Origin of the sequence: Streptomyces sp. CG4 (genome assembly GCF_041080655.1) — a bacterium.
GTDB lineage: Bacteria > Actinomycetota > Actinomycetes > Streptomycetales > Streptomycetaceae > Streptomyces.
This window is the reverse complement of the sequence record NZ_CP163525.1, coordinates 1,543,626-1,600,755: the sequence shown is the minus strand read 5'-3', so window position 1 is coordinate 1,600,755 and position 57,130 is coordinate 1,543,626. Positions and strand designations below refer to the sequence as shown.

Here is a 57,130-nt window from a genome sequence, read left to right as displayed (position 1 = left end):
CCCCAACGACGCCCAGTCGACGTCCTCGATCCCCCTGAACACCCTGTCCTCCCCTGTTCCGGGGCGCCCTCCGCCCACTGATCACAGCATGCACCACGGCACTGACAACGGCCCCGCGGCAAGGGATCATGCCGGTATGACCCGTGTCCTGACCCGAAGCGACCTGGAAGCCGTGCTGGAGCCGACGGCCTGTCTCGCCGCCCTGCGCGACGGCTTCCGCACGGCCGGCGCCGCCGCCGTACCCGGTCAACGGGTCCGTACCGACCTGCCGTTCCCCGGCACCGCCACCGCGCTCATCCCCGGCCTCCTGCCCGGGATCGACGCCTACACCGTGAAGGTCAACGCCAAGTTCCCCGGCGCCCGGCCCGCCCTGCGCGGAGTGATCTGCCTGCACAGCGGTACGGACGGCGAACTGCTCGCCCTGCTGGACTCGGCGACCGTCACGGCCTGGCGGACCGGACTGGCCGCCGCCCTCGGAACCGCGCTCCTGGCACCGGCCGACCATGATGTGCTCGGCGTCGTCGGAGCCGGTGCCCAGGCCGAGTTGACGCTGCGCGGTCTCGCGGCCCAGCGCCGGCCCGGCCGGCTTGTCGTCCACGACACCGACTCCGGGCGGGCCGCCGCGTTCGCCGCCCGGCACGGCGGCCAGGTGCTGGACTCGGCCGAAGCGGTGGCCGAGGCGGCGGACACCGTGCTGCTCGCGACCTGGTCCCGGACCTCGCTGCTCGCCCTCGCCAACACCCGCGCCGGGCAGCACTTCACCAGCCTCGGCACCGACGAGCCCGGCAAGCGGGAACTCGCCCCCGACCTGCTGGACGCCGCGCTCCTCGTCGTCGACGACGCCGAACTGGCGCTGCGCATGGGTGCGTTGTCAGCACAAGGGCTCGCCCGCACCGCCGCCACCCTCACCGACGTCCTGCGGGGCACGCACCCGGGACGCACCTCGGACCGGCAGCGCACGGTGTACGCCCCCGTCGGGCTGCCCTGGCAGGACCTCGCCCTCACCTGGCTCGCCTGGCGGGAAGCGGAACGCAGAGGCGCGGGAACGACGATCGACCTGCTGGGCTGAGCGGCCGGATCCCAGGCCGAGCCGCGGGCCCCGGACCGACAGGACGGCGTGCGTCCCGGGCGGATACGGGCGGGCGTGCGGCGGGCAGCCAGTGGGCCCGGCGCATTCCACGGCACCGTAAGTCGTTCATCGGGCCCCCACGCGGGTCGCCGTCGCGGCACCGACGGCCTCGCCACCACGCGGTTATCCTGGCCGGCAGCCGCCGATGAGGAGTCCCGAAGTGACCGAGGCAGTGTCGCGTCCCACGCTGGAGGCCGTGGCCGCGCTGGCCGGTGTGTCCCGGGCCACCGTGTCCCGGGTGGTCAACGGCGGCGACGGGGTGCGCGAACCCTTGGCCCAGCGGGTGCGGCAGGCCGTCGCGGAGCTGGGGTACGTCCCCAATCAGGCGGCGCGCAGCCTTGTCACCAGGCGGCACGACGCCGTCGCGGTCGTCATCGCCGAGCCGGAGACCCGGGTCTTCGCCGACCCCTTCTTCGCCCTCCAACTGCGCGGGATCAGCAAGGAGCTGACCGCGCACGACAACCAGCTGGTGCTGCTCCTCACGGAGGGCCGTGACGACCACGCGCGCGTGGCCCGCTATCTCGCCGGAGGCCACGTCGACGGCGCGCTCGTCTTCTCCCTGCACCTCGACGACCCGCTGCCCGGCCTCATCCACGACGCCGGCGTGCCCACCGTGTTTGGCGGCCGGCCCGGCTGGGGCGAGGACGGCCGCGCGGCCGACCCTACGCGTGCGCCGGGGGAGGAGCCCGGCGTGGTGTACGTCGACTGCGACAACCGGGGCGGAGCACGCGCGGCCGTCCGGCACCTCGTGGACCTCGGCCGCACCCGCATCGCGCACCTCACCGGCGCCCTCGACCAGACGTCGGCCGTGGACCGGCTCGACGGCTACCGGGACGTCATGGGCGAGGTGCCTGGGGCGAGCGATCCCCGGTTGGTCGTGGAGAGCGACTTCACTCCGGGCGGCGGGGAACGCGCCATGCGTGAACTCCTCGACCGGTGCCCGGATGTGGACGCCGTGTTCGCGGCCAACGACCTCACCGCGCTCGGCGCCCTGCGTGTGCTGCGGGCGAGCGGTCGGCGGGTGCCCGAGGACGTGGCCGTGATCGGCTTCGACGACATGCTGCCCGTCGCCATGGAGGCCGACCCGCCGCTGACGACGGTCCGTCAGGACATCGAGGAGATGGGCCGCCTGATGGCACGCCTGCTGCTGCGCGGCCTGGCCGACGGCCGCGACCGGACCGGAGCGGCTGTGGACCCACCGCCCACCGACAGCGTGATCCTCCCGACCACACTGATACGACGAGCCTCGGCCTAGGCTCCGCGCGAGCGGCCCCGGTCCGGGCGAGCGGGCTCGGCGGTGCGGCGGACATGGCCTGGGTCCCGCGTGAGCGGTTCCGGTCTGGTTGGGTGAGTGGGCTCGGTGATACGGCGGGCATGGCCTATCCACTGAGCGAGCGGCCTGTTTCCGGTGGGCCGAGCGGGCTCAGCGATACGGCGGGCACGGCCTATCCAGCGACTGAGCGGCCTGATTCCGGTGAGTCGAGCGGGTTCAGCGGTGCGGTGGGAATGGTCTGGGTCCCGCGTGAGCGGGCTCGGTGATAGGGCGGGGCGGGCATGGCCTATCCACCGCGCGAGCGGCTCGTTTCCGGTGAGTCGAGCGGCGTCAGCGGTGTGGCGGGCATGCCTGACCCCGCGCGAGCGGCCCCGGGCCGGTCGGCCGAGCGGCTCACTCAGCTCTGCCCGGACTCGCTTCTGATTACCGCGAAGCGGGCGCCGTACGGGTCGGTGAGCATGGCCATGCGGCCGACGCCCTCCATGGTCGTCGCCGGCATGCGCACCGTTCCGCCGAGCTGCTGCACCTTGTCGACCACCGCGTCGGTGTCCTCGACCTCGAAGTACGGAAGCCAGTGCGGGCCGCCTTCGCCGCTCTCGGCCTCGGACGCGTCGCCGGTCAGCGGTACGATCCCGCCGAACATCGCGTCGTCCCCGCCCTCGGCCGGGTTGAGACAGGTGTACGTCCCGCCCGGGAAGGGCACGGCGGAGGTCTCCAGGCCGAGCACCTGGTGGTAGAAGGCGGCAGCCGCCGCGATGTCCGGGGTGTGCAGTTCGACCCAGCACAGCGTGCCCGGTTCGCTCGCCACGTCAATGCCCTTGGTCTGCCCGGGCTGCCAGATCCCGAACGGCACGCCCGCCCGGTCGGCGAGGACCGCCATGTGTCCCTGGCCCATCACGTCCATCGGCTGGAACAGCACCCTGCCGTGCGCCTGTTCGGCGGCCTTGGCGGTGGCCTGTGCGTCCTCGCTCTGGAAGTACACCGTCCAGGCCGGCGGGGCCTGATCGGGGGCGGTCTGCGCTCCGCCCGCCACGGTCCTGCCGTCCAGCCGGAAGAAGCCGTAGCCGCCGGATTCCGGTCCCGCCGACTGGAACTCCCAGCCGAAGAGACCGCCGTAGAAGGAGCGGGCGCCGTCGATGTCGGACGTGGTCACGTCGATCCAGTTCGGTGCGCCGTTGACGAAACGGGTGGTGAGCATCTTCGCCCTCCTCGAAAGGGGTCCCGTCCTGTGCACTGCCGAGTCTGGCACCGCCCACTGACAACCGCTGCCGGAACGTCGCGACGCGCCGGACGGTCCCCTCTCTCACCCTGGGTGACGGGGCGCGCTCGCCGGGTTTTCGCGCCGCCCCGCGCGCCGCCGTGCGCGGAAGCGGCCCGGGGGAGCATCATCGGGGCGGCCGGAGGCCCTGCCGACGGCGTTGACCGGGCGTTGATCGAACGTTTTTCGACGCGCGGCACGATCCTGGTCATGCACTTCGAGACGATCACCCCGGCCGACGACACCTGGCAGGCGCAGGCTCTGTGCGCGCAGACCGGGCCGGACTTCTTCTTCCCCGAGCCCGGCAGCTCGGTGCGCGAGGCGAAGCGCATCTGCGCCATGTGCGAGCTGCGCCCGGCCTGCCTGGACTACGCACTGGCCAACGACGAGCGCTTCGGCGTCTGGGGCGGGCTGTCCGAGAAGGAGCGCCTCGCCCTGCGCCGTACGTCGAACTGAACCGCACCGGCCGGCGCCCGAACGCTCGCCCGGCGGTGGCGGGCCCGAGTGCGTCAGCCTCCGCTGCGGGCCGCCATGCGGGCCTTGCGGGCGGCCAGCTTCTCGTCGAACTTGGCGGCCTCCGCGTCCAGGCCCCCCATGAACAGACCGAGTTCCTCCTGCGCCTGGCGTCCCTCGGGGCCGAGGCCGTCGATCTCCATGATCTTCAGGAAGCGCAGCACGGGCTGCAGCACGTCGTCGTGGTGGATGCGCAGGTTGTAGACCTCGCCGATGGCCATCTGCGCGGCGGCCCGCTCGAAGCCGGGGATGCCGTGGCCGGGCATGCGGAAGTCGACCACGACGTCCCGTACGGCCTGCATCGTCAGATCGGGCGCCAGCTCGAACGCGGCCTTCAGCAGGTTGCGGTAGAAGACCATGTGCAGGTTCTCGTCGGTGGCGATGCGGGCCAGCATGCGGTCGCAGACCGGGTCGCCGGACTGGTGGCCGGTGTTGCGGTGCGAGATCCGGGTGGCCAGCTCCTGGAAGGCGACGTAGGCGATGGAGTGGAGCATCGAGTGCCCGTTGTCGGACTCGAACCCCTCGCTCATGTGCGCCATGCGGAAACGCTCGAGCTTGTCCGGGTCCACCGCGCGGGAGGCGAGCAGATAGTCACGCATCACGATGCCGTGCCGGCCCTCCTCGGCCGTCCAGCGGTGCACCCAGGTGCCCCAGGCGCCGTCGCGGCCGAAGAGCGAGGCGATCTCGTGGTGGTAGCTCGGCAGGTTGTCCTCGGTGAGCAGATTGACCACGAGGGCGATGCGGCCGATCTCGGTCACCTGGGACTGCTCCTTGTCCCAGGCCACCCCGTCCTCGAACAGACCCGGGAAGTTACGGGCGTCGCTCCACGGCACGTACTCGTGCGGCATCCAGTCCTTGGCGACATTCAGATGCCGGTTCAGTTCCTTTTCGACCACTTCCTCCAGCGCGAACAGCAGCCGCGCGTCGGTCCAGGCGGACGGGCTGCCGAGGTGAGGAGAGGTGATCGTCACAGGAACTCCAGGGGACGCCGAACAACGGGGGCAGGAAGGGGACGGCCCGGCGAGCGGTACCGGGAAACCTACGTGATCGTAGGCTACGAATCCGTAGGTTACGAACCCGTAGGTTAAGTTCGCTGTAAAGACTGCTGATCAGCACCCGTGGCACGGGTGTTCGGGCCGTCCGGAACGCCCGGTGAGGGCATACACAATGACCCCGGGACACGCCGGTCCCGGGGCCGCCGGAGTGACGGGATCACCCGATCAGGCGTACAACTCCCGCATCCGTACCGAGAGGCACGTCACACAGCCCTCCAGCTTCTCGAACTCGCTGATGTCCACCCTCACGACCTCGTGGCCGAGATCGGTCAGCAGTTCCGTGGTCTTCGGGGCGCTCGCCGCCATCAGCAGCTTGTGGCCGCCGAGCAGCACCACGTGCGCGCCGGACTCCTCCGGCACCGACAGGAAGCCGGGGAACAGCGACGGCCGGTCGACCTTCGGTATGTGCCCGATCACCGTGCCGTCGGGCAGCGCGGTCACCGCCGACTTCAGGTGCAGCACCTTGCTCACCGGGACGGCGACCACGCGCGCGCCCAGCGGCTCGAAGGCGGCCCGCACCTGCTGCACCCCGGCCGCGTTGGTGCGCCCGCCGCGGCCGACGTACACCGTGTCGCCGACCTTCAGGACGTCGCCGCCGTCCAGCGTGCCCGGCTCCCAGATCCAGTTCACCGAACAGCCGAGGCGGGCCACGGCCTCCTCCACGCCGACGGTCTCCGCGCGCCGGGACTTCGCGCCGGGCCGGGTGATCAACGCCACGTTCTTGTACATGACGACGGTGTCCTCGACGAACACCGAGTCCGGGCAGTCGTCCTCCGGGTCGACCTCGATGGTCTCCCAGTCGTGCGTGCGCAGCGCCTCGACGTACGCCTCCCACTGCTCGACGGCGCGCGCCACGTCGACCTTCTCCCGCTCGATGTGCGTCACCAGGCCTTCGGCGAGGCGGGGGCCGGGGCGGCGGACGAGGGCCTTCTTGCTGGGCACGAGGGGCCTTTCGCATCGATGGGGCGGCGGTCGGCGCCGCTGAACACGGCGCCGATGGGCCATCATGCAGTCCGCTCCGGCCAGGACAAAACCCTCGTTGTCAGGCTGTGCCCCTCCTGAGACGTCCCGTCGTCGGCCGGCGATCCCGTCGGCATGCCGCCGGCGCCGGGCAGGTCACCTGATCTCTTCCGGTGCGATCTCCTTCAGTTCTCCCTCCTCCATCAACAGCCAGCGGGTGATGCCGATCGACTCCAGGAACGGCAGGTCGTGACTGGCCACGAGCAGTGCGCCCTCGTACGACTCCAGGGCCGAGGTCAGCTGTCGCACGCTCGCCATGTCGAGATTGTTGGTCGGCTCGTCGAGCAGCAGCAGCTGGGGCGCCGGTTCGGCGAGCATCAGCGCGGCCAGGGTCGCCCGGAACCGTTCGCCGCCCGACAGGGTGGCCGCCGTCTGGTCGGCCCGCGCGCCCCGGAACAGGAAGCGGGCCAGGCGCGCCCGGATCCGGTTGTTGGTGGCGCCGGGAGCGAACCGGGCCACGTTCTCCGCGACCGTCCGCGCGTCGTCCAGCACGTCCAGCCGCTGGGGCAGGAAGCGCAGCGGGACGTGCGCCCGCGCCTCGCCGGCCACCGGTGCCAACTCCCCGGCGACGGTCCGCAGCAGCGTCGTCTTGCCGGCGCCGTTGCGGCCGACCAGCGCGATCCGCTCCGGGCCGCGCAGATCGAGGATGCCCTCGATGCGCGCTCCGTAGGCCATCGCCAGGTTCTCCAGGGTGAGCACCTGCCGGCCGGGCGGTACGGCCGTGTACGGCAGGTCGACGCGGATCTCGTCGTCGTCCCGTACCGCCTCCACCGCCTCGTCCAGACGCTCCCGGGCCTCGGCGAGCTTCTCCTCGTGCATGATGCGGTGCTTGCCGGCGGCGACCTGGGCCTGGCGTTTACGCTCGCCCATGACGACCTTCGGCTCGCGCTTGTTGTCCCACATCTTCTGGCCGTACCGCTTGCGGCGGGCCAGTTTGACCTGGGCGTCGGACAGTTCGCGCTTCTGCTTGCGCACATCGGCCTCGGCGACGCGCACCATCCGCTCGGCGGCCTCCTGCTCTACGGCGAGCGCCTCCTCGTAGGCCGAGAAGTTGCCGCCGTACCAGGTGACCTCCCCGGAGCGCAGCTCCGCGATCTGGTCGACCAGATCGAGCAGTTCCCGGTCGTGACTGACCACGACCAGGACGCCCGGCCACGCGGCGACGGCCTGGCAGAGCCGGCGGCGCGCGTACAGGTCGAGGTTGTTGGTGGGCTCGTCCAGCAACAGCACGTCGGGGCGGCGCAGCAGCAGCGCGGCCAGCCGCAGCAGCACCGACTCGCCGCCGGAGACCTCGCCGACCGTGCGGTCCAGGCCGATGTGGCCGAGCCCCAGCTCGCCGAGGGTGACCAGGGCGCGTTCCTCGACGTCCCAGTCGTCGCCGACGGTTTCGAAGTGCGCCTCGGCGACGTCGCCCGCCTCGATGGCGTGCAGCGCGGCCCGCCGTTCGGCGATACCGAGGGCCTGGTCGACGCGGAGCGAGGTGTCGAGGGTGACGTTCTGCGGGAGGTGCCCGACCTCGCCGGAGACCTTGACGGTGCCGTCGGCCGGGGTGAGTTCACCGGCGAGCAGCTTCAACAGGGTGGACTTCCCTGAGCCGTTGACGCCGACGAGTCCGGTCCGGCCGGGCCCGAAGGCGATGTCGAGGCCGTCGAGGACGGCGGTGCCGTCGGGCCAGGCGAAGGACAGGGACGTGCAGGTGAGGGAAGATGACATAAGGGCCTCGTGAGGGGTGTCGTGCGGTCGGGTGAGCGCATGTCGAGACACCGCGAGGCGGGAACCGAAGGTCGTGCGGCACGAAGAGGCCATGAAAAAGGGCCTGTGCCGGGGGACGGCTCGGACGCCGAGGTCGTACGCCGCGCACACCTCACCGGTGCGACGCGATGCCTCAAGACCTCAGACGAGCAACGTCCTTCTCCAATCGACGGCAACAGAACCGATGTACACCGTAGGAGGGGGCCCGGTGGCTGTCAACGGGATTAAATCCCTGGCGTGGGCGCAGCCGGGCCGCCGGGCTTCACGCGCGCGTGGCCACCCGTTCGGGCGTCACGCGCGCGTAGCGCTCAGCAGGCGTCTCGCATCAGCTCGGCCAGGTCGTGGTCCAGGTCGAGCTGAAGGTGTTCCAGGCCGACGGGCACGAGGCTGTTGGCCGCCTCCAGGAAGCGCCGGATCTCGCCCGAGCGCACATGGACGATCGCGGTGCCCTCGGGGGCGTGGAACTCCAGCACCGTGCGGTCGTAGCCGTACGGCCGTACCCGGACGTCGCCGTGGCCCTGAGGCCCCTGCAGCCCGGCCGACAGCAGCTCGCGCGAGAAGGTCCAGCACACCTCGACCCCTTCGAGGGTGGCCGGGGCCGGGAAGGTCATGACGACGGCGAACGGGTCGCGTCGGTCGTAGCGCAGCGTCGCGGGAATGCTAGGCATGCGCGGTGCGGCGGCGACGAGACGGGCCTCTACGGGCTGCTCGATGACGGTGGACAACGCCTTGCTCCCTCGTGACAGCTGGACTAAGCCCGGGTGTGTGGCATCCGGCACAGGGAAAGACGTCGGATCCGGCCGATGCGTGCACACGGAGAACGAGTGACCTCGGTCACCGCCTTCCTGCGCGGCGAAGTACCGGCCGGACGGCCCACGAGGACGGGCCGTCGGCCTCTGGACGGCGCCGGGCCGGTCGGCTAGCTTCGCCCGCCATGAGGCGCTTGGGGAGCACGCGACGGGGCAGACGCACGAGCAGGCTGGTGGCGGCGGGGGTGGCGTGCGGGGCGGCGCTGGCCGCGCTGAACGTCCCGGCGGCCGAGGCCGGTCCCCTCGGGCAGGGGAGTCCGCACTGGGCGCCCAAGGACCCGGGCACCCCGAAGGTCCGCTACCGGGGCCTGGCGGCCGTCGACCGGCGCACGGCCTGGCTGGCCGGCACCGCCGGGACGGTGCTGCGCACCACGGACGGCGGAGCGAGCTGGCGGAACGTCTCTCCGCCGGGTGCGGGGGACCTGGAGTTCCGCGACGTCGAGGCGTTCGACGCGCGGCGCGCGGTGGTTCTGGCCATCGGCGAGGGCGAAGCGTCCCGTGTGTACCGCACCGACGACGGCGGGGCGACCTGGACGGAGTCCTTCCGCAACACCGACCCGAAGGCGTTCTACGACTGTCTGGCCTTCTTCGACCGCCGGCACGGCCTCGCGCTGAGCGACCCCGTGGACGGAAAGTTCCGCATCCTGTCCACGAGCGACGGCGGCCGCTCCTGGCGGGTGCTGCCCGCGAGCGGCATGCCGCCCGCCCTGGACGGCGAGGGGGGCTTCGCCGCGAGCGGCCAGTGCCTGGTCACCTCGGGCCCGAAGGACGTCTGGCTCGCCACCGGCGGCGGCGCCCACGCGCGTGTGCTGCACTCCGGCGACCGGGGGCTGACCTGGACGGCCGCCGACACGCCGGTCCCGGCCGGCGATCCCGCCAGGGGTGTCTTCGCGCTCGCCTTCCGCGACCGAGGCCACGGGCTCGCCGTAGGGGGCGACTACCGGCCCGGCCAGGCCTCGCCGCACTCCGCCGCCGTCACCGCGGACGGCGGCCGCACCTGGACGCCGGCCGCCACGCCCCCGCCCGCCTACCGCTCCGGAGCCGCCTGGCTGCCGCACAGCCGCACCGCCGCGCTCGCCGTCGGCCCCACCGGCACCGACCTGACCACGGACGCCGGCCGCACCTGGCGGACGATCGACACCGGTTCGTACGACACCGTGACCTGCACACCCGACCTCAGCTGCTGGGCGGCCGGCGAGCAGGGGAGGGTGGCGCGGCTAGAACGCTGAGAGTGGCGCGGCTGGAACGCTGAGATGGGCGTCCGCAACCCGGGTACTCGCCTCCCACGGGAAGCGCGAGGAAGGGAGCGATCATGCCCGCCGGTTCCAGCTCCAAGCGTGAGCGTCAGTACGAGCACATCAAGAAGAGCGCGCAGGAACGGGGCGAGAGCACCAGGCGCGCCGAGGAGATCGCCGCACGGACCGTGAACAAGGAACGTGCCCGTTCCGGCGAGTCCAGCACCGCGAGCCGCACCTCGGTCAAGGACATGTCGTCCGGCGAGCGCGGCGGCAAGCGGTCGGGCCAGGGGCCCCAGGGCCCGACCTACGACCAGCTGTACAACGAGGCGAAGCAGCGCGGCATCGAGGGCCGTTCGCACATGAACAAGGGCCAGCTGCAGCGCGCGCTGAACGCCAGGAAGAGCTGACCCTCGCTGCTCAGGCCGGTGTCTGCCGGTGGCGCTCCAGCTCCGGAACCGTCTTCGTGGCGACGAACTCCGTGACGCGGTACGTGCACACGCCGCCGACAGTGAACGGGTCGGCCGCGACGATCTCCTCGATCCGGGCGCGGTCCTCGGCGACGGCGAGAATCACCCCGCCGTCCCGGGGGTTCTTGCGCCCGGAGGCCAGGAAGAAGCCGTTCTCGTACTGCTCCTCCAACCACGCCACGTGGTCCGGCAGCAGCGCGTCGACGGCGTCGAGGGGCGCGGTGTAGGTCAGCTCCAGCACGAACATGATCGCGAGCCTACCCCTCGGCTCCGACAGCGGGGCACGCGCCCGTACAGTCGACGTCACGATGACGACCGTAGGCGTATCCGCGGGCTGGCCCGCGACCGAGGAAGAGGCCCGCGCGGTACAGGACGAGCTGCGCGGCCGGGCGGTGCTGGACGAGCGCGGACCGGAGCCGGGGACGGGCCATGTCACGGGGGTCGACGTCGCCTACGACGACGACTGTGACCTGGTCGCCGCGGCGGCCGTCGTGCTGGACGCCGCCACCCTGGACGTCGTCGCCGAGGCGACGGCCGTCGGCCGGGTCTCCTTCCCGTATGTCCCGGGCCTGCTCGCCTTCCGCGAGATCCCCACCGTCCGGGCCGCCCTGGACCGGCTGCCGTGCCCGCCCGGCCTGGTCGTCTGCGACGGCTACGGCCTGGCCCATCCCCGCCGCTTCGGCCTCGCAAGCCACCTCGGCGTGCTCACCGGCCTGCCGGTCATCGGCGTCGCCAAGAACCCGTTCACCTTCACGTACGACGACCCCGGTGCGGAGCGGGGCGCTTGTACTCCGCTGCTCGCGGGTACCGAGGAGGTCGGCCGCGCGCTGCGCACCCGGGACGGCGTCAAACCGGTCTTCGTCTCCGTCGGCCACCGGGTGAGCCTGGACAACGCCCTGGCCCACACGCTGGCCCTGACCCCGCGCTACCGGCTGCCGGAGACCACGCGCCGGGCGGACGCCCTGTGCCGCCGGGCCCTCCGGGAAGCGGCACAGGGCGCGCCGACTGCGGCACGGGGCGCCGCGGGCGGCGCTCAGGAGGCCACGACGCGCCAGGCGCCGACCTCCTGATACTCCGAGTCGTAGACGGCCGAGCCGTCGCCCGGTTCGAGGGCGTAGTGCCGGAGATTGCCGCCCCAGTAGCGCAGGATCCGCCCCACCTCACCGGCGCGGTCCTGCGCCGACGCGCCCTCGTCCACGGTCACTTCGAGCACGAACTTCATGCCTCACCCGCCTCCTTCGGCTTCGGTTCTCCCGCCTGGGCTTCCATCGTTTCATTGAAAGACCTTGTGAGACTTTCGAGGCGATGGCAGTAGGCAGACGGGCGGAGCCGGGTGCGCAAGTCTCAAACCGGGGAGGAGCTCGGATGGGCGGCTGCCACCCGGAAGGTGATCCCGGCGGCGCGCAGCCGCCCGGTCAGGGCGTCGCCCATCGCCTGTGCCGTGGTGACCTGCCCGGCCGTCGCCGGGAGGTCGTCGAAGGCCAGGCACAGGGCCGCCTCGGCGAACATCTTCGCCGTCTCGTCGTAACCCGGGTCGCCGCCCGCGACCTCGGTGAACACGCGCCGGCCGCCGCCCTCGCCCACGAACCGCACCGTGAACCGGCTCCGCGCCCGCCTCTCCGCGCTCGGTCCGTCCCCCGGCCGCAGCCGGTCCGACAACCAGCGCCGCGCGGGCGGCAGTTGGGCTGCCGCCAGCACCGTGCCGACGGCGGCGACCCCGCCGAGGGCGACCGGCAGGTGCCGCACCGCCGCGTAGTGCCGGTAGCGGAAGTCGGGGCCGTACCGGTCGAGGGCCTTGGCCGAGCGGGCCACGATCTGCGGGTCGACGGTCGGCAGCGGCAGCGCCCAGGAACCGACCTCCCGGGCGAACCGCGGCGCGCCCGTGGGCGCCGCGACCCGGCGTCCCCTCAGCCGTGGCTCGTGCCGGTCCCGAGCGCGCGCGGCGGCCAGCAGCTGCCGGCCGCGCGCGAACTGGTTCAGCGCCGAGGCCAGGGTGCCGCCGGAGAAGGCGGCGTCGACGTTCACATAGCCGTCCACGGTCAGCGGCACCCCCTCCGGCAGCTGCCGGACCGTGAAGTACACCCCCAGGTCGTGGGGTACCGAGTCGAAGCCACAGGCGTGCACCAGCCGCGCACCGGTCTCCCGCGCGCGCGTGTCGTGCCGGACGTACATCAGGTTGATGAACTCCGGCTCGCCGGTCAGATCCAGATAGTCGGTGCCCGCGTCCGCGCAGGCGGCGACCAGTTGCTCGCCGTACAGCACGTACGGCCCGACGGTCGTGGCCACCACGCGCGCGTGCCCGGCGAGGGCGTGCAGGCTCGCGGGTTCGGCCACGTCGGCCCGCAGGACGCCGACGTCCGCGCCGCCGGGCAGCCGCTGGCACAGCCGCTCCAGCTTCCGTCCGTCCCGGCCCGCCACCGCCCAGCGCAGGTCCTTCGGCGCGTGCGCGGCGAGGTACTCCGCCGTGAGGGAGCCGACGAAGCCGGTGGCTCCGAAGAGCACGAGGTCGTATGGACGATCCGTCCTGTTCAGGCTGCTCATGACACCCCTTGGGCCCGCAGCTCGCGCCGCTGTCGGTGGCTGAGGCTAGCGTGAGGAGAACGCGTGAGGACGACCAGCCCGGAGGCAGTGGTGGCCGCAGCCGAGAACGCCCCGAAGAAGCGGGAGAAAGCAGGCGAGTTCGCGCGGTGTCCCCCCGAGGCCGCCGAAGAGTTCCCGTGAGTTTCCGTGAGTTCCCGTGGGGCGAGACCGTCGCCGCGGAACGCTGTGCGGCCCTTCTCGACGCACGTGCCCCATAGCACACTCCGTGCCGACCGTGGCGCACCCGCCCCTCACTCTCCCGGGTGATCCGTGTGGAGCCGGGCACTTGGCTAAGCGCTTGCTCGTTGGGTCTTGTGTCCGGTGGAACGTGTTCTTAGCATCGCCGGTGTTACATCAGTTGTGTCACACATGTCAGGGGGCTGGAGCATGACGACGGCAGGGACGCCGGCGACGCCGGGCGGCGGTCCGCTCTCCGGTGTGCGCGTGGTCGAGCTGGCCGGCATCGGACCCGGCCCGTTCGCCGCCATGCTCCTCGCGGACCTGGGCGCCGACGTGGTCCGGGTGGACCGCCCGGGCGGTCCCGGCCTCGCGATCGACCCCGCGTACGACATCACCAACCGCAACAAGCGCTCGATCGTGGTCGACCTGAAGGCACCGGACGGCCCCGCGCGCGTACTGGACCTCGCCGAGCGAGCCGACGTCCTCATCGAGGGCTACCGCCCCGGCGTCGCCGAGCGGCTCGGTGTCGGCCCCGAGGACTGCCACGCCCGCAACCCCCGCCTGGTGTACGGCCGTATGACCGGCTGGGGCCAGGACGGCCCGCTCGCCGACCGCGCGGGCCACGACGTGGCCTACATCGCGCTCACCGGCACCCTCGGCATGATCGGCCGCCCGGACGAGCCCCCGCCCGTCCCGGCGAACCTGCTGGGCGACTACGCGGGCGGCTCGCTCTACCTGGTGGTGGGCGTCCTCGCCGCCCTGCACCACGCCCGCGCGACCGGCACCGGACAGGTCGTCGACGCCGCCATCGTCGACGGCACGGCCCATATGTCCACCATGATCCACGGCATGCTCGCGGCCGGCGGCTGGCAGGACCGGCGCGCCGCCAACCTCCTCGACGGCGGCTGCCCGTACTACGGCACCTACGAGACGGCCGACGGGAAGTACATGGCGGTCGGCGCCCTGGAGGGGCAGTTCTACGCGGAGTTCCTGCGCCTGCTCGGCCTGGACGACCTGGCCCCTGCCCGCAAGGACTGGACCCGCTGGGGCGAGCTGCGCGAGCGCGTCGCCGCCCGCTTCAAGTCCCGCACCCGCGACGAGTGGACGGCCGTCTTCGAGGGAACCGACGCCTGTGTGGCCCCGGTGCTGTCCCTGCGCGAGGCCCCGCACCACCCCCATCTCGCCGCCCGCGGCACCTTCACCGAACACGCCGGCCTCACCCAGCCGGCCCCCGCCCCCCGGTTCTCCGCGACCCCCACCGCCGTCCGCACCGGCCCCGCCCTGCCGGGCGCCGACACGGAGACGGTGGCCCGGGACTGGGGGATACCCGCACCCGCGGACGACGCCCCGGCCACCGAGGCCGACTGACCCCGCCCACCCCGCTCGGCCCACCCTCCCGAAAGGCACACCAGTGAGCACCGAAGCGTACGTGTACGACGCGATCCGCACCCCGCGCGGCCGCGGCAAGGCGAACGGCGCCCTGCACGGCACGAAGCCCATCGACCTGGTCGTCGGTCTCATCCACGAGATCCGCGACCGCTTCCCCGGCCTCGACCCGGCCGCCATCGACGACATCGTCCTCGGCGTCGTCGGACCGGTCGGCGACCAGGGCTCCGACATCGCCCGGATCGCCGCGATCGCCGCCGGACTGCCGGACACGGTCGCGGGCGTACAGGAGAACCGCTTCTGTGCGTCGGGCCTGGAGGCCGTCAACCTGGCCGCGGCCAAGGTCCGTTCCGGCTGGGAGGACCTGGTCCTCGCGGGCGGCGTGGAGTCCATGTCCCGGGTCCCGATGGCCTCCGACGGCGGCGCCTGGTTCAACGACCCGATGACCAACCTCGCCGTGAACTTCGTGCCGCAGGGCATCGGCGCCGACCTGATCGCCACGATCGAGGGCTTCTCCCGCCGGGACGTCGACGAGTACGCGGCCCTGTCCCAGGAGCGTGCGGTCACCGCCTGGAAGGAGGGCCGCTTCGACCGCTCGGTCGTCCCCGTCAAGGACCGCAGCGGCCTGGTCGTCCTCGACCACGACGAGCATCCGCGCCCCGGCACCACCGCCGACTCCCTGGCGAAGCTCAAGCCGTCGTTCGCCGACATCGGCGAGCTGGGCGGCTTCGACGCTGTCGCCCTGCAGAAGTACCACTGGGTCGAGAAGATCGACCACGTCCACCACGCGGGCAACTCCTCCGGCATCGTGGACGGCGCCTCGCTCGTCGCGATCGGCTCCAAGGAGGTCGGCGAGCGCCACGGCCTCACTCCGCGCGCGCGGATCGTCTCCGCGGCCGTCTCCGGCTCCGAGCCCACCATCATGCTCACCGGGCCCGCCCCCGCCACCCGCAAGGCCCTTGCCAAGGCCGGCCTCACCATCGACGACATCGACCTGGTCGAGATCAACGAGGCGTTCGCCGCGGTCGTCCTGCGCTTCGTCAAGGACATGGGCCTCAGCCTCGACAAGGTCAATGTCAACGGCGGCGCCATCGCCCTCGGCCACCCGCTCGGCGCGACCGGCGCGATGATCCTCGGCTCGCTCATCGACGAACTGGAGCGCCAGGACAAGCGCTACGGCCTCGCCACCCTCTGCGTCGGCGGCGGCATGGGCATCGCCACCATCGTCGAGCGCATCTGAACTCCCCGCGGAATCACGAGACTTCCGAGACCTCAACGGAGACAACCGTCATGACCGAGAGCACCACCATCCGCTGGGAGCAGGACGACACCGGTGTCGTCACCCTCGTCCTGGACGACCCCAACCAGTCCGCGAACACCATGAACCAGGCGTTCCGTGACTCACTCGCCGCGATCACCGACCGGCTCGAGGCCGAGCGGGACTCGATCCGCGGCATCATCTTCACCTCCGCCAAGAAGACCTTCTTCGCCGGCGGCGATCTGCGCGACCTGATCCGGGTCACCCCGGAGACCGCCCAGGACCTCTTCGACGGCGGCCTCGCCATCAAGCGGAACCTGCGCCGCATCGAGACCCTCGGCAAGCCGGTCGTCGCCGCGATCAACGGCGCCGCCCTCGGCGGCGGCTTCGAACTGGCCCTCGCCTGCCACCACCGGGTCGCCCTCGACACCTCCGGGACCAAGATCGGCTGCCCCGAGGTCACCCTCGGCCTGCTCCCCGGAGGCGGCGGAGTCGTCCGCACCGTACGGCTGCTGGGCATCGCCGACGCCCTGCTGAAGGTGCTCCTCCAGGGCCAGCAGTACAACGCACGGCGGGCCCAGGAGAACGGTCTCGTCCACGAGGTCGCCGCGACCCCCGAGGAACTGCTTGCCAAGGCCCGCGCCTTTATCGACGCGAACCCCGAGTCGCAGCAGCCCTGGGACAAGCCCGGCTACCGGATCCCGGGCGGTACGCCCGCCAACCCGAAGTTCGCCGCCAACCTGCCGGCCTTCCCGGCCACCCTGCGCAAGCAGACGAACGGCGCGCCCTACCCGGCCCCGCGCAACATCCTCGCCGCGGCCGTCGAGGGCTCCCAGGTCGACTTCGAGACCGCCCAGGTGATCGAAGCCCGCTACTTCGTCGAGCTGGCCGCCGGACAGACCTCGAAGAACATGATCCAGGCGTTCTTCTTCGACCTCCAGGCCGTCGACTCCGGCGCCAACCGCCCGAAGGGCATCGAGCCCCGCCAGGTCCGCAAGGTCGCCGTCCTCGGCGCCGGCATGATGGGCGCCGGCATCGCCTACTCGTGCGCCCGCGCCGGCATCGACGTCGTCCTGAAGGACGTCTCCCAGGAAGCGGCCGACAAGGGCAAGAGCTACTCCGAGAAGCTGTGCGCCAAGGCCGTCGCCAAGGGCCGTACCAGCCAGGAGAAGGCGGACGCGCTGCTCGCCCGGATCACGCCCACCGCCGAGGCCGCCGACCTCGCGGGCTGCGACGCGGTGATCGAGGCCGTCTTCGAGGACACCTCGCTCAAGCACAAGGTGTTCCAGGAGATCGAGTCCGTCGTCGCCCCGGACGCGCTGCTGTGCTCCAACACCTCCACCCTGCCCATCACCACGCTCGCCGAGGGCGTGGAGCGGCAGACCGACTTCATCGGGCTGCACTTCTTCTCCCCGGTCGACAAGATGCCGCTGGTGGAGATCATCAAGGGCGAGCGCACCGGCGACGAGGCCCTCGCCCGGGCCTTCGACCTGGTCCGGCAGATCAACAAGACGCCGATCGTGGTGAACGACTCGCGCGGCTTCTTCACCTCCCGGGTGATCGGCCACTTCATCAACGAGGGCGTCGCCATGGTCGGCGAAGGCATCGAGCCGGCTTCCGTGGAGCAGGCCGCCGCCCAGGCTGGCTACCCCGCCAAGGTCCTCTCCCTCATGGACGAGCTGACCCTCACCCTCCCGCGCAAGATCCGGGGCGAGACCAGGAAGGCCGTCGAGGAGTCGGGCGGCACCTGGACGGCGCACCCGGCGGAGGCGGTCATCGACCGCATGGTCGACGAGTTCGGCCGCCCCGGCCGCAGCGGCGGCGCCGGCTTCTACGACTACACCGAGGACGGCAAGCGGGCCGGACTCTGGCCGGGCCTGCGCGAGCACTTCGCCAAGCCCGGGTACGAGATCCCGTTCCGGGACATGCAGGAGCGGATGCTCTTCGCCGAGGCGCTCGACACCGTGCGGCTCCTGGAGGAGGGCGTGCTGACCTCGGTCGCCGACGCCAACATCGGCTCGATCTTCGGCATCGGCTTCCCGGGCTGGACCGGCGGTGTGCTCCAGTACGTCAACGGCTACGAAGGAGGCCTGCCCGGCTTCGTGGCCCGCGCGCGGGAGCTCGCCGAGGCCTACGGCGAGCGCTTCGCTCCGCCCGCGCTGCTCGTGGAGAAGGCCGAGAAGGGGGAGCGCTTCAGCGACTGACGTCCGGTTCCGGGAGGTCCGGATCCGATCCGCTGACCCACTCGCTCAGCTCTTCCCGCAGCGAGCGCTGGAACGTCGTCAGCAGCGCCTGCACCACCAAGGGGTGCATGTGCGCCGACAGGGACTTCACGTCCTGCGCGTCCCGCTCCGCCACCTCGCCACGGAAGAGCTGGGAGAGCTCGTGAGCCGCGGCGCGCGAGTGCTCGATGAGCACCTTGCGCGCCGCGAGGATCACCTCCTGCGACAGCGGTACGTCGAGGAGCTGCACCCCGAGCCGGAGCAGCCCCGAGTCGACGCGGAAGGTGCCGCCGTCCGTGTCGTCGCCGTCCGTCGCCATGACGACGTTCATCGCCGCGAGCCGCTCCACGTCCGCGCCGGACAACGGCCGCCCGGCCCTCCGCTCCAGTTCCCGGCGCGACACCGTATCCACTGCGTCCGGCGCCCACGAGGCGACCACCGCACGGTGAATGGCCAGGTCGTGCGGGGTGAGATCGGGCGGCAGCTGCCGCAGGTACCGCTCGATGGCCGCCAGTGTCATGCCCTGCTGCTGGAGCTCTTCGATGAGGGCCAGCCGCGCCACATGCCCGGGGCCGTAGCGGCCCACCCGGCGCGGACCGATCTCCGGCGGCGGGAGCAGCCCCTTGCTGCCGTAGAAGCGGACGGTGCGGACCGTGACGCCCGTGCGGGCGGCCAGCTCGTCGATGGTGAGGGCCTGCTCGTCGGCGTCGCTCCTCGCGTCGGTCGTCATGTGCAGCAGTATCGCTGTCTCACCAATGGTGTGAAACCCATGGTGAACGTTGTATGACCTCTGAGTGGATCGTGTGAGAAGCAACGCTCTGTGACATGGGCCACCGCGTACCCGCGGATCTTTCTGGGAAGCTGCTGCCTTGGTCTGTGCCGCAACTCGACAGGGTGGTGCGGGCCGATCCCTGCACGACCCCCGGGCTCACAAGGCCCGGGCGCACCAGGAAGTGGAACCACCCGTGAGCAAGGACGCCGTGCAATCGGCACAGGCCGCGACCCCCCGGGCGGCTCAGACGCCCGTGGACGCGGGCGACGCCGGATACAGCAAGGACCTCAAGGCCCGCCACATCAACATGATTGCCATCGGCGGCGCCATCGGCACCGGCCTCCTCCTGGGCGCCGGTGGCCGCCTGCACAACGCCGGCCCGGCGCTGGCCCTGGCCTACCTGGTCTGCGGCGTCTTCGCCTTCTTCGTCGTCCGGGCCCTGGGCGAGCTGGTCCTGTACCGGCCGTCCTCCGGCTCCTTCGTGTCGTACGCACGTGAGTTCCTCGGCGAGAAGGGCGCCTATGTCGCCGGCTGGATGTACTTCCTGAACTGGTCGACCACCGGTATCGCCGACATCACCGCGATCGCGCTCTACACGCACTACTGGAGCATGTTCACCAGCATTCCCCAGTGGGTGCTCGCCCTGATCGCCCTCGCGGTGGTCCTGGCCGTGAACCTGATCTCGGTGAAGATCTTCGGCGAGATGGAGTTCTGGTTCGCGATCATCAAGGTCGCCACCATCGTCGGCTTCATGCTGATCAGCATTTTCCTGCTGGCCACCCAGCACAAGGTCGGCGGCCACACCCCCGGCCTGAGCGTGATCACCGACCACGGCGGCGTCTTCCCGCACGGCGTGATGCCGGTCGTCCTGGTCATGCAGGGCGTGATCTTCGCCTACGCCGCCCTGGAACTGGTCGGCGTGGCCGCCGGCGAGACCGCCGAGCCGGAGAAGGTCGTCCCGCGCGCGGTGAACTCGATCATGTGGCGGGTGGGCCTGTTCTACGTCGGTTCCGTCGTCCTCCTCGCCCTGCTGCTGCCGGGTTCCGTGTACTCCGCCGACCAGAGCCCGTTCGTCACGGTCCTGTCGAAGATCGGCGTCCCGGCGGCCGGTGACGTGATGAACCTGGTCGTGCTGACCGCCGCGATGTCCTCGCTGAACTCCGGCCTCTACTCCACCGGCCGCATCCTGCGCTCGATGGCCATGGCGGGCTCCGCCCCCAAGTTCACCGCCAAGATGAGCCGCAGCCAGGTGCCCTACGGCGGCATCCTGCTGACCTGCGCGGTCTGCGTGCTCGGCGTCGGCCTGAACTACCTGGTGCCCAGCCAGGCCTTCGAGATCGTGCTGAACGTCGCCTCCCTCGGCATCATCAGCACGTGGGTGATCATCATGATCTGCCACATGGTCTTCGTCCGCCGTGCCCGCGCCGGCCTGGTGACCCGGCCGCACTTCCAGCTGAAGTTCAGCCCGGTCGCCGAGATCGCCACGATCGTCTTCCTGCTGGTCTGCCTCGGCATGATGTGGAACGACCCCGACGTCGGCCGCAAGACCATCCTGCTGATCCCAGTGATCGCCGTCCTGCTGGTCGCCGGCTGGTTCGCCGTGCGCCGCCGGGTGTCCGCGAACACCGACAAGGAACTGGCAGAGATGACGAATTAGCAGCTCAGAGCCACTGTCAGTGGCATCGCCTACGGTGGCGTCATGTCGGAGATCAAGTATGTCCGGGGTGACGCCACCGTGCCGTCGGTCAAGGGCGCCAAGGTGATCGCCCATGTCTGCAACGACCTCGGCGGCTGGGGGAAGGGCTTCGTGCTCGCGCTCTCGCGACGCTGGCCGGAGCCGGAGAGGGCGTACCGCACCTGGCACCGCGACCGCGCTCACAACGACTTCGGCCTGGGCGCCGTCCAACTGGTCCGGGTCGAGCCGTCCGTGTGGGTGGCCAACATGATCGGCCAGCACGGGATCAGAACGGGAAGCAAGGGCGTCCCCGTCCGCTACGAGGCCATCGACACCGCCCTCGCCCGCCTCGCCGACGACGTGATCGAACGCGGTGCCTCCGTGCACATGCCCCGCATAGGCTGCGGCCTGGCGGGCGGCAAGTGGTCCCGCATCGAGCCGCTCATCACCGAGCGGCTCATCAAGCGGGGCACAGCGGTGACGGTGTACGACCACGGAGAGGCCGCCGGATGAGCTCACAGACCCCTGCCACGGACGTCCTGGTGCTGGGCGGATCCGGGGTGGACACGATCATCCACGTCCCCGAACTGCCCCTCCCGTACGCCGACAGCTACATGATCGACACCGGGATCCGTACCCGGGCCGGGCAGACCGGCGACTTCGTCGCGCTCGGGCTCAGCGCGCTCGGCCTGCGCACCCACCACCTCGACCTCGTCGGCGACGACCCCGAGGGCGACCTGGTGCGGGCCCTGCACCGTGAGCACGGCATCGGCCTGACCGCGCTGCCGCAGCCCGCCGGCACCCGGCGCGCGGTCAACCTCGTCGGCCCGGACGGCCGCCGCCTGTCCCTGTACGACACCAGCCGCGCCCGCCCCGGCGACCGCTTCCCGCCGGAGAGACTGCGCATGCTGGCCGGGGCGAGCCGGCATGTGCACGTGACGATCACCCCGCCCTGCGCCGACGCCCTGCCGTTGCTGACCGAGACGGGCGTCCCCCTGTCCACGGACCTGCACGACTGGGACGGCGAGAACCCGTACCACGAGCCGTTCGCCTACGCGGCGGACACGGTCTTCCTGTCGGCCGCCGCACTGACCGACCCCGAGCGGACCCTGCGCCGCATCGCCGAGCGGGGCCGGGCCCGGACCGTCGTCGCCACCGCCGGAGCCGAGGGCGCGTATCTCCTGGCCGACGGTGAGCTGAGCCATGTGCCCGCGGTGCCGCCGCCCGCGCCGGTGGTGGACTCCAACGGCGCGGGCGACGCCTTCGCCGCCGCGTTCCTCTACGGCCGCCTCAGCGGCGAGCCGCCCGAGCGCTGCGCCCGCTACGGCGCGATCGCGGGCGCGCACGCCTGCACGATCCCGGCCTCCCGAGCGGAGCCGATAGGCCGGGACGACCTGCTCGGGCGGGCGGCCGCACCGAGACCCTGAACTGCCCCGAGGTCAGCGCCCCTGCGTCTGCCGTCCCGGCTCCTGGCCGTCGCGCGCCGCCTCGATCTTCTTCCAGGACTTCGGCTGCGCCGGCTTCGTACCCGCCTTCGCCAGGGACGCCGCGTGGCCCGCGAATGTGGCCGGCTTCGACGGCTGGAACAGCCAGGTGCCGAACAGCGAGGCGAGCGGTTTGCCGGAGACCTGCTCGGCGTACCGCTCGAAGTCGGCCACCGAGGCGTTGCCGTACGCGTGCTCCTTCGGCCAGCCCTTCAGGATGGCGAAGAACGCGTCGTCACCGACCGCGTTGCGCAGCGCCTGGATGGCGAGGGCACCCCGGTCGTAGACCGCGCCGTCGAACTGCTTGTCCGGACCGGGATCACCGGGCTTGACCGTCCAGAACGGGTCGTCGGCCGGGTGCGAGGCGTACACGTAGTCGGCCAGCTCCTGCGTGGTGCCCTCGCCCTCGTGCTCGGACCACAGCCACTGCGCGTACGTCGCGAAGCCCTCGTTGATCCAGATGTCCTTCCAGTCCTTCAGCGACACATCGTCGCCGTACCACTGGTGGGCCAGTTCATGCACGACCACGGAGGCGTTGGAGCCCTTCGCGAACTGCTTCGGGCTGTAGTAGACGCGGGTCTGGGTCTCCAGGGCGTACCCGGTGGTGGTGTTCGGCACGTACCCGCCGGCCGAACTGAACGGATACGGCCCGAAATAGCCGCTCAGCCAGTCGACGAGCTCCCCGGTGCGCTCCACGCTCGCCCGCGCGGCCCCGTCGTTGTCGCCGAGGTCCTTGCTGTAGGCGTTGACGACCGGCACCCCGCCGTCGGAGGTGCTCGTCGTGATGTCGAACTTGCCGATCGCGAGGGTGGCCAGATAGGTCGCCTGCGGCTTGTTCTCCCGCCAGCTGTACCGCGTCCAGCCCAGCTTCGAACTGGTCGCCTGCAGCGTGCCGTTGGAGATGGCCTGGGTGCCGTCCGGCACGGCCACCGACACGTCGTAGGTGGCCTTGTCGCTCGGGTGGTCGTTGCTGGGGAACCACCACCAGGCGGCCTCGGGCTCATCGGCGGCCACCGCGCCGTCGGGCGTGCGGTGCCAGGTGTTGAAGCCGTAGGCGCTCTTCGTCGACGGCACCCCGCTGTAGCGGACGACGACCGAGATCGGCGTGTCCTTGGCCAGCGGCGTCTTCGGCGTGATCACCAGCTCGTGCTGGCCGGAGGTCGTGAAGGCGGCCTTGGCACCGTTGACCCGCACCTCGCTCACGTCCAGCAGGAAGTCCAGGTCGAAGCTGGACAGGTCCTGCGTGGTCTTCGCCAGGATCGTCGCCGTGCCCTGCAACTCGTCCGTCTTCGGCTGGTACTGGAGCCTCAGGTCGTAGTGCGAGACGTCGTAGCCGCCGTTGCCGTAGTCGGGGTAGTAGGGGTCGCCGATGCCCGGCGCGCCGGGGGCGTAGCTCGCGGCCGATGCCGGGATCGCCAGCAGGAGGGAGGCCGCCGCGAGCGCGCCCGGCGCGATGATTCTGCGGTGCACGTAAGCTCCAAGTCGTCTGGACTGCAGGTCCGTTCGGAGAACTCTGTTCGGAGCCTATTCAGTCCCTGTGGCCCCTGACCTGTCCATGGCCCCCGCTGTCACACGATCGCCATTCAGCCGTCATGAGCGCCCGTGCCTCCTAAAGTCCTCTTCTGCACGGGAGTTCACCGGAGTACCGTCCGCGCATGCCGATTCGTACTCCCATCCGCAGGCGCCTCACGATCCGGAGAGCGCTCGCGACAACGGTTGTCGCCATCCTGACGGCCGCCTTCCTCGCCCCTGCCGCCGCGCAAGCCGGCACCCACCAGGGCCGGCCGGCCGGTGAGAGCCGGCCCGTCTACTCCTACGCCCACGCCATCCGCGAGTCCGTCTGGGTCGACACCGGCCTCGACCAGGACGGCGACGGAAAGCCCGACCGCGTCGCCGCCGACATCGTCCGGCCCGCCGAACCCGCCCGCCAGGGCCGCAAGGTGCCCGTCATCATGGACGCGAGCCCCTACTACTCCTGCTGCGGACGCGGCAACGAGAGCCAGGTCAAGACGTACGACGCGCAGGGCCATGTCGTCCAGATGCCGCTGTTCTACGACAACTACTTCGTGCCCCGCGGCTACGCCGTCGTCGGCGTGGACCTCGCCGGCTCCAACCGCTCCGACGGTTGTGTCGACGTCGGCGGCCGCTCCGACGTCCGGTCCGCGAAGGCCGTCATCGACTGGCTGAACGGCCGCGCCACGGCGTACACGAGCCGGACCGGGACGAAGACCGTCCAAGCCGGCTGGACCAACGGCCGCACCGGCATGATCGGCAAGAGCTGGGACGCCACGATCGCCAACGGCGTCGCCGCCACCGGAGTCCAAGGCCTGAAGACCATCGTCCCGATCAGCGGCATCTCCTCCTGGTACGACTACTACTTCGCGCAGGGCGCCCCGCTGTACGACGGCGGCCCCGCCGGCCTCGCCGGCGACGTGGAGAGCGACCCGGCCAAGGCCCACTGCGCGGCCGTACAGAAGAAACTCACCGACGGCAGCCCGCGCAGCGGCGACTGGACCCCGCTGTGGACCGAGCGGAACTACGTCAAGGACGCGGCGAAGGTGCGTGCCAGCGTCTTCCTGGTGCACGGCATGCAGGACCTCAACGTCCGCACCAAGCACTTCGGCCAGTGGTGGGACGCCCTCGCCCAGCACGGGGTGCACCGCAAGATCTGGCTCTCCCAGACCGGGCACGTCGACCCCTTCGACTACCGGCGCGGCGCCTGGGTCGATACCCTGCACCGGTGGTTCGACCATGAACTCCTCGGCTACGACAACGGCATCGACCGCGAGCCGATGGCCGACATCGAACGTCACCCCGACCAGTGGGTCACCTCCCGCGTCTGGCCGCCGCAGACCACCAGCAGCACGGTCCTGCACCCGGCCCCCGGCACGAAGGCCGGCGTCGGCACGCTCGGCCTGCGCCCCGCGACCGGCACCGAGACCTTCACGGACGACCCGAAGCTGAGCGAGACCGACTGGGCGGCCCACCTCACCACGCCCACCCCCGAGAAGTCGGGCTTCCTCACCGCGCCCCTCACCCAAGACCTGCGCCTGTCCGGCTCGTCCACGGTGACGGTGACCGCGACCCCGACCACCACCTCGGCCCACCTGTCCGCCGTCCTGGTCGACCTCGGCCCGGACGCCATCCGCGACTACGCCGACAAGGCCGAGGGCATCACCACCCTCACCGATCGCACCTGCTGGGGCGAGAGCACAGCCGGGGACAGCGCCTGCTTCAAGGAGACCAAGGCCAAGACGGCCAAGGTCGACTACACCGTGTTCAGCCGCGGCTGGGCCGACCTCGGCCACTATGCGTCCCCGGACAAGGGCGTTCCCCTCACCCCGGGCAAGGCGTACACGATGACTCTCCGTCTCGCGGCCACCGATCATGTCGTCCCCCAGGGCCACCGGCTGGCCCTGATCATCGCGGGCACGGACAAGGACCTCATCGACCCGCCCGCCTCGAAGCCGACGCTCACGGTCGATCTCTCCGGTACGACGGCCGCCCTGCCGCTGGTCGGCGGCGCGTCGGCGTTCACCCACGCCACGTCCGGCACGGTGGCCACGGCGCCGGCGCCGGCGCCTGGCACCCTGGAAGGGGTTGGCGTGCCCAGCGCCGTGCGGCGCATCCCGATGTAGTCGCTGTGCGGCTTGGGGGGGGCGGGGGCACTTGGCTGTGGCCGGGTGCCGGGTGCCGGGTGCCGGGTGCCGGGTGCCGGGTGCCGGTGCGCCGTGGCTGGGCGCGCCCGCGCGGCGGAGCCGCATATCGAAACAGCCCCGCACCCCTGGGGGAACTGCCGTGCCATCGGCCTGACAGCGCTGGTGAGTGCCCCCAACCCCTGCCCCAGCCGCAGCGCAGGGCCGCTCAGGCGGCCGGGGACGCCAGCCCGGCCGCCTCGCGCGCACACCCCCACGCCACCGTGATCCCGGCCCCGCCGTGCCCGTAGTTGTGCACCAGCACGCGGCCGTCCGGCAAGGACTGCCGTTCCAGTCGTACGGCGTCGCGGGCCGGTCGTAGCCCCACGCGGTGGGCCAGGACCCGCGCGCCCGCGATCTCCGGGCGGATCTCCGCGCAGCGGGCGACGATCGCCGTCGCGGTGGCCGGGTCCGGCTCCAGGGACCAGGCGTCGTCCTCCGCCGTACCGCCGAGCAGCAGCCCGCCCGGCTGCGGGATGAAGTACGTGGAGGCGGCGGAGGCGTGGGCGACGGAGCCGAACCAGGTCGTGATGCCCGGGTTCGCCACGACCACCAGCTGTCCGCGCACCGGACGCACCGCCGGATCCGGCACCAGCGAACGCGCGCCCAGCCCCGTGCAGTTGACCACGACCGGCGCCGGCACGGCGGCGAGGTCGGTCACCTCACGGATCTCCACCGCACCGCCCGCCTTGGCCAGCCGCTCCCGCAGCCATGCCAGATGCACCGGCATGTCGATCACCGGGAGCCGCGCCGCCACCCCGTCGGCCACCGCCCGCAGGCTCGCCACCCGGCCCGCCCACGCGCCCAGTTCGTCCAGCCGGATCCCCTGCTGTACACCGTCGACCAGGCGTACGCCCGTCTCCTCGGGCCGGTCCGCCAACTCCTCGTACACGGCGAGGGACGCCAGCGCCCACGCGCCCACCAGCGGCTCGGGTTCGATGCGGTACGGCCACCACAGGCCGCCGGCGACCGCCGAGGTCGTACCCCCGGCGGGCTCCCGCGCCCAGACCCGTACCCGCCGCCCGGACTCGGCCAGCACCACGGCCGTCGTCAGCCCGGCGACCCCGCTCCCGACCACGATCACTTCGTCATTCGGCTCGCTGTCCACGCCAGGACGATAGGCCCTGTCCGGACGAGTCTCTCCTGGCGCGCTCACATTCGTACCGGCGTGGGGATACTCACCACATGTCTGCCGCATACGCGACCTTCGGCCTGGCTCCGGCGATCCGTGCCGGCGGTGTGCTCGCCGACGGCGGCTACCAGGTTCACCGTGACTTCGTGGACTTCGTCGTGGACGGCCGTCCGCTGCTGTTCCAGCTCTCCGACCTGGACGCCGTCTCGCCGCTCGCCTCGGACGTGCCGCCCGCCATCTTCACGGAACAGGTGCGCGCGCTGCTGCTGGAGGCCGAGCCACCGCTGCCGGACGGCCGGTTCGTCATCTACGGCTGCCCCGAGTGCGCGGACCTCGGCTGCGGGGCGGTCACCGCCGTCATCGAGCGCGACGGCGAGGACTACATCTGGCGGGATTTCGCCTGGCAGACGGACGAGCACGCCGACCTGGAACTCAACGGCTACCAGGGCGTCGGGCCGTTCCGCTTCCACGGTGCCGAATACCGCGCCGCCCTGACCTCCCTGAGCGAAGGCCCGCCCCGCCGCCGCGTGCTGCTGATCGGCGCCCGGGTCGCGTTCCTGGCCAAGCTGGCCGCCGCGCTGCGCACCATCGGCATCGGCGCCGACATCACCCAGGACGCCCGCGCCGTCCTCGCCGAGGAACTGCGCGGCTACGGCGCGGTCGCCTTCGGGCGCGCGGTCGGCGAGGCCGAACGGGCCGCCGTGCGCGAGGCCTTCGAGCACGCAGGGGTCGACGTCGCCCGGGTGGACGGGCTGGCCCCGATCGTGCCGTTGCTGGTCGCCCAGATCGAGCACGCCCTGGACCGCAGCCCGCACGCGCAGCGCAGGCTCACCACGCTGGCCGGCGCCGACGGTGCCGCGGAGGTCGAGGTGACCTCGGCGTGCCGGGTGCGGATCACCGCCTACCGCCTCGACCGGCTCTACCGCACCCACACCCGCGAGGTCTTCGACGGAGTCCTGGAGCCCGGCCTGCACCGCGTCCCGCTGGATCCGCGGGCGGTCAAGGGGGAGGCGTACCTCGTCGCCCGTACGACGGGAGAGGTGCTCGCGGCGCCGGTCACCGGTGGGAGACGCGGCTGAGGCGCGGGTACAGGGGCCGTCGGGAATCGTGGCCGGGGTGCGGGTACAGGGGCCGCCCGGAAACACGGCTGAGGTGCGGGCACACGGCCCGCCGGGAAACGCGGCTGAGGTGCGGGTGCGGGGCCCATTAGGATCGGCTTCCTGATGACTGCCACCCTCGTCGCCAAGAACCTCGCCGCCGGGCACGGCGACCGTTCCCTGTTCTCCGGGCTCGACCTCGTCGTCGCGCCCGGCGACGTGATCGGTCTCGTCGGTGCCAACGGCGCGGGCAAGTCCACCCTGCTCAGGCTGCTCGCCGGACTGACCCCGCCCGAACAGGGCGAGCTGCGGCTGTCCCCGCCGGCGGCGACCGTCGGCCATCTGCCCCAGGAGCCGGAGCGCAGGCCGGGGGAGACCGTCCGGGAGTTCCTGGCCCGCCGCACCGGCGTCGCCGAGGCACAGCGCGTCATGGACGAGGCCACCCAGGCCCTGGTCGACGGCGCGCCCGGCGCCGACGACGCCTACGCGACCGCCCTGGAACGCTGGCTCGGCCTCGGCGGCGCCGATCTGGACGAGCGCGCGGAGGACGTCGCCGACTCCCTCGCCCTCGCCGTCGGCATGGACCAGCCGATGACCGCCCTCTCCGGCGGCCAGGCCGCCCGCGCCGGCCTCGCCTCCCTCCTGCTCTCCCGCTACGACGTCTTCCTCCTGGACGAGCCCACCAACGACCTGGATCTGGACGGCCTGGAGCGCCTGGAAGGCTTCGTCACCGGCCTGCGCGCCGGCACGGTCGTCGTCAGCCACGACCGCGAGTTCCTCACCCGCACGGTCACCAAGGTCCTCGAACTCGACCTCGCCCAGCGGCAGATCAACCTCTACGGCGGCGGCTACGCGGCCTACCTGGAGGAACGCGAGGTCGCCCGCCGGCACGCCCGCGAGGACTACGAGGAGTACGCCGACAAGAGGGCCGCTCTCCAGGACCGCGCGCAGATGCAGCGGTCCTGGATGGACAAGGGCGTGAAGAACGCCCGGCGCAAGGCCGGCAACGACAACGACAAGATCGGCCGCAAGTTCCGCAGCGAGGCCAGCGAGAAGCAGGCCGCCAAGGCGCGGCAGACGCAGCGCATGATCGAGCGTCTGGACGTGGTCGAGGAGCCGCGCAAGGAGTGGGAGCTGCGGATGGAGATCGCCGCGGCCACGCGCTCCGGCGCGGTCGTGGCGACCCTGCGCGACGCCGAGGTACGGCGCGGCGCCTTCACCTTCGGCCCGGCGTCCCTGCAGATCGACTGGGCGGACCGGGTCGCGATCACGGGAGCCAACGGCGCCGGAAAGTCCACCCTGCTCGGCGCGCTGCTCGGCCGGGTCCCGCTGGACTCGGGACACGCCGCGCTCGGCTCCGGAGTCCTGGTCGGCGAGGTCGACCAGGCCCGCAAGCTGTTCCACGGCACCGAGTCCCTGCTGGACGCGTTCTGCGCGGCCGTCCCCGACACCGAGCCGGCCGACGTCCGCACCCTGCTCGCCAAGTTCGGCCTGAAGTCCGACCATGTGCTGCGCCCGGCCGCGACGCTCTCCCCGGGCGAACGCACCCGCGCCGCCCTGGCCCTCCTCCAGGGCCGGGGCGTCAACCTCCTGGTCCTGGACGAGCCCACCAACCACCTCGACCTGCCCGCCATCGAACAGCTGGAGTCCGCCCTCGACTCCTACGAGGGCACGCTTCTCCTGGTCACCCACGACCGCCGCATGCTGGACGCGGTCCGGGTGAGCAGGCGCTTGGAGGTGGCGGACGGGAAGGTGACCGAGCGGTAGCCCTCCGCTGGTCGTGCCCGCTGCCGCCCGTGGCGGAGCCGCACATAGAAACAGCCCCGCGCCCCTTAGGGGGTTACTGCTGCCGCTTCCTTCGCCGCTCGCTCTACCCGGCCGACGTGCTCGGGGTCGTGCGGCGCGACATTGAGTCCCTCCGGGCGCTGGCCCGCCGACCTGTCGATCAACTCCCGTACGACGTCGGCCTGTCCGGCGTGCCGGTGGGTCTCGGCGATCATGTGGGTCAGGATCCGGTGCAGGGTCACGTCCTTGCCCGGGCCGCCCGGTATCCGGCCCACCGCGTCCAGCGGGAGCGCGGCGATGGTCGCGTCGGAGTGTGCCCATGCCGTCCGGTACCCGGGCGATGACGTCCTCGCGCGCCTCGTCGGCCCGCGCCCGCAGGTCGGCGTCCGGCTCCGCGTCCCCGGTGATCCACAGTGGCGTCCCGGTGAATGGCCGGTCCGGGCGAGACGGCGGGCCGGCCGGGAGCAGTCGACGACGCGGCCGGCCGTGTCCAACTCCAGGTCGCTGCGGAAGTCACCGGCGGCGCACCGCACGCGTGCGCCGCCCTCGGTGCGGGCGAGATGGGTGTACGTCTAGCGGGACGGTCGTACCGTCAGATCCGGCACCGACACCCAGGCCATCAGGAACTGCCGCTCGCCCGGCCCCCGGTGGAGTGCGTGCCGCAGCACCGGCATCGTGATATCCGGCACCGTACGGCACGGGGCCGGAGCCGCAATGGCCCCGGCCCCGTCCGGTCAGCGCTTCTTCGGGTCGAGCAGACCCGCGCGGCGCAGCGCGTCGGCCATCGCACTGTTGGCCGGTGCCGGCGCCTGGCGTCCGCCGCGGTCGCCACCGCCTCCGCCACCACCGCGGCCCTGGCGCTGGCCCTGCCCCTGGCCGCCCTGGCCGCCCTGGCGCTGCTGGGGCGGCCGTCCGCCGCCGCGCTGCTGGCGACCGCCGCCGCCCTGGCCGCCCTGCGGGGCCGCCTCGTCGTCCAGGCGCAAGGTCAGGGCGATCCGCTTGCGCGGGATGTCCACGTCCAGGACCTTCACCTTGACGATGTCACCGGGCTTGGCGACATCGCGCGGGTCCTTGACGAACGTCCTGGACATCGCCGACACATGCACCAGGCCGTCCTGGTGGACGCCGACGTCCACGAACGCGCCGAAGGCGGCCACGTTCGTCACCACGCCCTCCAGGATCATCCCGGCGGACAGGTCGGAGATCTTCTCCACGCCCTCCTTGAAGGTGGCCGTCTTGAAGGCCGGACGCGGGTCGCGCCCCGGCTTCTCCAGCTCCTTGAGGATGTCCGTCACCGTCGGCAGACCGAAGGTGTCGTCCACGAATTCGGTGGGCTTCAGCGAGCGCAGCACACCCGTGTTGCCGATGAGGGCGGCCACCTCCTGGCCCGTGGTCTTCACCATGCGGCGGACCACCGGGTAGGCCTCGGGGTGCACGCTGGAGAAGTCCAGCGGGTCGTCGCCGCCGCGGATGCGCAGGAAGCCCGCGCACTGCTCGAACGCCTTCGGGCCGAGCCGCGCCACCTTCTTCAGCTCCGAGCGGGAGGTGAACGGGCCGTTCGCGTCCCGGTGCGCCACGATGTTCTCGGCGAGGCCCGAGGAGATGCCGGACACCCGCGAAAGCAGCGGCACGGACGCGGTGTTGACGTCCACACCGACGCCGTTCACACAGTCCTCGACCACCGCGTCCAGCGAGCGGGACAGCTTCACCTCGGACAGGTCGTGCTGGTACTGGCCGACGCCGATGGACTTCGGGTCGATCTTCACCAGCTCGGCCAGCGGGTCCTGCAGCCGCCGGGCGATGGACACCGCGCCGCGCAGCGACACGTCCATGTCGGGCAGCTCCTGCGAGGCGTACTGCGACGCCGAGTACACCGACGCGCCCGCCTCGGACACCATCACCTTGGTGAGCTTCAACTCCGGGTGCTTGGCGATCAGTTCACCGGCGAGCTTGTCGGTCTCGCGGGACGCCGTGCCGTTGCCGATGGCGACCAGCTCCACCGCGTGCTCCTGCGCCAGCCGGGCCAGCTTGGCGAGGGCCTGGTCCCACTTGTTGGCCGGGACGTGCGGGTAGATCACGTCCGTGGCGACGACCTTGCCGGTCGCGTCGACCACGGCGACCTTCACGCCCGTACGGAAACCGGGGTCCAGGCCCAGCGTCGCGCGCGTGCCGGCCGGGGCGGCCAGCAGCAGGTCGCGCAGGTTCGCCGCGAAGACGTTCACCGCCTCGTCCTCGGCGGCCGTGCGCAGCCTGAGCCGCAGGTCGATGCCGAGGTGGACGAGGATGCGGGTGCGCCAGGCCCAGCGGACCGTGTCCGACAGCCACTTGTCGGCCGGCCGGCCCCGGTCGGCGATCCCGAAGCGGTGCGCGACCATGCCCTCGTACGAGGACGGGCCCTCCACGGCCTCCTCCGGCTCCAGGACGAGATCGAGGACCTCCTCCTTCTCGCCGCGCAGCATCGCGAGGATGCGGTGCGAGGGCAGCTCGGTGAACGGCTCGGCGAAGTCGAAGTAGTCGGCGAACTTGGCGCCGGCCTCCTCCTTGCCCTCGCGCACCTTCGCGGCCAGCCGCCCGCGCACCCACATGCGCTCGCGCAGCTCGCCGATCAGGTCCGCGTCCTCCGAGAACCGCTCGGTGAGGATCGCCCGCGCGCCGTCCAGGGCGGCCTGCGGATCGGCGACGCCCTTGTCGGCGTCCACGAACGCGGCGGCGGCCGCCAGCGGCTCCACCGTCGGGTCGCCCAGCAGGCCCTCCGCCAGCGGCTCCAGACCGGCTTCGCGCGCGATCTGCGCCTTGGTGCGCCGCTTGGGCTTGTACGGGAGGTAGATGTCCTCCAGGCGCGCCTTGGTCTCGGCGCCGCGGATCTGGGCCTCCAGCTCCTCGGTGAGCTTGCCCTGCTCGCGCACCGACTCCAGGATCGCGGTCCGCCGCTCCTCCAGCTCCCGCAGATAGCGCAGCCGCTCCTCGATCGTGCGCAGCTGCGCGTCGTCGAGCATCTCGGTCGCTTCCTTGCGGTAGCGGGCGATGAAGGGCACGGTCGAACCGCCGTCGAGCAGTTCCACCGCGGCCTTCACCTGCCGCTCCCGTACGCCGAGTTCCTCGGCGATCCTGCCTTCGATGGATCCTGCTTCGATGGATCCGGGTGTCGTCACGATCCCGTACCGCCTTCTCCACTGAGGTTGCGCGGCAATTGTGGCAGGTGACACCGACAACCGGGGATCAGGGCGGTTCCCCGGCGGGCCGCGGCGCGGATCGGCGCGCCCGGAGCGGCTCCGCGCACACCGGTGTCCAGGGCGATGACTGCCGGAGCGGCCGGAGCGGGCGTCGGCTCGCCGAGGGCATCCCGCTGCGCGACCCCGGCCGCCGCAGGCGGCGCAGCAGCGGTGCGCGGCACGGCACGGCGGCGGCCGTCCCGCCGTGCCACCTGCCGTCCGCCGTGCCACCTCCGCGAGGGCGCGGAACACGCGGGTCTCCCACCCGATGGCAGAAAAGGTGGGAAGTGTGTCATTGCGGCCATGCCTCGGGCGGCGAAGAATCGAAGGCATGGCGCAGCGAACCCTTCTCTTCGTCCTCTTCGACGGTGTCCAGAGCCTCGACGTCACCGGCCCCCTGGAGGTGTTCGCCGGCGCCGAGAAGCACACGCCGGGCACCTACCGTGTGCGTACGGCCTCCCTGGACGGCGGCCCGGTGCGCACCTCCAGCGGCCTGACCCTCGTACCGGACGAGGCGCTCACCACGGCCGCCGACCCGCACACCCTGCTGGTTCCCGGCGGCCAGGGCACACGCCTGCGCGACCCGCGGCTCATCGCCTGGCTCCGGGCCCGCGGACCGCGCGTCCCGCGGCTGGTCTCGGTGTGCACCGGCGCCATCCTGGTCGCCGCCGCGGGACTCCTCGACGGCCGCCGGGCGACCACCCACTGGGCCTACTGCGACAAGCTCGCCCGCGACCACCCGGACGTCACCGTGGATCCGGAGCCCATCTACGTCCGGGACGGGCACGTCGCCACGTCGGCCGGGGTGACCTCCGGCATCGATCTGGCCCTCGCCCTGGTCGAGGAGGACCTCGACCGGGACGTCGCCCTCGCCGTCGCCCGGCACCTGGTGGTGTTCCTGCGCCGGCCCGGCAACCAGGCGCAGTTCAGCGCCCAGCTCGCTGCCCAGACCGCGCAGCGCGCACCGCTGCGGGAGGTCCAGCGCTGGATCACCGAGCACCCGGGCGGCGACCTCACGGTCGAGTCGCTCGCCGCCCGGGCCCGGCTGTCACCGCGCCACTTCGCCCGCGCCTTCCGCGAGGAGACCGGCATGACACCCGGCCGCTACGTCGACCGGGTCCGCCTGGAGCACGCCCGCCGCCTGCTGGAGGACACCGCCGACGGCATCGAGGAGATCGCCCGCGCCAGCGGCTACGGCACCCCCGAGGCCATGCGCCGCGCCTTCGTCAAGGCACTCGGCACGGCACCGGCCGAGTACCGGCGCCGCTTCCGGCCCGCCGTCGCCCACTGAGCCCCGCCCCCCCGCCACCGTCCGATGCCCGATGAAGGGACACACCATGCAGATCGCCATCGTCGTCTACGACCGCTTCACCGCCCTGGATGCCGTCGGTCCGTACGAGATCCTCTCCCGCCTCCCCGATGCCGAGACCGTGTTCGTCGCCGAGCGCACCGGGTCCGTTCGCACCGACACCGGAGCGCTCGCACTGGTCGCGGACCGGTCGCTGGCCGAGGTCACACGCCCGGACGTCGTGGTGGTGCCGGGCGGCCCGGGCCAGCAGGCTCTGATGGAGCACCGGCCCCTGCTCGACTGGCTGCGCGCCGTCGACACGACGAGCACCTGGACGACCTCGGTGTGCACGGGCTCGCTGCTGCTCGCCGCCGCCGGACTCCTGGACGGCCGCCGGGCGACCTCGCACTGGCTGGCACTGGACCTGCTGAAGCGGTTCGGCGCCGAGCCGACGGAGGAGCGGGTGGTACTGGACGGCAAGTACGTCACCGCCGCCGGTGTCTCCGCCGGCATCGACATGGCCCTCACCCTGACCGGCCGCATCGCCGGTGACGAGCACGCCCAGGCCGTCCAGCTGGGCACGGAGTACGACCCGCAGCCGCCCTACGCCGCCGGATCCCCGCACAAGGCCCCGGCCCACATCGTCGAGGCGCTGCGTGAGCGGAGCCGTTTCATCCTGACGTAGACACGCTCCAGGTGAAGCGCGGCTGCCGGCGCTCCAGGAACGCGGCGACCCCTTCCGCGGTGTCGGGGTTGCCGTGGGCCCGCTCGGCCCAGTGGGCGTCCCGGTCGGTCCTCCCGCCCGCGAACTCCTTCGCGGCGGCCTGGGTGAGCTGCGAGCGGGAGACCAGGACCCGGGTCAACTCCGCGACCCGCTTGTCCAGTTCGCCCTCCGGCAGCACCTCGTCCACCAGCCCGGTGCCGAGCGCCCGCCCGGCGTCGATCAACTCGGCCGTGAACAACAGGTACTTGGCGGTCGCCGGGCCCACCAGCGACACCAGCCGACGGGTCGAGGAGGCCGGATAGACGATCCCGAGCCGCGCCGGCGTCACCCCGAACAGCGCGCCCTCCTCGGCCAGCCGCAGATCGCAGGCCGCCGCGAGCTGCGCCCCGCCGCCCACGCAGTGCCCGCGCACGGCGGCCAGGGTCGGCTTTGGAAAGGCCGCCAGCGCCTCCTCGGCGGCCACCGCGAGTGTCTGGGCCTCGGCCGGCGAGCCCTGGAGCGTGCTGATGTCGGCGCCCGCGCAGAAGGTCCCGCCCTCCCCGGTCAGCACCAGCGCCCGCACGCCCGGGTCGCGCCCGAACGCCTCCAGCAGCGGGGGCAGCGCACGCCACATCGCCGCGGTCATGGCGTTGCGCTTGGCCGGGTGGCGGATGACGACGGTGGCGACGGCGCCTTCGACGTGATGCGACAGCTGGGGCTCCATGCGCGGATCGTACCGGGGGGTCCGGCTCGGCCCGGGAGAGCTGCCCGGTTCGAGAACACCCGTCGAGTTACGGAACCCGGCTCAGCGGGGACAAAGGGGAAAGGGGGCAGAAGGGAAAAACAGTGATTGATCCTCATAGAGGATTGATCGCCGCGGTCAAGGAGCTGGCAATGGTCAAGGCCGGCAAGCGCAAGGACAGGGCGTCGGCGCTGCACCGGGGATTCAGCGTGCTCGCCGTGCTCGGTGTGATCCTCGTACTCGCCGGGCTCGTCGGACTCTTCTACACCGCGATCGCCACGCTCACCTCGATGCTGTTGTTCGGCTGGCTGCTGCTGATCGGCGGGATCGTCGGCCTGCTGCACGCGATCCAGGCCCGCGGCACCAGCTTCTTCTGGCTCGGCGTCGTCGTCGCAGCCCTCAACATCGCGGCCGGCGTCGTCGTCATCCGGCTGCCGCATGCGGCGGCCGCCGCCCTCACCATGTTCGCCGCGCTGCTGTTTCTCTCCGCGGGCCTCTTCCGGCTGGTCGGCAGCCTGGTCGTGCGCGGCGCGCAGTTCGGCTGGACGCTGCTGCTCGGCGCCTTCGACCTGCTGCTGGGGATCCTGGTCCTCGGCCACTGGCCGAGCAGCAGCCAGTACGTCATCGGGGCCTTCTTCTCGCTCGCCCTGCTCTTCGACGGCCTCGGTCTCGTGGCGACCGGCTACGGCGGGCGGCGTATCGTCGGGCTCGTCTCCGAGCAGGGGCCGTCCGGGCCCATACCACCTGACTAGTTCGCGAACCGGCGTTGCGGCGACAGGAACAGTCCTACACGTGACCGTGTCATACGCACTCGGTCAGAAACCGCCCGATAATCGCTGACTTGTGTTCAGGCACGTAGCCCGGCGCGGATCGTTACCAACACTCGACGTGTGGTGACAATCGAGCGCGAGGGTGGCGACCGGACGATGGACAACCACGGGCGCGGGGACGACCCGCGCCCAGTGGGCGGCGCCGAGCGGCCGCCCGATCCACTGCCGTACGAGGGCGTCTGGCGCTTCACCGCCGCCGCGGTGGACGCCTCGGTCCCGCAGGCCCGGCACGCTGTCCGGGACCTGCTGCTGCGCCAGGGCGTGCCGGTCTCCGACGAGCTGGAGTACGGCCTGCTGCTGATCGTCTCCGAGCTGGTCACCAACGCGGTCCGGCACGCGGCGCTGCTGTCGCCGACGCTGGCCGTGGAGGTCGCCGTCGGAGCCGAGTGGGTGCGGGTGTCCGTGGAGGACAACCATCCCTACCGCCCGACCGCCCTGGAGGCCGATCACGGCCAGACCGGCGGCCGGGGCCTGCTCCTGGTCCGCGAGGTGGCGCGGGAGGCGGGCGGAACCGTCGATGTGGAGCACACCGCGGGCGGCGGCAAGGTGATCTGGGCCGCCCTGCCGCTCAAGCCGGTGACACTGCCGTAGCACGGCAGCCCCCGGCGCTGTCGCCCAGCCGCAGCCCGCCCGTGCTGTCGTAGCGCCGCAATCCCCGGCGACGCTGCCGTAGCGCCGCGATGCCTGGCGACGCTGTCCTGGCGCCGTAGCCCGCTCGCGCCGCGGCTCCGTCTGCTGTCGTAGCGCCGCTCACCAGCCCGCGGACGGGCCCGTCAGTTCCCTGATCGCCGGGCGGGCCGCGTCCAGGACGGTCATGAACCACGCCGAGAACGGGTCGCGCTCGTGCCGTTCCGTCAGTTCGGCCGCCGTCACGAAGGCGGTCCCGCCGACCTCCTCCGGGTCCGGTGCGAGCGGCGCCTGTACCAGGCCGACGAAGAGGTGGTTGTACTCCTGCTCGACCAGGCCCGAGGTCGGGTCCGGGTGGTTGTAGCGCACCCTGCCCGCCTCCGCCAGCAGCGACGGGGAGACGCCCAGCTCCTCGAACGTGCGCCGGGCCGCGGCGGCGAAGGGAGACTCACCGGGGTAGGGGTGGCCGCAGCAGGTGTTGGACCACACACCGGGGGAGTGGTACTTGCCGAGCGCCCGCTGCTGGAGCAGCAACCGGCCCTGTTCGTCGAAGAGGAACACCGAGAACGCGCGATGCAGCTGTCCGGGCGGCTGATGGGCGGCGAGCTTCTCCGCCGTACCGATCGTGACACCGTTCTCGTCGACCAGTTCCAGCAGAATCGCCTCTTCGGTGCCATTCGACGAGCTGTGCGTCGCGGTGGCAGGTGTGATCGGCATACCCATCCTTCGCCTCGGTCTTCGCACCCCAAGTCTGCCGTACGAATCCGGCACTCCCGGCACTTTCCGTCATGTCCGCGCGCGGCGCGGTGCCGGAAGCCGGACTCGGTGGATCATCGTGCCCGGCCGGCGGAGCCCGGAATCGTCCAGGGGCGCCGAACACCTGGTCGGGGCGTCAGTGGCACAGCCGGGCCTCGTGCTCCGCGTGTCCGCCCGGCTCCAGCTGGAAGGTGCAGTGCTCCACGTCGAAGTGATCACCGAGGCAGCCCTGCAGCTCGTGCAGCAGCTTCTCGTGTCCGATGGCGCTGAGGGCGTCCGAGCCGACCACCACATGCGCCGACAGCACGGGCATGCCGGAGGTGATCGTCCAGGCGTGCAGGTCGTGCACGTCCTCCACGCCGTCCAGCGCCAGGATGTGCGCCCGCACCTCGTCCATGTCGACGTTCTTCGGGGCCGCCTCCAGCAGCACGTCCAGCGTCTCGCGCAGCAGCTTCAGCGTCCTGGGCACGATCATCAGGCCGATGACGATCGAGGCGACCGGGTCGGCGGCCTGCCAGCCGGTGGTGAGGACCACCGCCCCCGAGACCAGTACGGCCCCCGAGCCCAGCGCGTCCGCGGCCACCTCCAGGAAGGCGCCGCGCACGTTCAGGCTCTCCTTCTGCCCGCGCATCAGCAGGGTCAGCGAGACCGAGTTCGCGACCAGGCCGATCAGGCCGAACACCATCATCAGGCCGCCGCGGGTGTCCGCGGGCGTCACGAACCGCTGGGCCGCCTCGTACAGGACGTAGCCGCCGACCCCGAGCAGCAGCAGACAGTTGGCCAGGGCGGCGAGGATCTCGGCGCGGGCGTAGCCGAAGGTGCGGTTGGCGCTCGGCGGGCGGTTGGCGAAGTGGATCGCGAGCAGGGCCATGCCGAGGCCCACTGCGTCGGTCGCCATGTGCGCCGCGTCCGCGATCAGCGCGAGCGAGTCCGCGAGCAGACCGCCGACGATCTCCACCACCATGATCGTGACGGTGATGCCCAACGCGATCCGCAACCGGCCCCGGTACGCGGCCGCGGCCGTACCCGTGGCCGGCGCGTGGCTGTGCGCATGCCCGTGGTCGTGCCCTGCCCCCATGACAACCGCCCTTCTCTGTTCCGTCTGGCAGGGCCCAGTGAACTACGGGTGGGGGGTATAGGGCAACGCGGCACTGAACACCGTTGTCATGTGCCCTGACCTGCGGAAACGTTACGCAGGTCAGGGCTGGTCGGAGGCGGTGGCGGCGCCGCGGGCGAACGGCTCCCGACGGCCCCGCGCGGCTCAGCGGCCGTGGTGCAGCTGCCACCCCTGCCAGGCCGACTCCACCATCTCGCGCACCCCGCGCCGGGCCCGCCAGCCCAGTTGCTCGGCGGCCCGCTTGGCCGAGGCGACCGCGCGCGGCGCGTCTCCGGGCCGGCGCCCCTCCACCACCGGCTCCTGCCGGTCCCCGGTGACCTCCCCGATGAGCGTGATCAGCTCGCGCACCGAGACACCCTCGCCCCGGCCGATGTTCAGCGTCAGATCGCCGGACAGGTCCCCGTCGGCGAGCCGGCGTGCCGCCGCGAGATGAGCCTCGGCGAGGTCGGCCACGTGGATGTAGTCCCGGACGCAGGTGCCGTCCGGCGTCGGATAGTCGGCACCGAAGATCCGCGGAGCCTCGCCGCGGGTGAGCCGGTCGAAGACCATCGGCACGATGTTGAACACGCCGGTGTCCGCCAGCTCCGGCGCCGCCGCGCCGGCCACATTGAAATAACGCAGGCACACGGTGGAGATCCCGTGTGCCCGCCCGGCCGCCCGTACCAGCCACTCCCCGGCGAGCTTGGTCTCGCCGTAGGGGTTCACCGGCGCGCACGGGGTGTCCTCGGTGATCAGGTCCACGTCGGGGTTGCCGTACACCGCCGCCGACGAGGAGAACAGCAGCCGTTGGATACCGGCGCCGGCCACCGCGTCCAGCAGCGTGCCGAGGCCGCCCACGTTCTCCCGGTAGTAGCGGGTGGGCTCGGCCACCGACTCGGCGACCTGCTTGCGCGCCGCGAGGTGGACGACGCCCGTGACGCCGTACTCCTTGAAGACCCGCGCGAGCAGTTCGCCGTCCAGCGTCGAACCCGGGACGAGCGGGACGTCCGCCGGGAGCCGCTCGGGCACCGCCGCCGACAGGTCGTCCAGCGCCACGACGCTCTCCCCGGCGCCGGCCATGGCCCGTGCCACATGCGCCCCGATGTATCCGGCTCCGCCGGTGATCAACCACGTCATGGTCGTCCACCCTAAGGGCCTGTCCGCCGCATCACGCCCCCGCTCCTTCGAGGGCGTCGGAGGTGCCCCCGGTCCCGCGACGCCTGGCACGCACTCCCCAGAAGCCCCCGTCCAGGGCGCTCCGGCGCCTTGCGGTCGAACGCGCCCCACGCTCGAATGTGCTCGCGCGAGGAACCCCCGTCGCCGCCGCGGGGCCCGCCCTCCGGGCGGACGACGGGAGGGACTTGTCGACAGGCCCTGAGTGCCCCGTTCGCCTGTCCCGGATGCCCGGGTCTGCGCCGACGGTTTGTCGGTCGGGCCCCGGATCCCCGATGATGATCGCGGCAAAGGCCTCGGCAGCGCCCGTGGACCGGGCCGTGAACGGCCGGTGAACAAGGGCTCCGCCCATCGGATAGCCTCTGCCGACATGCCGCCCGGGTGCCGCGGACAGGGCGCCCCCATCATGTGAGAGACCGGCGCCCGCGCCGGCACCCAGGGAGTGAGTTCGGTTGTCGACGGCCATCGTCACCGGTCAGCCGGTCCCCGGATCGTCCCTCGAGAACGATCTGCGGTCGCTCGGCTTCGACGTCCGGGTGGCAGCGGACGCCGCCGAGGCCGAGAGGCTGCTCGCCGCCGCTCCGGCCGGCGATCGCGTGGCCCTGGTCGACGCCCGCTTCGTCGGCCATCCGCACGCGCTGCGCCTCGGCCTGACCGACCCGCGCTTCCCGCTCGCCGCCGTCCCCGGTGCCGTCACCGCCCAGTCGGCCGCCCGCCAGGAGCTGACCCGGGCCGTGGCCCGCGAGACCTCCGCCGGAGGCGGTACGGCGCTCGCCGTGGACAGCCTCGCCGACCGCATCGTCACCGCCCTCGACGCCGACGGCTGCGCGGTGCACCGGCCGGAGCTGGGCAGCCTGGTCGCCGCCGTCCCCGCCGACCCGCAGGCCCGCAACGAGGCCCGCCAGGCCGTCGCCGCCGTCGACGACGAGGCCGTGCGCCTGAAGTCGGCCGTGAAGTCCCGCGACGGCTTCTTCACCACGTTCTTCATCAGCCCCTACTCGCGCTATCTCGCGCGCTGGTGCGCCCGCCGCGGCCTGACCCCGAACCAGGTCACCACGGCCTCGCTGCTCACCGCCCTGATCGCGGCGGGCTGCGCGGCGACGGGCACGCGCGCGGGGTTCATCGCGGCCGGTGTGCTGCTGATCGCCTCCTTCGTGCTGGACTGCACCGACGGCCAGCTCGCCCGCTACGCCCTGAAGTACTCCACGCTCGGTGCCTGGCTCGACGCCACCTTCGACCGGGCCAAGGAGTACGCCTACTACGCCGGCCTCGCCCTCGGAGCGGCCCGGGGCGGCGACGACGTGTGGGCGCTCGCGCTCGGCGCGATGGTTCTGCAGACCTGCCGGCACGTGGTCGACTTCTCCTTCAACGAGGCCAACCACGACGCCACCGCCAACACCAGCCCCACCGCCGCCCTCTCCGACAAGCTCGACAGCGTCGGCTGGACGGTGTGGGTGCGGCGGATGATCGTCCTGCCCATCGGTGAGCGGTGGGCGCTGATAGCGGTCCTGACGGCGGCGACGACCCCCCGGATCACCTTCTACGTCCTGCTCGCCGGCTGCGCCTTCGCGGCGACGTACACCACGGCCGGCCGCGTGCTGCGGTCCCTGACCCGCAAGGCGCGCCGCACCGACCGGGCCGCCCAGGCGCTCGCGGACCTCGCCGACTTCGGCCCGCTCACCGAGGCGGTACGGCGCGTCGTCCAGCGCTCCCTGCCGGGCCTTGCCGTACCCGCCGTCGCCTTCCTCGGCGGTGCCGCGGTCGTCGCCTGCTGCGCCCTCACGGACTTCGGCTCGGTGCTGCCCGTGATCGGCGCCCTCGTCTACGTCCTGACCTCGGCACTCGCCGTTGCCCGCCCCCTCAAGGGAGCCCTCGACTGGCTGGTCCCGCCCTTCTTCCGAGCCGCCGAGTACGGCACCGTCCTGGCGCTCGCGGGTAAGGCGGGGGTAAACGGAGCGCTTCCTGCGGCTTTCGGACTGGTGGCCGCCGTCGCCTACCATCACTACGACACGGTGTACCGCATCCGCGGTGACGCCGGGGCGCCTCCGGCCTGGCTGGTGCGCGTCATCGGGGGGCACGACGGGCGGACGCTGCTCGTCGCCGTCCTGGCCGCGGTGCTCACCGCGGCCCAGTTCACGGTCGCGCTCACGGTCCTCGCCGTGGCCGTCGCCCTCGTGGTGCTCGCCGAGAGCATCCGCTTCTGGGTGTCCGCAGGGGCGCCCGCCGTACACGATGAAGGAGAACCCGCATGATCGGCCTCGTGCTGGCGGCCGGCGCCGGACGGCGTCTGCGCCCCTACACCGACACCCTGCCCAAGGCGTTGGTGCCGGTGGGGCCTGCGGGCATAGAGGGTGAGCCAACGGTCCTGGACCTGACCCTCGGCAACTTCGCCGAGATCGGGCTGACCGAGGTCGCGATCATCGTCGGCTACCGCAAGGAGGCCGTCTACGAGCGCAAGGCGGCCCTGGAGCAGAAGTACGGCCTCAAGCTCACCCTCATCGACAACGACAAGGCCGAGGAGTGGAACAACGCCTACTCCCTGTGGTGCGGTCGTGACGCCCTCAAGGACGGCGTGATCCTCGCCAACGGCGACACCGTCCACCCGGTCTCCGTCGAGAAGACGCTGCTCGCCGCACGTGGCGACGGTAAGAAGATCATCCTCGCCCTGGACACCGTGAAGTCCCTCGCGGACGAGGAGATGAAGGTCGTCGTCGACCCCGAGAAGGGTATGACGAAGATCACCAAGCTGATGGACCCCGCCGAGGCCACCGGCGAGTACATCGGCGTCACCCTGATCGAGGGCGACGCCGCCCCCGAGCTGGCCGACGCGCTGAAGACGGTCTGGGAGGCCGACCCGCAGCAGTTCTACGAGCACGGGTACCAGGAGCTGGTCAACCGCGGCTTCCGGATCGACGTGGCGCCGATCGGCGACGTCCAGTGGGTCGAGATCGACAACCACGACGACCTCGCCAAGGGACGGGAGATCGCGTGCCGCTCCTGACCCGGCTCATTCCCTCGCCGGTCGTCGTCGACATCCGCCCGGGTGCCCTGGACGACCTGGCCGCTGTCCTCGCCGACGAGCGCATCGCGCAGTCCGGTCGGCTCGCCGTCGCCGTCAGCAACGGCTCCGGTGCCAAGCTGCGCGAGCGCATCGCCCCCTCGATGCCCGGCGCCAGCTGGTACGAGGTCGGCGGAGGCACCCTCGACGACGCGATCCGGCTGGCCGGCGAGATGAAGTCCGGCCACTACGACGCGGTGGTCGGCCTCGGCGGCGGCAAGATCATCGACTGTGCCAAGTTCGCCGCGGCGCGCGTCGGCCTGCCCCTGGTCGCCGTACCGACCAACCTCGCGCACGACGGCCTGTGCTCGCCGGTCGCGACCCTCGACAACGACGCGGGACGCGGCTCCTACGGCGTGCCGAACCCGATCGCGGTCGTCATCGACCTCGACGTGATCCGCGAGGCCCCGGCCCGCTTCGTCCGGGCCGGCATCGGCGACGCGATCTCCAACATCAACGCGGTCGCGGACTGGGAGCTGTCGAACCGGGTCAACGGCGAGAAGATCGACGGCCTCGCCGCGGCCATGGCCCGCCAGGCGGGCGAGGCGGTGCTGCGGCACCCCGGTGGCATCGGCGACAACGACTTCCTCCAGGTGCTCGCCGAGGCGCTGGTCCTCACCGGCATCTCGATGTCGATCTCCGGCGACTCGCGGCCTGCCTCGGGCTCCTGCCACGAGATCAACCACGCCTTCGACCTGCTGTTCCCCAAGCGGGCGGCGGCGCATGGCGAACAGTGCGGACTCGGCGCGGCCTTCGCGATGTATCTGCGCGGGGCGCACGAGGAGGCGGCGCACACCGCCGAAGTGCTGCGTCGGCACGGCCTCCCGGTGATGCCGGAGGAGATCGGCTTCACCGTGGACGAGTTCGTCCGCGCGGTGGAGTTCGCCCCCGAGACCCGGCCCGGCCGCTACACGATCCTCGAGCACCTCGACCTCAAGACGAACCAGATCAAGGACACCTACGCCGACTATGTCAAGGCCATCGGTAGCTGAACTCCGTCCGGTCGTGCACCCCGCGGGGGTCAAGGACCGGCGCAGCGGTGAGCACTGGGCGGGACGCCTCTACATGCGCGAGGTGTCCCTGCGCGTCGACCGCTACCTGGTCACCACCAGGGTCACGCCCAACCAGCTCACCTACCTGATGACCGTCTGCGGCGTGCTCGCGGCCCCGGCCCTGCTGGTGCCGGGGATCTGGGGCGCCGTGCTCGGCGTGGTCGCCACCCAGCTGTATCTGCTGCTCGACTGCGTCGACGGCGAGGTCGCCCGCTGGAAGAAGCAGTACTCGCTGAACGGGGTCTACCTGGACCGCGTCGGTGCCTACCTGACCGACGCGGCCGTCCTGGTGGGCCTCGGTCTGCGCGCCGCCGACCTGTGGGGCAGCGGCCGGATCGACTGGCTGTGGGCCTTCCTCGGCACGCTGGCCGCGCTCGGCGCCATCCTGATCAAGGCCGAGACCGACCTGGTCGGCGTCGCCCGGCACCAGGCCGGCAAGCCGCCCGTGCAGGAGGCCGCCGCCGAGCTGCGTTCCTCCGGCATGGCGCTGGCCCGCAAGGCCGCCGCGGCGCTGAAGTTCCACCGGCTCATCCTCGGCATTGAGGCCTCGCTGCTGATCGTGGTCCTCGCGATCGCCGACCAGGCCCGCGGCGACCTGTTCTTCACCCGGCTCGGTACGGCCGTCCTCGCCGGCATCGCCCTGCTGCAGACCCTGCTGCACCTGGTGTCCATCCTCGCCTCCAGCAGGCTGAAGTGAGTGCCGTGAAGGTCGGCGCCGTCATCATCACCATGGGCAACCGGCCCGAGGAGCTGCGGGCCCTCATCGACTCGGTCGCCAAGCAGGACGGCGACCCGGTCGAGGTGGTCGTCGTCGGCAACGGCTCGCCCGTCCCGGACGTCCCCGACGGCGTACGGACGGTGGAACTGCCCGAGAACCTGGGCATCCCCGGCGGCCGCAACGTCGGCATGGAGGCGTTCGGGCCCAGCGGCCGCGACGTCGACATACTGCTCTTCCTCGACGACGACGGCCTGCTCGCCCGCCATGACACGGCCGAGCTGTGCCGCGAGGCCTTCGCCGCCGACCCCGCGCTGGGCATCGTCAGCTTCCGCATCGCCGACCCCGACACCGGCGAGACCCAGCGTCGGCACGTGCCCCGGCTGCGCGCCTCCGACCCGATGCGCTCCTCACGGGTCACCACCTTCCTCGGCGGCGCCAACGCCGTACGCACCCGGGTCTTCGCCGAGGTCGGCGGCCTGCCGGACGAGTTCTTCTACGCCCATGAGGAGACCGACCTGGCCTGGCGGGCCCTCGAGGCCGGCTGGATGATCGACTACCGGTCGGACATGGTGCTGTACCACCCGACCACCGCGCCCTCGCGGCACGCGGTCTACCACCGCATGGTCGCCCGCAACCGGGTCTGGCTCGCCCGCCGCAACCTCCCCGCCCCCCTGGTCCCGGTCTATCTCGGGGTCTGGATGCTGCTCACGCTGCTGCGCCGCCCCTCCCGGCCGGCCCTGCGGGCGTGGTTCGGCGGCTTCCGCGAGGGCTGGACCACGCCGTGCGGCCCGCGCCGTCCCATGCGCTGGCGCACGGTGTGGCGGCTGACCCGACTGGGCCGGCCTCCGGTGATCTGAGAAGCTTCTCTTACCCGAAGAGACCAAGCTTCTTACCAGAGAGTCCGGATTCCCACTCGTGAGTCACACAACCCATGACGGCGGTGTCGCGGTGAGCGCGATACCGCCGCCCGACGAGGGACTGACGGCCGCACAGCTCGCCGCCAAGCACGGGCTCGCCGTCAGCGGCGCCCGCCCCTCACTCGCCGAGTCCGTCCGCCGGCTGTGGGGCCGGCGGCACTTCATCCTCGCCTTCTCCCAGGCGAAGCTGACCGCCCAGTACAGCCAGGCCAAGCTCGGCCAGCTCTGGCAGGTGGCGACCCCGCTGCTCAACGCGGGCGTGTACTACTTCATCTTCGGCGTGATCCTGCACGCGAGCCGCGGCCTGTCCCAGGACGTGTACATCCCGTTCCTGGTCACGGGCGTGTTCGTCTTCACGTTCACGCAGAGCTCGGTCATGTCCGGCGTCCGGGCGATCTCCGGCAACCTGGGCCTGGTGCGCGCCCTGCACTTCCCGCGCGCCTCGCTGCCCGTCTCCTTCTCGCTGCAGCAGCTCCAGCAGCTGCTCTTCTCGATGATCGTGATGTTCGTCGTGGCGATCGGCTTCGGCAGCTATCCGGGCCCGGCCTGGCTGCTGATCGTGCCGATCCTGTTGCTGCAGTTCCTGTTCAACACCGGGCTCGCGCTGATCGTGGCCCGGATGGGCGCCAAGACCCCGGATCTCGCCCAGCTGATGCCGTTCATCCTGCGCACCTGGATGTACACCTCGGGCGTCATGTTCTCCATCAGCAAGATGATGGAGGGCCGCTCCGAGATCGCGGTAAGGCTGCTCCAGATCAATCCCGCCGCGGTCTACATGGACCTGATGCGCTACGCGCTGATCGACGGCTACGGCGCCGCGAACCTGCCCCCGCATGTGTGGGCCATCGCGCTGTGCTGGGCCGTGGTCGTCTTCGCCGGCGGGTTCGTCTACTTCTGGCAGGCGGAGGAGAGGTACGGCCGTGGCTGAGCAGAACCCCGAGCGCACCTCCGAGCGCACCTCCGAGCGGACCTCCGAGCAGAACGCAGCGTCCCGCGAGGAACGCTGCCCGACGGTCATCGCGGACGACCTGCACATCGTCTATCGCGTCAACGGCGCCAGGACCGGCAAGGGCAGCGCCACGGCCGCGCTGAGCCGGATCCTCAAGCGCGGCTCCGACGACGCCGCACGGGGTGTGCGCAAGGTGCACGCCGTGCGCGGGGTCTCCTTCGTCGCCTACCGCGGCGAGGCCATCGGCCTGATCGGCTCCAACGGCTCCGGCAAGTCCACGCTGCTGCGCGCCATCGCCGGTCTGCTGCCCGCCGAGAAGGGCAGGGTCTACACCGACGGCCAGCCCTCGCTGCTCGGCGTCAACGCGGCCCTGATGAACGACCTGACCGGTGAGCGCAACGTCATCCTGGGCGGTCTCGCCATGGGGATGTCCCGGGAGCAGATCAAGGAGCGCTACCAGGACATCGTCGACTTCTCGGGCATCAACGAGAAGGGCGACTTCATCACGCTGCCGATGCGCACCTACTCCTCCGGCATGGCCGCCCGGCTGCGGTTCTCCATCGCCGCCGCCAAGGACCACGACGTCCTCATGATCGACGAGGCCCTCGCCACCGGTGACCGCAAGTTCCAGAAGCGCTCCGAGGAACGCATCCGGGAACTGCGCAAGGAGGCCGGCACGGTCTTTCTGGTCAGTCACAACAACAAGTCCATCCGTGACACCTGCAACCGCGTCCTGTGGCTGGAACGCGGCGAGCTGCGCATGGACGGCCCGACCGAAGAGGTTTTGAAGGAGTACGAGAAGTTCACGGGCAAGTAGCCTGTTTCGGCCAGGGTCCCGCCGGAGACTGTCCGGGGGGACCCTGCGGCCGTAACGGAACCGTCAACTCCGGCCTGTGTCAGGAATCTTGGAACCAATCGGTGTGTTGTTGTGATGCGCAGGACACCCCGACGGACCTTACTGCGCTGTACAACGTAAGCTGTACCAGCGCCGGAAAGCGGCAAGTGGGGCGATAATGCGCGGCATCCTGCGCCAGGGCGACCCCGCGAATTGCCGGGCGGCGTGTCCGAAATAGTGTGTATTGGGTCGGCAGTGTAGAACGGGAGATGTGACGGCAATGGCTACGGAAACTCCCCAGCTCAACGCAGCATGTGCCGTCCCCGCCCCGGGCAGCACCCGATGACGGCCACCGAGACGGCGCCTCACCTGGAACGCGCCACCCTGGACAAAGCCGCGAGCGAGAACTTTCCCGTGGCCCCTTTCTTCCTGCCCCGGGCGTGGCGCGACGACCTCATGGCCGTCTACGGCTTCGCCCGTCTGGTCGACGACATCGGTGACGGCGACCTCGCCCCCGGCGGAGCCGACGCCCGCGCGCTCGGCGTGTCGCCCGCCGAGGCCGAGGACCGGCTGGTCCTCCTCGACGCCTTCGAGGCGGACCTGCGGCGTGTCTTCGACGGCACCCCCCGCCATCCGCTGCTGCGCCGGCTGCAGCCCACCGTCCGCCGCCGCTCCCTCACCCCCGAGCCCTTCCTCGGCCTGATCGCCGCCAACCGCCAGGACCAGCTCGTCACCCGGTACGAGACCTACGACGACCTCCTCGCCTACTGCGAACTGTCCGCCAACCCGGTCGGCCGGCTCGTCCTCGGCGTCACCGGTACGTCGACCCCCGAGCGGATCTGCCTGTCCGACGCGATCTGCACCGCCCTGCAGATCGTCGAACACCTCCAGGACGTCGCCGAGGACCTCGGCCGGGACCGGATCTACCTCCCGGCCGAGGACATGAAGCGCTTTCACATCCAGGAAACGGATCTTGGCGCAAAAACCGCAGGCGCATCGATGCGCGCCCTGGTTGCATACGAAGCACAACGCGCCCGAGATCTGCTGAATGAAGGCGCTCCCCTGGTGGGTAGCGTCCACGGCAGGTTGAAGCTGTTGCTCGCGGGGTTCGTGGCGGGGGGGAGGGCGGCGATCAGCGCGATCGCCGCCGCCGAATACGACGTACTTCCCGGTCCGCCCAAACCCGGCAAGGTCCAGTTGCTGCGTGAGGCGGGCGTGATCCTGCGAGGAGAGGGGTGATCCGGACCGTGGATTCTCCGTCACACGTGTCCGCACCGGTACTCGCCGCCTACAGCTACTGCGAGACCGTCACCGGGCAGCAGGCCCGTAACTTCGCCTACGGCATCCGGCTGCTGCCCACGCCCAAGCGTCGCGCCATGTCGGCGCTGTACGCCTTTTCCCGGCGCGTGGACGACATCGGCGACGGCGACCTGGCCGGCGAGGTGAAGCTGAAGCGGCTCGAGGACACCAGGGCGCTGCTCGCCCGGGTCCGGGACGGTGAGGTCGAGGAGGACGACACCGACCCGGTCGCCGTCGCGCTCGCCCATGCCGCACGCGCTTTCCCGATCCCGCTCGGCGGCCTCGACGAACTGATCGACGGCGTCCAGATGGACGTGCGCGGCGAGACCTACGAGACCTGGGACGACCTGAAGGCCTACTGCCGGTGTGTCGCCGGCGCCATCGGCCGGCTCTCGCTCGGCGTGTTCGGCACCGAACCGGGAGCGCGTGGCGCCGAGCGCGCGTCCGAGTACGCCGACACCCTCGGTCTCGCGCTGCAGCTGACCAACATCCTCAGGGACGTCCGCGAGGACGCCGAGGGCGGCCGTACCTATCTGCCCGCCGACGACCTGGCCAAGTTCGGCTGCTCGGCCGGGTTCGACGGGCCGACTCCACCCGAGGGTTCCGACTTCGCGGGCCTCGTGCACTTCGAAGTGCGGCGGGCCCGTGCCCTTTTCGCCGAGGGCTACCGGCTGCTGCCCATGCTCGACCGGCGCAGCGGTGCCTGTGTCGCCGCGATGGCCGGCATCTACCGCCGGCTGCTGGACCGTATCGAGCGCGACCCGGAGGCCGTGCTGCGCGGCCGGGTCTCGCTGCCCGGACGGGAGAAGGCCTACGTCGCCGTGCGCGGCCTGTCCGGTCTGGACACCCGGCATGTGACCCGCCATGTCTCCCCGCGTTCCGTCAGGAGGCGCGCCTGATGGATCTCGGCGAACCAGGAGACGAGTGGCAGGGGGAGATGCGGCAGGCAACCCTTCACTGCGGCGTGGCGTCCCTGACTGCGACGGCGGAGCGTGCACCGTTCACTCTGCACGCCCAGCAGGTCGGCAGCGCCCAGGGGCGCGGGGCAGTATCTGACCTGCGGCTACCGCGGCGTGGGCACGACCAGCCACGACGAAGCGGCGGACAAAGGACGGTCCATCACGGCCCCGCCCGCGGAGCGCTCGCACGGAAGGACGCACGATGAGCGACGGCTCACGCCCCGCAGCACAGGCGCACCGCGCCGCGGGAGACGAGGGCGCGGCAGGCCGCAGCGCCGTCGTCGTCGGCGGCGGGCTCGCCGGGATCACCGCGGCGCTCGCGCTCGCCGACGCGGGCGTGCGTGTCACCCTGCTCGAAGGCAGGCCGAGGCTCGGCGGCCTCGCCTTCTCCTTTCAGCGCGGCGAGCTGACCGTCGACAACGGCCAGCATGTGTACCTGCGCTGCTGCACCGCGTACCGCTGGTTCCTCGACCGGATCGAGGGCGCGTCGCTGGCACCGCTGCAGGACCGCCTGGACGTGCCCGTCGTCGACGTCGCCAAGCCCGAGGGCAGACGGCTCGGCAGACTGCGGCGCGACCCGCTGCCCGTCCCCCTCCACCTGGGGCGCAGCCTGGCCGCCTATCCGCACCTCTCGCTCGCCGAGCGCGCTGCGGTCGGGCGGGCCGCGCTCGCGCTGAAGGGGCTCGACCTCGCCGATCCGACCCTGGACACCCAGGACTTCGGCAGCTGGCTGGCCGCGCACGGCCAGTCGACGCGCGCCGTCGAGGCCCTGTGGGACCTGGTCGGGGTCGCCACCCTCAACGCGGTCGCGGGCGACGCCTCACTGGGGCTCGCCGCGATGGTGTTCAAGACCGGTCTGCTGTCCGACCCGGGCGCGGCCGACATCGGCTGGGCCCGCGTCCCGCTGGGCGAACTGCACGACCGGCTGGCCCGCAAGGCGCTCGACTCCGCGGGCGTCCGTACCGAGGTCCGTACACGCGTCACCTCCGTCTCTATCAACGAGAACGGCACCTGGAGCGTTCAGGTTCCCGGTGAGCGCCTGGAAACCGACGCCGTCGTCCTCGCCGTACCCCAGCGCGAGGCCCACGACCTGCTGCCGTCCGGCGCCCTCGACGCCCCCGAGCGGCTGCTGGGCATCGACACCGCGCCGATCCTCAACGTCCATGTCGTCTACGACCGCAAGGTGCTGGCGCGCCCGTTCTTCGCCGCCCTCGGTACCCCGGTGCAGTGGGTCTTCGACCGCACCGACGCCTCCGGGCTGACCGACGGTCAGTACCTCGCGCTGTCCCAGTCGGCCGCGCAGGAGGAGATCGACCTGCCGGTCGCCGAACTGCGCGAGCGCTATCTGCCCGAGCTGGAGCGGCTGATCCCGGGCACCCGCGGCGCCGAGGTGCAGGACTTCTTCGTGACCCGGGAGCGCACGGCCACGTTCGCCCCCACCCCCGGCGTCGGGCGGCTGCGGCCCGGCGCCCGCACCAAGGCCCCCGGCCTGTACCTGGCCGGAGCGTGGACCGCCACAGGGTGGCCCGCGACCATGGAGAGTGCGGTCCGCAGTGGAGTGAGCGCGGCCGACGCCGCCCTCAGTGCCCTGGGCCGGCCCCGCCCCCGCCATCTCTTCGAGTTCGAGGAGGCGGCCTGATGCTCGATCAGCAGCCGGCGGCAGGTCCCCGCACCCCCGGTACCGCAACAAGAGGAGAGACTGTGCCCACTGTGCCCCCGGCCTCGACGCCCGTCCCACGGGCCGCGGTGGACGTGACCGCGTTGCTGGAGCGCGGCCGGACCCTGGCCACTCCGGTCCTGCGTGCGGCCGTCGATCGGCTGGCGTCTCCCATGGACACCGTCGCCGCCTACCACTTCGGCTGGATCGACGCCGCCGGCAACCCGGCCGACGGTGACGGCGGCAAGGCCGTGCGTCCCGCGCTCGCCGTGCTCTCCGCCGAGGTCACCGGCGCCGCGCCCGAGGTGGGCATCCCCGGCGCCGTCGCCGTGGAACTCGTCCACAACTTCTCGTTGCTGCACGACGACCTGATGGACGGCGACGAGCAGCGCCGGCACCGCGACACGGTCTGGAAGGTGCACGGCCCCGCGCAGGCCATCCTGGTCGGCGACGCCCTGTTCGCGCTGGCCAACGAGATCCTGCTGGAGCTCGGCACGGTCGAGGCCGGCCGCGCCACCCGCCGGCTGACCACCGCCACCCGCGCCCTGATCGACGGTCAGGCACAGGACATCTCCTACGAACACCGCGACCGCGTCAGCGTCGAGGAGTGCCTGGAGATGGAGGGCAACAAGACCGGCGCGCTGCTCGCGGCCTCCAGCTCCATCGGCGCGGTGCTCGGCGGCGCGGACGACGCCACCGCCGACGCGCTGGAGAAGTACGGCTACCACCTCGGCCTCGCCTTCCAGGCCGTCGACGACCTGCTCGGCATCTGGGGCGACCCGGAGGCCACCGGCAAGCAGACCTGGAGCGACCTGCGCCAGCGCAAGAAGTCCCTGCCGGTCGTCGCCGCGCTCGCGGCCGGCGGCCCCGCCTCCGAGGAGCTCGGCGAGATCCTCGCCGCGGACGCCAAGAGCAGCGACTTCGAGAACTTCTCCGAGGAGGAGTTCGCGGCCCGTGCGGCCCTCATCGAGCGGGCCGGCGGCCGCGACTGGACGGCCGGGGAAGCGCGCCGTCAGCACATCATCGCCATCGAAGCCCTCGACGCCGTCGACATGCCCGACCGGGTGCGGGACTCCTTCACGGCGCTCGCCGACTTCGTCGTCGTACGAAAGAGATGATCACTATCGGTCGAACACTCGCGTAGCTCGCCGGCCGGTGCCGCAGCACCTGCGGACACCGGCCGACGGCGGACCCACAGCAGCACGACTCGCACGACTGCACGAAGGGGAAGCCATGACAGCGACGACCGACGGAAGCACCGGGGCGACTGTGCCGACCCGCGCTGCCGCGGCCAGCGACACCACCGACACCACCCCCGAGACGGCCGGGGTACAAGAAGCCGCCGCTCGCGCCGCCCGGCGCGCCACGGACCTCCTGCTCGCGCGGCAGGACGCCCAGGGCTGGTGGAAGGGCGACCTGGAGACCAACGTCACCATGGACGCCGAGGACCTGCTGCTCCGTCAGTTCCTGGGAATCCGCGACGAGGAGACCACGCAGGCCGCCGCGAAGTTCATTCGCGGCGAGCAGCGCGAGGACGGCACCTGGGCGACCTTCTACGGCGGGCCCGGCGAACTGTCCACCACCATCGAGGCCTATGTCGCCCTGCGCCTGGCCGGCGACGCGCCCGACGCCCCGCACTTGGCGAAAGCTTCCGCCTGGATCCGTGAGCGCGGCGGAATCGCCGCCTCCAGGGTCTTCACCCGCATCTGGCTCGCCCTGTTCGGCTGGTGGAAGTGGGAGGACCTGCCCGAACTCCCGCCGGAGCTCATCTACTTCCCGGCCTGGATGCCGCTCAACATCTACGACTTCGGCTGCTGGGCCCGGCAGACCATCGTGCCGCTGACCATCGTCTCGGCCAAGCGCCCGGTGCGCCCGGCGCCCTTCCCACTGGACGAGCTGCACACCGACCCGGCCGACCCCGACCCGGCCAAGCCGCTTGCTCCGGTGGCCAGTTGGGCCGGTGCCTTCCAGCGGCTGGACAGGGCGCTGCACCAGTTCCGCAAGGTTGCCCCGCGCCGCCTCCGCAGGGCCGCGATGAACTCCGCCGCCCGCTGGATCATCGAGCGGCAGGAGAACGACGGCTGCTGGGGCGGCATCCAGCCCCCGGCGGTGTACTCGGTCATCGCCCTGCACCTGCTCGGCTACGACCTCGAGCACCCGGTGATGCGCGAGGGCCTCGCCTCGCTGGACCGTTTCGCCGTATGGCGCGAGGACGGCGCCCGGATGATCGAGGCCTGTCAGTCCCCGGTCTGGGACACCTGCCTCGCCACCATCGCGCTCATCGACGCCGGGCTGCCCGCCGACCATCCGCAACTGGTCAGGGCGGCCGACTGGATGCTGGGCGAGGAGATCGTGCGGCCCGGCGACTGGGCCGTGAAGCGACCGCACCTACCGCCGGGCGGCTGGGCGTTCGAGTTCCACAACGACAACTACCCCGACATCGACGACACCGCCGAGGTCGCCCTCGCACTGCGCCGGGTCCGGCATCACGACCCCGAGCGCGTGGACCGGGCCGTCGGGCGCGCCGTGCGCTGGAACCTGGGGATGCAGTCGAAGAACGGCGCGTGGGGCGCCTTCGACGTCGACAACACCAGCCCGTTCCCCAACCGGCTGCCGTTCTGCGACTTCGGCGAGGTCATCGACCCGCCGTCGGCGGACGTCACCGCGCACGTCGTGGAGATGCTCGCCGCGGAGGGCCTCGCCCACGACCCGCGGACGCGCCGGGGCATCGAGTGGCTGCTCGCCGAACAGGAGCCGGACGGCTCGTGGTTCGGCCGCTGGGGCGTCAACTACATCTACGGCACCGGGTCGGTCGTCCCCGCGCTGACCGCCGCCGGGCTGCCCGGCGCGCACCCGGCGATCCGGCGGGCCGTGGCCTGGCTGGAGAGCGTGCAGAACGACGACGGCGGCTGGGGCGAGGATCTGCGCTCCTACAAGTTCGTCAAGGAGTGGAGCGGCCGGGGCGCCTCGACCGCCTCGCAGACCGCGTGGGCGCTGATGGCGCTGCTCGCGGCGGGGGAGCAGGACGCCAAGGCCGTCGAGCGCGGCATCCGCTGGCTCGCCGACACCCAGCAGGAGGACGGCACCTGGGACGAGCCGTACTTCACCGGCACCGGCTTCCCCTGGGACTTCTCCATCAACTACCACCTGTACCGGCAGGTCTTCCCGCTCACCGCGCTCGGCCGGTATCTGCACGGTGACCCCTTCGAGCGCGCTCTGCTCGCCGGGAAACCGCTGTCCGAGGCCAAGGTGAGCTGAATTGACCAACCAGCCCGCACCGGCCCCGCTGCTGATCGCCTGCGCGCTCGGCATCGAGCATCTGGCCCTGCGCACGGGGGACAGGGGCGGGGCGGACGGGCCGGTCTCCTTTCTCCGCACGGGCATGGGTCCCCGTGCGGCGGAACGCTCCGTCACCCGGCAGCTCTCCGGCCCGGCGCTGGCCGACGCGGCCGTGCTGGCCACGGGCTTCTGCGCCGGGCTCGCGCCCGGTATGCATCCCGGCGACCTGGTGGTCGCCGAGGAGACCCGGGACCCGCGCGCCACCGTCGCCTGCGTGGGCACCGAGCTGCTGGTCAAGGAACTAGCGCGGCTGCTGCCCGGCCGCACGGTCCACACCGGGCCGCTCACCGGCTCCGACCACGTGGTACGCGGCCCCGAGCGGTCCCAGCTGCTCGCGACCGGCGCGCTCGCGGTCGACATGGAGTCGGCGGCCACGCTGTTCGCCGCCGTCCGCGGCGGCGAGCGCCCCGTTGCGGCCGTACGGGTGGTCGTGGACGCTCCAGAACATGAACTCGTCCGGATCGGCACGCTGCGCGGTGGAATATCTGCTTTCCGCGTTCTTCGTTCCGTTCTTCCCGCATTTTATGAATGGCACCGTTCTTTGTTGCTCCCCCGGAGGTGAGCCAGATGGCCATGCCGCTGCGTCAGACCATCAAGGTCGCTACGTACCTGTTGGAACAGAAGCTCAGGAAGCGGGACAAGTTCGCCCTGCTGGTCGAGTTGGAGCCGCTGTTCGCGTGCAATCTCAAGTGCGAGGGCTGCGGCAAGATCCAGCACCCGGCGGGCGTGCTCAAGCAGCGCATGCCCGTGGCGCAGGCCGTGGGCGCGGTCCTGGAGTCGGGTGCGCCGATGGTCTCGATCGCCGGCGGCGAGCCCCTGATGCATCCGCAGATCGACGAAATCGTGCGGCAGTTGGTGGCGAAGAAGAAATTCGTCTTCCTCTGCACCAACGCGCTGCTGATGCGCAAGAAGATGGACAAGTTCAAGCCCTCGCCCTATTTCGCCTGGGCCGTGCACATCGACGGGCTGCGGGAGCGGCACGACGCCTCCGTGGCGAAGGAGGGCACCTTCGACGAGGCGGTGGAGGCCATCAAGGAGGCCAAGCGGCGCGGCTTCCGGGTGACCACGAACTCCACCTTCTTCAACACGGACACCCCGCAGACCGTCGTCGAGGTGCTGAACTTCCTCAACGACGACCTGCAGGTCGACGAGATGATGCTGTCGCCCGCCTACGCCTACGAGAAGGCCCCCGACCAGGAGCACTTCCTCGGCGTCCAGCAGACCCGGGAACTGTTCAAGAAGGCCTTCTCGGGCGGCAACCGGGCGAAGTGGCGGCTCAACCAGAGCCCGCTCTTCCTGGACTTCCTGGAGGGCAAGGTCGACTTCCCGTGCACCGCGTGGGCGATCCCGAGCTACTCGCTGTTCGGCTGGCAGAAGCCCTGCTACCTGATGAGCGACGGCTATGTGCCCACGTACCGGCAGCTGCTGGAGGAGACCGACTGGGACAAGTACGGCCGTGGCAAGGACCCGCGCTGCGAGAACTGCATGGCGCACTGCGGCTACGAACCCACGGCCGTCCTCGCCACCATGGGCTCCCTGAAGGAGTCGCTGCGGGCCATGCGCGAGACCGTCTCGGGAAACCGGGAGTGAGGCGATGACCGCCGTACCCTTGGGCGTTCCCGAGGTACCGGTCCGGCCGGTCGCGCCGCGGCGGCAGTCGCGGCAGATCCAGGTCGGGCCGGTGGCGGTCGGGGGCGGAGCCCCGGTGTCGGTGCAGTCGATGACGACGACCCGCACGTCGGACATCGGCGCCACCCTGCAGCAGATCGCGGAACTCACCGCGTCCGGCTGCCAGATCGTCCGGGTCGCCTGCCCCACCCAGGACGACGCGGACGCCCTCGCGACCCTCGCCCGCAAGTCGCAGATCCCGGTGATCGCGGACATCCACTTCCAGCCGAAGTACGTCTTCGCGGCCATCGAGGCCGGCTGCGCGGCGGTCCGTGTCAACCCGGGCAACATCAAGAAGTTCGACGACCAGGTGAAGGAGATCGCGCGCGCCGCCAAGGACCACGGCACGCCGGTCCGGATCGGCGTCAACGCCGGTTCCCTGGACCGGCGGCTGCTGCAGAAGTACGGCAAGGCCACTCCTGAGGCGCTGGTCGAGAGCGCGCTGTGGGAGGCCTCGCTCTTCGAGGAGCAC

At 71.7% G+C, this 57,130-nt stretch carries 53 protein-coding genes (2 of these 53 only partly in view); 35 read left to right on the top strand and 18 right to left on the bottom strand.

The genetic code is table 11. The annotated features are described in order from the left end of the window. Positions 1-42, bottom strand: the 5' portion of a protein-coding gene (locus tag AB5L52_RS07455; protein ID WP_369363052.1) for a HEAT repeat domain-containing protein. 2,073 nt of this gene lie to the left of the window's left edge; only the first 42 of its 2,115 coding nucleotides appear in the window; it begins with the start codon at positions 40-42; the stop codon falls past the left edge of the window. Positions 43-136: 94 nt separating this feature from the next. On the opposite strand from AB5L52_RS07455, the gene AB5L52_RS07450 reads away from it, so the two are divergent. Both AB5L52_RS07450 and AB5L52_RS07445 read left to right on the top strand, forming a co-directional pair. Then, positions 137-1,069 carry an ornithine cyclodeaminase family protein gene (locus AB5L52_RS07450; RefSeq protein ID WP_369363051.1) on the top strand — a complete coding sequence of 311 codons (933 nt, stop codon included), beginning with the start codon at positions 137-139 and terminating at the stop codon, positions 1,067-1,069. A 220-nt stretch (positions 1,070-1,289) separates the two neighbouring features. Then, a complete protein-coding gene (locus AB5L52_RS07445) occupies positions 1,290-2,384 on the top strand; it encodes a LacI family DNA-binding transcriptional regulator (protein WP_351029852.1) in 1,095 nt (364 codons plus the stop codon). Positions 2,385-2,799: 415 nt separating this feature from the next. Here AB5L52_RS07445 and AB5L52_RS07440 read toward each other — a convergent pair whose 3' ends face one another. After that, the gene (locus AB5L52_RS07440; RefSeq protein ID WP_369363050.1) at positions 2,800-3,600 is read right to left on the bottom strand and encodes a VOC family protein; all 801 of its coding nucleotides are present in this window, start codon (positions 3,598-3,600) and stop codon (positions 2,800-2,802) included. 270 nt (positions 3,601-3,870) lie between these two features. On the opposite strand from AB5L52_RS07440, the gene AB5L52_RS07435 reads away from it, so the two are divergent. After that, on the top strand, positions 3,871-4,116 hold the full coding sequence (locus AB5L52_RS07435; protein ID WP_351029848.1) for a WhiB family transcriptional regulator: 246 nt from the start codon (positions 3,871-3,873) through the stop codon (positions 4,114-4,116). Between the two features lie 53 nt (positions 4,117-4,169). Here the strand turns inward: AB5L52_RS07435 and AB5L52_RS07430 are convergent, their stop codons facing one another. The 4 genes from AB5L52_RS07430 to AB5L52_RS07415 all read right to left on the bottom strand — a co-directional run bounded on the left by AB5L52_RS07430 (position 4,170) and on the right by AB5L52_RS07415 (position 8,725). Continuing rightward, a complete protein-coding gene (locus tag AB5L52_RS07430) occupies positions 4,170-5,144 on the bottom strand; it encodes an acyl-ACP desaturase (protein ID WP_351029846.1) in 975 nt (324 codons plus the stop codon). A gap of 249 nt (positions 5,145-5,393) precedes the next feature. Further along, complete coding sequence (ddaH, locus tag AB5L52_RS07425; RefSeq protein ID WP_369363049.1) at positions 5,394-6,170, bottom strand: dimethylargininase; 777 nt, start codon at positions 6,168-6,170, stop codon at positions 5,394-5,396. A gap of 174 nt (positions 6,171-6,344) precedes the next feature. Continuing rightward, on the bottom strand, positions 6,345-7,961 hold the full coding sequence (locus tag AB5L52_RS07420; RefSeq protein ID WP_351029842.1) for an ABC-F family ATP-binding cassette domain-containing protein: 1,617 nt from the start codon (positions 7,959-7,961) through the stop codon (positions 6,345-6,347). A 347-nt stretch (positions 7,962-8,308) separates the two neighbouring features. Next, the gene (locus AB5L52_RS07415; RefSeq protein ID WP_351029841.1) at positions 8,309-8,725 is read right to left on the bottom strand and encodes an SsgA family sporulation/cell division regulator; all 417 of its coding nucleotides are present in this window, start codon (positions 8,723-8,725) and stop codon (positions 8,309-8,311) included. Positions 8,726-8,994: 269 nt separating this feature from the next. Between AB5L52_RS07415 and AB5L52_RS07410 the strand changes: the two genes are divergently transcribed. Next, a complete protein-coding gene (locus AB5L52_RS07410) occupies positions 8,995-10,038 on the top strand; it encodes a WD40/YVTN/BNR-like repeat-containing protein (protein WP_369368832.1) in 1,044 nt (347 codons plus the stop codon). Positions 10,039-10,121: 83 nt separating this feature from the next. Beyond that, positions 10,122-10,454 carry a plasmid stabilization protein gene (locus tag AB5L52_RS07405; protein ID WP_351563663.1) on the top strand — a complete coding sequence of 111 codons (333 nt, stop codon included), beginning with the start codon at positions 10,122-10,124 and terminating at the stop codon, positions 10,452-10,454. Between the two features lie 10 nt (positions 10,455-10,464). Here the strand turns inward: AB5L52_RS07405 and AB5L52_RS07400 are convergent, their stop codons facing one another. Further along, the gene (locus AB5L52_RS07400) at positions 10,465-10,761 is read right to left on the bottom strand and encodes a YciI family protein (protein ID WP_351029837.1); all 297 of its coding nucleotides are present in this window, start codon (positions 10,759-10,761) and stop codon (positions 10,465-10,467) included. 61 nt (positions 10,762-10,822) lie between these two features. Here AB5L52_RS07400 and AB5L52_RS07395 point away from each other — a divergent pair, with 61 nt between their 5' ends. Beyond that, the gene (locus AB5L52_RS07395) at positions 10,823-11,584 is read left to right on the top strand and encodes an endonuclease V (protein ID WP_369363048.1); all 762 of its coding nucleotides are present in this window, start codon (positions 10,823-10,825) and stop codon (positions 11,582-11,584) included. Here AB5L52_RS07395 and AB5L52_RS07390 read toward each other — a convergent pair. Both AB5L52_RS07390 and AB5L52_RS07385 read right to left on the bottom strand, forming a co-directional pair. Continuing rightward, positions 11,548-11,736, bottom strand: coding sequence for a hypothetical protein (locus tag AB5L52_RS07390; RefSeq protein ID WP_351029834.1), 189 nt, complete (start codon positions 11,734-11,736; stop codon positions 11,548-11,550). The genes AB5L52_RS07395 and AB5L52_RS07390 overlap by 37 nt on opposite strands. A gap of 122 nt (positions 11,737-11,858) precedes the next feature. Further along, entirely contained in the window at positions 11,859-13,055 is a 1,197-nt protein-coding gene (locus AB5L52_RS07385) for a trans-acting enoyl reductase family protein (protein ID WP_369363047.1), read from the bottom strand. 426 nt (positions 13,056-13,481) lie between these two features. Between AB5L52_RS07385 and AB5L52_RS07380 the strand changes: the two genes are divergently transcribed. From AB5L52_RS07380 to AB5L52_RS07370, 3 genes are read left to right on the top strand one after another with little or no spacing between them, the layout of a single operon-like run. Next, entirely contained in the window at positions 13,482-14,642 is a 1,161-nt protein-coding gene (locus AB5L52_RS07380; RefSeq protein WP_369363046.1) for a CaiB/BaiF CoA transferase family protein, read from the top strand. Positions 14,643-14,685: 43 nt separating this feature from the next. After that, on the top strand, positions 14,686-15,900 hold the full coding sequence (locus tag AB5L52_RS07375; protein WP_351563673.1) for an acetyl-CoA C-acetyltransferase: 1,215 nt from the start codon (positions 14,686-14,688) through the stop codon (positions 15,898-15,900). Between the two features lie 50 nt (positions 15,901-15,950). Beyond that, positions 15,951-18,122, top strand: a complete 2,172-nt coding sequence (locus tag AB5L52_RS07370) for a 3-hydroxyacyl-CoA dehydrogenase NAD-binding domain-containing protein (RefSeq protein WP_369363045.1) — start codon at positions 15,951-15,953, stop codon at positions 18,120-18,122. Here AB5L52_RS07370 and AB5L52_RS07365 read toward each other — a convergent pair. After that, positions 18,112-18,870: a MerR family transcriptional regulator gene (locus AB5L52_RS07365; RefSeq protein WP_351563677.1), complete on the bottom strand. Its 759-nt coding sequence runs from the start codon at positions 18,868-18,870 to the stop codon at positions 18,112-18,114. The genes AB5L52_RS07370 and AB5L52_RS07365 overlap by 11 nt on opposite strands. A gap of 235 nt (positions 18,871-19,105) precedes the next feature. Here AB5L52_RS07365 and AB5L52_RS07360 point away from each other — a divergent pair, with 235 nt between their 5' ends. From AB5L52_RS07360 to AB5L52_RS07350, 3 genes are read left to right on the top strand one after another with little or no spacing between them, the layout of a single operon-like run. Further along, positions 19,106-20,569 (top strand): amino acid permease, encoded by a 1,464-nt coding sequence (locus AB5L52_RS07360; protein WP_351029823.1) that lies wholly within the window; start codon positions 19,106-19,108, stop codon positions 20,567-20,569. Between the two features lie 42 nt (positions 20,570-20,611). Continuing rightward, positions 20,612-21,100, top strand: a complete 489-nt coding sequence (locus AB5L52_RS07355; RefSeq protein ID WP_351563681.1) for a macro domain-containing protein — start codon at positions 20,612-20,614, stop codon at positions 21,098-21,100. Beyond that, positions 21,097-22,014 carry a PfkB family carbohydrate kinase gene (locus AB5L52_RS07350; protein ID WP_369363044.1) on the top strand — a complete coding sequence of 306 codons (918 nt, stop codon included), beginning with the start codon at positions 21,097-21,099 and terminating at the stop codon, positions 22,012-22,014. The genes AB5L52_RS07355 and AB5L52_RS07350 overlap by 4 nt, the downstream gene beginning before the upstream one ends. Before the next feature lie 12 nt (positions 22,015-22,026). On the opposite strand, the gene AB5L52_RS07345 is transcribed toward AB5L52_RS07350, so the two are convergent. Beyond that, positions 22,027-23,541, bottom strand: a complete 1,515-nt coding sequence (locus tag AB5L52_RS07345) for a M1 family metallopeptidase (RefSeq protein ID WP_369363043.1) — start codon at positions 23,539-23,541, stop codon at positions 22,027-22,029. A gap of 185 nt (positions 23,542-23,726) precedes the next feature. On the opposite strand from AB5L52_RS07345, the gene AB5L52_RS07340 reads away from it, so the two are divergent. After that, entirely contained in the window at positions 23,727-25,709 is a 1,983-nt protein-coding gene (locus AB5L52_RS07340) for a Xaa-Pro dipeptidyl-peptidase (RefSeq protein ID WP_369363042.1), read from the top strand. Positions 25,710-25,935: 226 nt separating this feature from the next. On the opposite strand, the gene AB5L52_RS07335 is transcribed toward AB5L52_RS07340, so the two are convergent. Continuing rightward, positions 25,936-26,874 (bottom strand): FAD-dependent oxidoreductase, encoded by a 939-nt coding sequence (locus AB5L52_RS07335; protein ID WP_369363041.1) that lies wholly within the window; start codon positions 26,872-26,874, stop codon positions 25,936-25,938. A gap of 77 nt (positions 26,875-26,951) precedes the next feature. Between AB5L52_RS07335 and AB5L52_RS07330 the strand changes: the two genes are divergently transcribed. Next, positions 26,952-27,977: an oxidoreductase gene (locus tag AB5L52_RS07330; protein ID WP_369363040.1), complete on the top strand. Its 1,026-nt coding sequence runs from the start codon at positions 26,952-26,954 to the stop codon at positions 27,975-27,977. A gap of 144 nt (positions 27,978-28,121) precedes the next feature. Beyond that, positions 28,122-29,762, top strand: a complete 1,641-nt coding sequence (locus AB5L52_RS07325; RefSeq protein ID WP_369363039.1) for an ABC-F family ATP-binding cassette domain-containing protein — start codon at positions 28,122-28,124, stop codon at positions 29,760-29,762. A 65-nt stretch (positions 29,763-29,827) separates the two neighbouring features. Here the strand turns inward: AB5L52_RS07325 and AB5L52_RS07320 are convergent, their stop codons facing one another. Both AB5L52_RS07320 and AB5L52_RS07315 read right to left on the bottom strand, forming a co-directional pair. Then, positions 29,828-30,055, bottom strand: a complete 228-nt coding sequence (locus tag AB5L52_RS07320; RefSeq protein ID WP_369363038.1) for a DUF664 domain-containing protein — start codon at positions 30,053-30,055, stop codon at positions 29,828-29,830. Between the two features lie 459 nt (positions 30,056-30,514). Next, positions 30,515-32,932, bottom strand: a complete 2,418-nt coding sequence (locus AB5L52_RS07315; protein ID WP_369363037.1) for a Tex family protein — start codon at positions 32,930-32,932, stop codon at positions 30,515-30,517. A gap of 391 nt (positions 32,933-33,323) precedes the next feature. On the opposite strand from AB5L52_RS07315, the gene AB5L52_RS07310 reads away from it, so the two are divergent. Beyond that, positions 33,324-34,283: a GlxA family transcriptional regulator gene (locus tag AB5L52_RS07310; protein WP_351563699.1), complete on the top strand. Its 960-nt coding sequence runs from the start codon at positions 33,324-33,326 to the stop codon at positions 34,281-34,283. Between the two features lie 46 nt (positions 34,284-34,329). Continuing rightward, a complete protein-coding gene (locus tag AB5L52_RS07305) occupies positions 34,330-34,965 on the top strand; it encodes a DJ-1/PfpI family protein (protein ID WP_369363036.1) in 636 nt (211 codons plus the stop codon). On the opposite strand, the gene AB5L52_RS07300 is transcribed toward AB5L52_RS07305, so the two are convergent. After that, on the bottom strand, positions 34,952-35,707 hold the full coding sequence (locus tag AB5L52_RS07300; RefSeq protein ID WP_351029806.1) for an enoyl-CoA hydratase/isomerase family protein: 756 nt from the start codon (positions 35,705-35,707) through the stop codon (positions 34,952-34,954). The genes AB5L52_RS07305 and AB5L52_RS07300 overlap by 14 nt on opposite strands. A gap of 170 nt (positions 35,708-35,877) precedes the next feature. On the opposite strand from AB5L52_RS07300, the gene AB5L52_RS07295 reads away from it, so the two are divergent. Continuing rightward, positions 35,878-36,477 carry a DUF308 domain-containing protein gene (locus tag AB5L52_RS07295; RefSeq protein ID WP_351029805.1) on the top strand — a complete coding sequence of 200 codons (600 nt, stop codon included), beginning with the start codon at positions 35,878-35,880 and terminating at the stop codon, positions 36,475-36,477. A gap of 174 nt (positions 36,478-36,651) precedes the next feature. Then, positions 36,652-37,146, top strand: a complete 495-nt coding sequence (locus tag AB5L52_RS07290; protein WP_351029892.1) for an ATP-binding protein — start codon at positions 36,652-36,654, stop codon at positions 37,144-37,146. Positions 37,147-37,305: 159 nt separating this feature from the next. Here AB5L52_RS07290 and idi read toward each other — a convergent pair whose 3' ends face one another. The 3 genes from idi to galE form a co-directional block, all read right to left on the bottom strand. Further along, a complete protein-coding gene (gene idi, locus AB5L52_RS07285) occupies positions 37,306-37,899 on the bottom strand; it encodes an isopentenyl-diphosphate Delta-isomerase (RefSeq protein ID WP_351029803.1) in 594 nt (197 codons plus the stop codon). Between the two features lie 175 nt (positions 37,900-38,074). Then, a complete protein-coding gene (locus tag AB5L52_RS07280) occupies positions 38,075-39,016 on the bottom strand; it encodes a cation diffusion facilitator family transporter (protein ID WP_351029801.1) in 942 nt (313 codons plus the stop codon). A 183-nt stretch (positions 39,017-39,199) separates the two neighbouring features. Beyond that, positions 39,200-40,171, bottom strand: coding sequence for a UDP-glucose 4-epimerase GalE (galE, locus tag AB5L52_RS07275; RefSeq protein ID WP_369363035.1), 972 nt, complete (start codon positions 40,169-40,171; stop codon positions 39,200-39,202). Between the two features lie 488 nt (positions 40,172-40,659). Here galE and AB5L52_RS07270 point away from each other — a divergent pair, with 488 nt between their 5' ends. The 16 genes from AB5L52_RS07270 to ispG form a co-directional block, all read left to right on the top strand. Beyond that, entirely contained in the window at positions 40,660-42,459 is a 1,800-nt protein-coding gene (locus AB5L52_RS07270) for a DUF5941 domain-containing protein (RefSeq protein ID WP_351563710.1), read from the top strand. Beyond that, positions 42,456-43,208 carry a phosphocholine cytidylyltransferase family protein gene (locus tag AB5L52_RS07265; protein ID WP_351029795.1) on the top strand — a complete coding sequence of 251 codons (753 nt, stop codon included), beginning with the start codon at positions 42,456-42,458 and terminating at the stop codon, positions 43,206-43,208. Before AB5L52_RS07270 ends, AB5L52_RS07265 begins: the two co-directional genes overlap by 4 nt. Beyond that, on the top strand, positions 43,196-44,257 hold the full coding sequence (locus AB5L52_RS07260; RefSeq protein ID WP_351563711.1) for an iron-containing alcohol dehydrogenase family protein: 1,062 nt from the start codon (positions 43,196-43,198) through the stop codon (positions 44,255-44,257). Before AB5L52_RS07265 ends, AB5L52_RS07260 begins: the two co-directional genes overlap by 13 nt. Before the next feature lie 13 nt (positions 44,258-44,270). Beyond that, complete coding sequence (locus tag AB5L52_RS07255; protein ID WP_351563712.1) at positions 44,271-45,014, top strand: CDP-alcohol phosphatidyltransferase family protein; 744 nt, start codon at positions 44,271-44,273, stop codon at positions 45,012-45,014. Between the two features lie 5 nt (positions 45,015-45,019). Next, complete coding sequence (locus AB5L52_RS07250) at positions 45,020-45,892, top strand: glycosyltransferase (protein WP_351563784.1); 873 nt, start codon at positions 45,020-45,022, stop codon at positions 45,890-45,892. A gap of 58 nt (positions 45,893-45,950) precedes the next feature. Then, positions 45,951-46,880, top strand: a complete 930-nt coding sequence (locus AB5L52_RS07245) for an ABC transporter permease (RefSeq protein WP_369363034.1) — start codon at positions 45,951-45,953, stop codon at positions 46,878-46,880. After that, positions 46,873-47,718: an ABC transporter ATP-binding protein gene (locus AB5L52_RS07240; protein WP_351563715.1), complete on the top strand. Its 846-nt coding sequence runs from the start codon at positions 46,873-46,875 to the stop codon at positions 47,716-47,718. Before AB5L52_RS07245 ends, AB5L52_RS07240 begins: the two co-directional genes overlap by 8 nt. 360 nt (positions 47,719-48,078) lie before the next feature. After that, entirely contained in the window at positions 48,079-48,975 is an 897-nt protein-coding gene (gene hpnC / locus AB5L52_RS07235) for a squalene synthase HpnC (RefSeq protein WP_351563717.1), read from the top strand. Continuing rightward, positions 48,972-49,934 carry a presqualene diphosphate synthase HpnD gene (gene hpnD / locus AB5L52_RS07230; RefSeq protein ID WP_351029784.1) on the top strand — a complete coding sequence of 321 codons (963 nt, stop codon included), beginning with the start codon at positions 48,972-48,974 and terminating at the stop codon, positions 49,932-49,934. Before hpnC ends, hpnD begins: the two co-directional genes overlap by 4 nt. Further along, the gene (locus tag AB5L52_RS07225) at positions 49,934-50,200 is read left to right on the top strand and encodes a DUF6380 family protein (protein WP_351563721.1); all 267 of its coding nucleotides are present in this window, start codon (positions 49,934-49,936) and stop codon (positions 50,198-50,200) included. Before hpnD ends, AB5L52_RS07225 begins: the two co-directional genes overlap by 1 nt. Further along, positions 50,197-51,633 (top strand): hydroxysqualene dehydroxylase HpnE, encoded by a 1,437-nt coding sequence (hpnE, locus tag AB5L52_RS07220; RefSeq protein ID WP_351563723.1) that lies wholly within the window; start codon positions 50,197-50,199, stop codon positions 51,631-51,633. The genes AB5L52_RS07225 and hpnE overlap by 4 nt, the downstream gene beginning before the upstream one ends. Continuing rightward, a complete protein-coding gene (locus AB5L52_RS07215; RefSeq protein WP_351563725.1) occupies positions 51,633-52,769 on the top strand; it encodes a polyprenyl synthetase family protein in 1,137 nt (378 codons plus the stop codon). The genes hpnE and AB5L52_RS07215 overlap by 1 nt, the downstream gene beginning before the upstream one ends. Before the next feature lie 115 nt (positions 52,770-52,884). After that, positions 52,885-54,909 carry a squalene--hopene cyclase gene (shc, locus tag AB5L52_RS07210; protein WP_369363033.1) on the top strand — a complete coding sequence of 675 codons (2,025 nt, stop codon included), beginning with the start codon at positions 52,885-52,887 and terminating at the stop codon, positions 54,907-54,909. Position 54,910: 1 nt separating this feature from the next. Then, complete coding sequence (locus tag AB5L52_RS07205; protein WP_351563729.1) at positions 54,911-55,552, top strand: 1-hydroxy-2-methyl-2-butenyl 4-diphosphate reductase; 642 nt, start codon at positions 54,911-54,913, stop codon at positions 55,550-55,552. A gap of 5 nt (positions 55,553-55,557) precedes the next feature. Then, complete coding sequence (gene hpnH, locus AB5L52_RS07200; RefSeq protein WP_351029773.1) at positions 55,558-56,580, top strand: adenosyl-hopene transferase HpnH; 1,023 nt, start codon at positions 55,558-55,560, stop codon at positions 56,578-56,580. Between the two features lie 4 nt (positions 56,581-56,584). Further along, positions 56,585-57,130, top strand: partial view of a flavodoxin-dependent (E)-4-hydroxy-3-methylbut-2-enyl-diphosphate synthase gene (gene ispG / locus AB5L52_RS07195; protein ID WP_369363032.1) — the 5' portion only. The gene runs 582 nt beyond the window's last position; 546 of the gene's 1,128 nt are visible here — the first part of the coding sequence; its start codon is at positions 56,585-56,587; its stop codon lies off the right edge, out of view.

Coding starts and splice junctions, on each gene's coding strand:
- AB5L52_RS07385 (WP_369363047.1), bottom strand. CDS start 13,055: ATGAGCAGCCTGAACAGGACGGATCGTCCATACGACCTCGTGCTCTTC.
- AB5L52_RS07405 (WP_351563663.1), top strand. CDS start 10,122: ATGCCCGCCGGTTCCAGCTCCAAGCGTGAGCGTCAGTACGAGCACATC.
- AB5L52_RS07370 (WP_369363045.1), top strand. CDS start 15,951: ATGACCGAGAGCACCACCATCCGCTGGGAGCAGGACGACACCGGTGTC.
- AB5L52_RS07295 (WP_351029805.1), top strand. CDS start 35,878: ATGGTCAAGGCCGGCAAGCGCAAGGACAGGGCGTCGGCGCTGCACCGG.
- AB5L52_RS07420 (WP_351029842.1), bottom strand. CDS start 7,961: ATGTCATCTTCCCTCACCTGCACGTCCCTGTCCTTCGCCTGGCCCGAC.
- idi (WP_351029803.1), bottom strand. CDS start 37,899: ATGCCGATCACACCTGCCACCGCGACGCACAGCTCGTCGAATGGCACC.
- AB5L52_RS07350 (WP_369363044.1), top strand. CDS start 21,097: ATGAGCTCACAGACCCCTGCCACGGACGTCCTGGTGCTGGGCGGATCC.
- galE (WP_369363035.1), bottom strand. CDS start 40,171: ATGACGTGGTTGATCACCGGCGGAGCCGGATACATCGGGGCGCATGTG.
- hpnC (WP_351563717.1), top strand. CDS start 48,079: ATGACGGCCACCGAGACGGCGCCTCACCTGGAACGCGCCACCCTGGAC.
- hpnH (WP_351029773.1), top strand. CDS start 55,558: ATGGCCATGCCGCTGCGTCAGACCATCAAGGTCGCTACGTACCTGTTG.
- AB5L52_RS07390 (WP_351029834.1), bottom strand. CDS start 11,736: ATGAAGTTCGTGCTCGAAGTGACCGTGGACGAGGGCGCGTCGGCGCAG.
- AB5L52_RS07380 (WP_369363046.1), top strand. CDS start 13,482: ATGACGACGGCAGGGACGCCGGCGACGCCGGGCGGCGGTCCGCTCTCC.
- AB5L52_RS07440 (WP_369363050.1), bottom strand. CDS start 3,600: ATGCTCACCACCCGTTTCGTCAACGGCGCACCGAACTGGATCGACGTG.
- AB5L52_RS07305 (WP_369363036.1), top strand. CDS start 34,330: ATGCAGATCGCCATCGTCGTCTACGACCGCTTCACCGCCCTGGATGCC.
- AB5L52_RS07330 (WP_369363040.1), top strand. CDS start 26,952: ATGTCTGCCGCATACGCGACCTTCGGCCTGGCTCCGGCGATCCGTGCC.
- AB5L52_RS07355 (WP_351563681.1), top strand. CDS start 20,612: ATGTCGGAGATCAAGTATGTCCGGGGTGACGCCACCGTGCCGTCGGTC.
- AB5L52_RS07225 (WP_351563721.1), top strand. CDS start 49,934: ATGGATCTCGGCGAACCAGGAGACGAGTGGCAGGGGGAGATGCGGCAG.
- AB5L52_RS07365 (WP_351563677.1), bottom strand. CDS start 18,870: ATGACGACCGACGCGAGGAGCGACGCCGACGAGCAGGCCCTCACCATC.
- AB5L52_RS07215 (WP_351563725.1), top strand. CDS start 51,633: ATGCTCGATCAGCAGCCGGCGGCAGGTCCCCGCACCCCCGGTACCGCA.
- AB5L52_RS07395 (WP_369363048.1), top strand. CDS start 10,823: ATGACGACCGTAGGCGTATCCGCGGGCTGGCCCGCGACCGAGGAAGAG.
- hpnE (WP_351563723.1), top strand. CDS start 50,197: ATGAGCGACGGCTCACGCCCCGCAGCACAGGCGCACCGCGCCGCGGGA.
- AB5L52_RS07280 (WP_351029801.1), bottom strand. CDS start 39,016: ATGGGGGCAGGGCACGACCACGGGCATGCGCACAGCCACGCGCCGGCC.
- shc (WP_369363033.1), top strand. CDS start 52,885: ATGACAGCGACGACCGACGGAAGCACCGGGGCGACTGTGCCGACCCGC.
- AB5L52_RS07450 (WP_369363051.1), top strand. CDS start 137: ATGACCCGTGTCCTGACCCGAAGCGACCTGGAAGCCGTGCTGGAGCCG.
- AB5L52_RS07435 (WP_351029848.1), top strand. CDS start 3,871: ATGCACTTCGAGACGATCACCCCGGCCGACGACACCTGGCAGGCGCAG.
- AB5L52_RS07400 (WP_351029837.1), bottom strand. CDS start 10,761: ATGTTCGTGCTGGAGCTGACCTACACCGCGCCCCTCGACGCCGTCGAC.
- AB5L52_RS07290 (WP_351029892.1), top strand. CDS start 36,652: ATGGACAACCACGGGCGCGGGGACGACCCGCGCCCAGTGGGCGGCGCC.
- AB5L52_RS07265 (WP_351029795.1), top strand. CDS start 42,456: ATGATCGGCCTCGTGCTGGCGGCCGGCGCCGGACGGCGTCTGCGCCCC.
- AB5L52_RS07340 (WP_369363042.1), top strand. CDS start 23,727: ATGCCGATTCGTACTCCCATCCGCAGGCGCCTCACGATCCGGAGAGCG.
- AB5L52_RS07310 (WP_351563699.1), top strand. CDS start 33,324: ATGGCGCAGCGAACCCTTCTCTTCGTCCTCTTCGACGGTGTCCAGAGC.
- AB5L52_RS07325 (WP_369363039.1), top strand. CDS start 28,122: ATGACTGCCACCCTCGTCGCCAAGAACCTCGCCGCCGGGCACGGCGAC.
- AB5L52_RS07300 (WP_351029806.1), bottom strand. CDS start 35,707: ATGGAGCCCCAGCTGTCGCATCACGTCGAAGGCGCCGTCGCCACCGTC.